Genomic DNA, 57257 nt, shown 5'->3' with positions numbered 1-57257 from the left:
CTCCCTCGCCGAGGAGATGTACGCGCGGGTCTCACGGGACAGTGACACACCCCTGCCCGCCCCGCCCGCCCCTCCCCGGGTGCGCGCCGACTGGGTCCTTCTGACCCTCCTGCCCGGTGCGCTGTGCACCGCAGCCGTGACCGCCGTGCACCTCACCCATGGGCAACCGCGTCTGTTCGCGGCCGCGGCGGGCGCCCTCGCCGTGGCCCTGGGACTCCGCGCGGCCCTGCGCCGAGGGCCCTTGAGCAGGACCGACAGAGACCGGCCCGGGCCGCGACCCGGCACAGGCGCCGGCAGGACCACCCCGTGGACCCTGTGGCTCGTCCTCTACGCCCTCCTGGGCAACGGCCTGCTCCGCAACGCCCTCGCCGGAGGCCCCGACACCCCGCCCACCGGCACCCCCAACGGCCCCTGGCCCCTCACCGCCGCCCCCGTCCTGGCTCTCGCCCTGGCCTGCGCACCCGCCGCCTGGATCGCACACCTCCTCACCGTGCGCGCCCGCCGCAAACTCGCCTCCAGCCGCGGCCTGGAGGACTTCACCGCCGCCGTACGCCCCCTCCTGCTCGGCGCGTTCGCCCTGTTCCTGGGTGCCCTGGCAGCCCTTCTCGCCCTCTGCGGGGCAGTCCTCGGCGAGCCAGGGGCCTCCGCTCAGGCCCTCGCCCTGGGGGCGCTCCTGTTCCTGGCCCGCCTCCTCACCACGCACGGCTTCACCTATGCCCCCGCCGTGGTCCTCACCGCGACGGCCACGGCAGAGGCGGTCGCCCTCGCCACGGTCTTCGCCTCCCGCCTCCCCGGGCTCGGCTTCCTGGCCACCCCCGTCGAAACCCTCGTCACCACCTGGGGCGCAGGCAGCGTCCCCACCCTCGCCTGCGGAGCGGCGGCCCTGGCCCTGCTGGTCCACACGACCCGCAAGCTCACCCGGGCCTCGGCCCACGCACCGTCGGAGCCCGCGCGGTGACCGCCGCCGACACCGCCTGCGGCCGCGGGCGGCATTCGCCCCGTCCCATCCCCTCCTTTCCCTTTCTTCCGTCCTTCCCTCCCTTCCTTTCCGCCTCGAGGAGAACCCGCATGACCACCCACCCAGGAACCCCGGCGACGCGGGGAGCCGCGCGATGAGAGTCCTGCTGATCGGAGCCAACGGCTACATCGGACGCTTCGTCGCCGACCGCCTGCTCGCCGACCCGGCCGTGCAGCTCACCGCTCTCGGCCGCGGTGACGACGCCGACGTCCGCTTCGACCTCGCCTCGGGCAGCCCCGGCGCCCTCACCCGCTTCCTCGACGCGGTCCACCCGGGTGTCGTCGTCAACTGCGCCGGCGCCACCCGCGGCGGTGCCCGCGAGCTCACCCGCCACAACACCGTCGCCGTGGCCACCGTCTGCGAGGCCCTGCGCCGCAGCGGCTGCGGAGCCCGGCTGGTGCAGATCGGCTGCAGCGCGGAGTACGGCCCGAGCCAGCCCGGCTCCTCCACCGCCGAGGACGCGGTGCCCCGGCCCGGCGGCCCGTACGGCGTCAGCAAACTCGCCGCCACCGAACTGGTCCTGGGCTCCGGCCTGGACGCCGTCGTCCTGCGCGTCTTCTCACCGGCCGGGCCCGGCACCCCCGCCGGCTCCCCGCTCGGCCGTCTCGCCGAGGCCATGCGCCGCGCCATGCAGTCCGGCGACGGCGAGCTGAAACTCGGCGGGCTCGGTGCCCAGCGCGACTTCGTCGACGTCCGCGACGTGGCCCGCGCCGTCCACGCCGCCTCGCTCTCCGCCGCGCAGGGCGTCATCAACATCGGCTCCGGCCGCGCCGTGCGCTTGCGCGACGCCGCCGCGGTCCTCGCCCGCGTCGCCGGATACGGCGGCGCCCTCCACGAACTCGACGGGCCTCCTGGCGCCCTTCGCACGGCCATCGGCCACCCCCGCCCCGACCCGGACCACGCGCCCCCCGTCGCATACCCGTACCCGGACGGCTGCGGCAGCTGGCAGCAGGCCGACGTGCGCACCGCGCGCGACCGGCTCGGCTGGCGTCCCCGGATCGGCCTCGAGGAGTCCCTTGCCGACATCTGGATGGAGGCGGCATGCCGCATCTGACCAGATCCCGGCGGAGCACTGCGGGCACGGAACTCCGCCCCGGCGTCGGGGTGCCCGGCTACGCACATCCCCTCCTCGCCCCCACCGAATGGGGCGAGCTGACCCGCCCCGGCACCCCGCTGCACTGGGTGGTCCTCAACGTGGCCGACGGTCCCGGCGCGCGCCCCGACCCGCACTGCCTGGCGGCGGCCGGCCGCCTGCGCAACGCGGGCATCCGCGTCCTCGGCCACCTCGACACCCGGTACGGCACCCGGAACTTCGGCGAACTGATCTCGGACGCCCACCGATTCGTCGACTGGTATCAGATCGACGGCTTCCTCCTGGAGCGCTGCCCGGCCGACCACGCCGGGCTGCCCGAGATCCGCCGCACGGTCGCCACGCTGCGCGTGATCCGTGACCCTGCCCACATCGTCCTCGGCCACGGCATCCACCCGCACCCCGGCTACGTCGAGCTCGCCGACCAACTGGTCACCTTCTCCGGACCCTGGAGCGACTACCGCTGGTCGCAGGTGGCCGAGTGGACCGCCGACCACACCCCCGAGCGCTTCTGCCACTTCGTCCACGGCGTGCCCCGCCCCCACCTGGCCGAGGCGCTCCGCATCGCCCGCTGGCAGGGCGCCGCGACGGTCTGGATCACCGACCACACGGACGGGGGCGGTCACATCGACCCCTGGGAGGCCATGCCCGGCTACTGGGACGAATTCGTCTCGCGTGTCGGAACAGGTGTCTCGGAATGAAAAAGCACATGGCACTGTTACGGGGAGAACAACCGTAGTGATTGACCGACCAACGGAGTCCCCGTGTCGCTGCCACCCCTGGTCGAGCCGGCTGCCGAGCTCACCGTAGACGAGGTCCGCAGGTACTCCCGCCACCTGATCATCCCCGACGTCGGGATGGACGGGCAGAAGCGGCTGAAGAACGCCAAGGTGCTGTGTGTGGGCGCCGGCGGCCTGGGCTCGCCGGCGCTGATGTACCTGGCCGCCGCGGGCGTCGGCACCCTCGGCATCGTGGAGTTCGACGAGGTCGACGAGTCGAACCTGCAGCGCCAGATCATCCACAGCCAGGCCGACATCGGCCGCCCCAAGGCGGAGTCCGCCCGCGACAGCGTCAAGGGCATCAACCCGTACGTGAACGTGATCCTTCACGAGGAGCGGCTCGAGGCCGACAACGTGATGGACATCTTCAGCCAGTACGACCTGATCGTCGACGGCACGGACAACTTCGCGACCCGCTACCTGGTCAACGATGCCTGTGTGCTGCTGAACAAGCCGTACGTCTGGGGCTCGATCTACCGCTTCGACGGCCAGGCGTCCGTCTTCTGGTCCGAGCACGGCCCCTGCTACCGCTGCCTGTACCCGGAGCCCCCGCCCCCCGGCATGGTCCCCTCCTGCGCCGAGGGCGGCGTCCTGGGCGTGCTGTGCGCGTCCATCGGCTCCATCCAGGTCAACGAGGCCATCAAGCTGCTCGCCGGCATCGGTGACCCGCTGGTCGGCCGACTGATGATCTACGACGCCCTGGAGATGCAGTACCGCCAGGTCAAGGTCCGCAAGGACCCGAACTGCGCGGTCTGTGGCGAGAACCCGACCGTCACCGAGCTCATCGACTACGAGGCCTTCTGCGGCGTCGTGTCCGAGGAGGCCCAGGCGGCGGCCGCCGACTCCACGATCACTCCCAAGCAGCTCAAGGAGTGGATCGACGACGGCGAGAGCATCGACATCATCGACGTCCGTGAGCCGAACGAGTACGAGATCGTCTCCATCCCGGGCGCCCGGCTGATCCCGAAGAACGAGTTCCTCATGGGCACCGCCCTGGAGAGCCTCCCGCAGGACAAGAAGATCGTCCTGCACTGCAAGACGGGTGTCCGCAGTGCGGAAGTCCTCGCGGTGCTGAAGTCCGCGGGCTTCTCGGACGCGGTGCACGTCGGCGGTGGCGTGATCGGCTGGGTCAACCAGATCGAGCCGTCCAAGCCGGTGTACTGAGCCGTATCGAACTACGGAGCCGAGCCGGTCCACTGAGCCGTATCCGGCCTCCCTCTCCCTGCGGCGGGGGCTTCGGGCACCACGGGTGTCCGAGGCCCCCGCCGTCGTCATGAGCAGACCTTGCCGTCCTCCGGCACCGAACCGTCCAGCAGGTACGCGTTCACCGTGGAGTCGACGCAATCGCTCCCACTGCCGTACGCGCCATGCCCCTCGCCCCGCCAGGTGAGCATCACTCCGACACCCTTGCCCAGTTCGTCGGCCATCCTGCGCGCGCCCTCGTACGGGGTGGCCGGGTCGCCGGTGTTGCCGACCACCAGGACCGGTGCCGCGCCGGGGGCGCTCACTTCCGGGGTGTCGTGCTGTCCGGGCACCGGCCAGTCGTGGCACCAGCCGGCCGTGTCCCAGCCGAGGAACGTGCCGAAGACCGGGGAGATCTTCTCGAACCGGGGCAGCAGCCGCTTCGTCTCGGCCACCGTCGGCCGTTGCCGGTCGTCCAGGCACGATATGACCCGCTGGGAGTGGGTCGTCGTGCCGTAGCGCCCCGAGGGGGCACGTTCGTTGTAGCGGTCGGCGAGGGTCAGCAGCTCCGAGCCGTCGCCCTGCTCGGCCGCGTCGAGGGCGCTGGTCAGCGTCGGCCAGCTGTCCTTGCTGTACAGCGGCAGGATGATGCCGGTCACCGCGAGGGCCTGGGTCAGCCTCCGCCCCGGCAGGCCCGCCGGGAGGGGGCGGGCGTCGATCCGCTGCAACAGGGCCGCGATCTTCCGCGTGCCCTCCTGGCGGTCCTGGCCGGTGGACTCGAGGTAACTGTTCAGCGCGCGCTGGAAGCCCTTCGCCTGGTTCTGGGCGTGGCCCACGGTGTCCGCCCCGGGGTCGACGACCGCGTCCAGCGTCATGCGCCCCACCTTCTTCGGGAACAGGTGGGCGTAGGTGCTGCCCAGTTCGGTGCCGTAGGAGATGCCGAAGTAGTTCATCCTCTTGTCGCCGAGGACTTCACGGATGCGGTCCATGTCGCGGGCGGAGTCGGCGGTCGAGACGTGGGCGATGAGTTTGCCGGCGTCCTTCCGGCAGCCCTTGCCGAAGTCGGCGGCGTCCTCCAGGTACGCCTTCTCCTCGGCTGGGGTGTCCGGGGTGAGGTCCACCGACTCGGCGGCCTGGATCTCCTTGTCGCCCCGGCAGCGGACCCCCTCGCTCGCGCCCACCCCGCGGGGGTCCCAGCTCACCAGGTCGTACCGCTCGCGCAGTGAGGAGACGGTCGGGGCGTACGACGGCATCATCGACACGCCCGAGGCACCCGGGCCGCCGAAGTTGAACAGCAGCGACCCGACCCGGTCGCCGCCGCGCGCCTTGGCGCGGATCAGCCCCAGACCGATCGTCTCGCCGTCCGGCTTCGACCAGTCCAGCGGCACCTTCAGCGTCGCGCACTGCCAGTCGCTGCTCGGCGCGGGGCCGTCGGCACCGGCCTCGCAACGCCCCCAGGACAGCCCGCTCCGGTCGTCGTCGGACGGACCGCCGCTGCAGCCCGCGGCCAGCAGGGCCGATGCGGCCGCCAGAGCGGTCCACCGAACGAAGCGCGTCATTGCCCATCCCCCCTCGCAGGCCGTCCGCTTCGTGCCGCGGATGGCGGTCCGGCCATGGTAGGCACATCCCGCGTCTACCGTCTCAACCTGTGGATAACCCTTTGACCTGCGGTTTTGTGGGTTTGTGGGTTCGCGAGAGCGCTGAGGGCGTCAGGTGCAGACGGTCCCCGCCGGCGGCACCTTTCCGTCCAGCAGATAACCGTTCACCGCGCCCTGCACACACGGGTTCTTGCTGTCGTAGGCGCCGTGACCCTGCCCCCGGTAGGTCAGCTCGATGCCGACACCCTTGCCCAGCGCGTCCACCATCGCCCTCGCGCCCTCGTACGGAGTGGCCGGGTCACCGGTGTTGCCGACGACCAGGATCGGCGCCGAGCCCGGAGCGCTGACGTCCGGGTGGTCGGCCGCGCCCGCCACGGCCCAGTCGGTGCAGCCGATCATGCCCCAGGCCCAGGAGTCGCCGAACAGTGGGGACGCGGTTCGGAACTCGGGCAGTTTCCGCTCCACGTAGGAGGTGTCGTAGCGCGATTTGGTATCCGCGCAGCTGATCGCGGTATGGGCAGCGGTCGAGTTGTCGTACTCGCCGTTCTCGCTGCGCCCGTTCAGCGAGTCGGACAACAGCATCAGGATGCTGCCGTCACCGTCGTAGGCCTGCTTCAGGCCCTCGGTGAGGGTCTCCCACAAGTCTTGTGAGTACAGCGCTTGCACGATGCCGCTCGTTGCCGCGCTCTGGGTCAGTTCGCGCGGGAAGACGCCCTGGATCGGCTTGTGGTCGAGGTCTTTCAGCAGCGTGTCGATGCGGTCCGTCACGTTCCGCGCGCTGTCGCCGATGGGGCACTCCTCGGTCTTCGACACGCAGTCCGCGGCGAAGTTTTCGAGCGCGAGCTGGAAGCCCTTGACCTGCGCGAGCGAGCCCTGTTCGGAGTTCAGGGTGGGATTCACGACGGCGTCGAACACGACGCGGCCGACCCGCTCGGGGAACAGATGGGCATATACGCCGCCGAGTTCCGTGCCGTAGGAGAAGCCGAAGTAGTGCAGCTTGTCGTCGCCGAGGACCTGGCGCATGAGGTCCAGGTCACGGGCCGCGTCGGTGGTGCGCACATGGGGCAGGAGCTTCTCGGAGTTCTGCTCGCAGGCGTCGTTGAATTCCTTGGTGCTGTCCACGAGCCGGCGGCGTTCGACGGCGTCGTCGGGCGTGGCGTCCTGCTGGAAGTACGCGTCGAGCTGCTGGTCGTTCTCGCAGAGGACGGGGGCACTGCGGCCGACTCCGCGTGGGTCGAAGCTGACCAGGTCGTAGCGGGTGCGCAGGGTTTCGAAGCCGTCTGCGGAGCCTGGCAGGGTGGTGACGCCCGAGGCGCCGGGGCCGCCGAAGTTGAAGATGAGCGAGCCGATGCGTTCGCTGTCGTCGCCGGTGGTCCTGACTCTGATCAGCTCAAGGCCGATCGTGTCGCCCTTGGGGGTGCCCCAGTCGAGCGGGGCCTTCATGGTGGCGCACTGCCACTCGCCGCCGTCCGGCAGGGGAGAGGGCGGGGCGCCCCCGCCCTGGGCCTCGTCCGGGGCCGGACAGGCCTTCCAGCTCAGTTCCTGCCGCGTCACGTCCGCGTCCTGGGCGTCGTCGCCGCAGCCCGCCAGCACGCTGGACAGCAACACGGCGGAGGCGGTCAGGGCGGCGGCGCGCAGCCGGAGGAGCGTTGGCATGGTTCCATCCTGCGGCGGTCCCGGACGGGGCGCGCGGGACGCGGGCCGTACGAGGTAAGAGGGCTGGGTGAGGCGAAAGGGCCTGCTCGCCGGGCCGACGGCGCTGACGAACCCGCGCCCGGTCCGGTCGGGTCGGAGGGCTGACGAACCCGCCCCGAGCCCGGTCAGAGGACTGACAAACCCACACCCGACCCACTCGGGTCGGAGGGGTTGACGAACCCGCCCCGCTCCGCTCGGGTCAGAGCGCCTGCTTGCGTGTGAGGTGGTTGAAGGCCAGCCAGCCCGGCAGGACGGGCAGCCACAGCGTCAGGAGGCGGAACAGCAGGACCGCCGGTGCCGCGACCTCCTTCGGGAGCCCGACGGCGATCAGACCGACCGTCAGGGTCGCCTCGACCGCGCCCACACCGCCGGGTGTCGGTGCCGCGGAGCCGAGGGCGTTGCCCGCGAGGAAGACGACGGCGACGCTGGCGATGCTGATCGAGGTGGAGTCGTCGCCGAACGCGCGGATCGACGCGTCCAGGCACATCACGAAGCAGGCTGTCAGCAGCAGCATGCCGCCGATGCCCGTGACCAGCTTCTGCGGCCGCTGAAGCACGTCCAGCATGCGCGGCACGACACCGGCGAACAGCGACCGCACGCGCGTGACGACGAACTTCCGCAGGAACGGCACCGAGGTCACCACGAGCACGAGGACCGCCACCGTGAGCAAGCCGGCGATGACCGTCCGGGACGGCGACAGCGACGGCGTCTTCTCGGTGCCGGTCAGATAGCCGAAGGACAGCAGCATCAGGATGTGGCAGCCGAGCCCGAACAGCTGCGACGCGCCGACACTCGCCACCGCGAGCCCCGGCCGCACTCCCGCGCGCTGCAGGAAGCGCGTGTTCAGCGCGACACCGCCGACGGCCGCCGGGGCGACGATCTTCACGAACGACCCGGCGACCTGGGCCGCCACGGTCCGCACGAACGGAACCCGCTCGGGTACGAATCCCAGCAGGGCCATCGCCGCGGCGACGTAACTGCACATCGAGAACAGCACGGCCGCGGCGACCCAGCCCCACTCGGCGTTCGCGATGAGCGGTCCGAACTCGATGTGCGTGAGCTGCGTCAGCAGGAAGTACGCGCCGATCGCGCCGGCGATGAAGCTGATCAGCGTGCGCGGACGCACCCGCTCCAGGCGCGCCGGCTCGACGGGGGCCTGCGGCCTGATCCGCAGCACCGCGTGCCGGATCTGCGTGAGCAGGTCCTCCTCGCGCGCCTCCTCCACAGCCTCGTCGATCGCCCGCTTCTCGGCCCGCTGCTCCGCCCGTACGGCCTTCTTGTCGGGTTTCTCCAGGACGGGCCCGGACTCGTCCGCGTGCTCATCCAGGCGGGCCTGCTTGGCCAGCCGGGAGGCCTCCAGTACCGCGTCGCGCTCGCGCTGTGCCCGCTCCCGGGCCAGTCTGCGCAGCGTCGCGCGCGTGGAACGGCTGAGCGCGATGGGCTGGAGCATCGGCAGGCAGTCCGCCACCGCGTCCGGACCGAGCACGCTCACCGCAGAGGCCACCGCCCGCTCGGCGCCCACCCGCAGGCCGAGCGTCACCAGCAGCTGGGAGGTGTCCATGCGCAGCAGCAGATCACCGGCCGCGATCTCGCCGACGCGCAGGTCGGTGAGGATCACCGTGCCTGAACGATCGACCAGGATCGCGTCGCCCACCAGCCTGCGATGCGCGATACGCCGCGACTGCAGCGCCTTCACCTGGTGCCAGGTGTCGCGCAGCAGGTCGTCGGTGATCTCCTCGTCCGGCAGCGAGTCGAGGGTGTGTGCGCCGCTGTGCTCGTAGACGAGCATCACCGCGTCGGGGCCGAGCTCGGAGGTGGCGATCAGTTTGGGTGCGTTGGCGCCGGCCGCGATGGCCGCGTACGCCAGCAGCGCCTCCTGCTCCAGAGCCTGACGCAGCGACTGGAGGCTGCTGCGGGTGGCGAAGCCGCGCAGGGTGAGGTTGCGCCACGCGCGGTAGAAGAAGCCCTGGGCCTGCTGCTCGCGGTCGACGACCGTCACGTCCAGGGGCGGGCCGTCCTCAAGAGTGACGAAGTAGCGCCGCCCCCGGTCTCCGGTGTCCGGGTTGTCCGAAGTGTCCTCTCGTGACGCGCTGACCGGGCGGAAGCCGACGGTCCGCAGGCCGGCCATCAGCGTCTGCCCCGTGGGCCGGACGTTGGGCGAGCCGACCGCGTACAGCGTGCCGTAGGCCACGGTCCAGCCGATCAGCACCGTCAGAATGATCGAGAACGGGGTCGTGTACCCGGTGACGAGCATCGAGAAGGCGTCGAGGAGCAGCACGACCCACAGCACCGCTCGCCATCTCGGTCTGCGGGACATGCCGACGGCCGTCATATAGGCGATGACCGGGGCGAGGTATCCGTGCACAGGGTCGGTCAGCGCGTGGATGTCGCCGGGAGAGGGCTGGGTGAGCGCCTCCTGGATGGAGTCGGGGGCGGCCCGGGCGACCCACAGGTCCGTGGCGAGGGTCACGCCGTGCGCGAGGACCGCCGCGAGGACGCCGTCGGCGATGCGTAGCCCGTCCCGCTTGATCAGCCGCTCGATGGCGAAGGCGACCGGCACCAGCAGGATGGCGATGCTGGAGGCCAGCCCCGCGATCTTGATGAGCAGGTCGGGTGCCTGCCCGGTGCCCTTGTTGATGTCCTGTTCGAGGCCCGAGGTGGTGCCGTGCGCGAACGCGGCGATCCCGATCAGGAGCGCGACGGCGAGCACACCCACCAGGAGACGCATCAGGTCGGACGGGCGGTGCACGCGCGCGGGGAGGAGCGGTTCGTCGCCCTCCACCTCGTCGATGTGTGCGAAGTCGGATTCCTCGGCGGCCGCGCGCGTCTTCTTCGCGGCCCCCTTCGGTCCGTCGTCCGGAGTGCCCGGGCGCGACGACGCGTCAGAGATGCCCTCCGTGTTCTCGGGGTGCGCACCCTGCTGCTTCATCGTCTCTTCTTGGTCTCGTATCACCGGTCACCGCCCGCACGATGGTGGCATGCCGCACCGGCACATGGGGCAATCAGGGTGCACATGCGGGGGCGGACAGTCTGCCCGATGGGCCACCGCCCGGTGGGGGAAACGCTCCGGAGCGCGCCCGGCCCGTTGTCGGTGGGGTGGGGCAGGATGGGGCGGATGAGTGAGCAGAGGAGCCCTGAGGGGGGCCGGTACGAGGACGAGCTCGCGCAGGCGCTGCCCGAGTTCGCCGAGCGGGTCCTCGACGTCGCCGAACTGATCCCGGCGGGTCGTGTCATGACCTACGGGGACGTCGCCGAGTGGCTGGAGCAGGGCGGCCCGCGCCAGGTCGGCCGTGTGATGGCGCTCTACGGCGGAGCCGCTCCATGGTGGCGGGTCGTCCGCGCGGACGGCGTCCTGCTGCCGGGGCACGAACAACGGGCGCTCGGCCACTACCGGGCGGAGGGCACGCCCCTGAAGGAGGCGAGCCGCGCCGCCGAGGGCCACCTGCCGCGCATCGACATGAGACGCGCGCGGTGGGACGGCGGTGATCGCGCGGAGGGTCACACCTGACAGCTTCCGCCATCGGACGTCCGCCCGTGTGACCCGTGATCCGTATGGGGGAATCGGGGCACACCGGGGGCATGACGTACGTTCGTGAGGCAAGGGGCATGAGCGCCACGAGTGCCGTGAGTGGTCGGTGGGAAGAAGGGGAAGGCCTGCTTCCGCCTGACTCATCGGCGTAGCGTCGGCTGCGCGTGCCCCCGTCACCCCGCGGTCACCGCCCGCCACGCGCGGCGGCCCGTCACCCAGCACTTCCAAAGAACCGGCGAACCACGTGAGCTCCTCTTCCTCCACCAGCGGCCTGTCGCACCCCCGGGTGCGGTGGGGGAGCCGTGGCGCTTACCGACTGGTGCGTACCCCTCCTGCCCGCATGGACCCCCCTCTTCTGGACGCCTCGCAGCGCTCCGTGGTTGACCACAGGGCCGGTCCGCTGCTCGTCCTAGCAGGTCCGGGCACCGGCAAGACCACCACCCTGGTCGAGTCCGTGGCCGAGCGCGTCGCCCGGGGAGGGGACCCCGAGCGCGTCCTGGTGCTCACGTTCAGCCGCCGGGCGGCCGTCGAACTGCGCGACCGCATGGCCCTGCGGACCGGCGCCGCCCGCGCCCCCCGGGCGACCACCTTCCACTCGTTCTGCTACGCCCTGGTCCGCGCCCACCAGGACAGCGACCTGTTCGTGAACCCGCTGCGCCTGCTGTCCGGACCCGAGCAGGACGTCTCGGTGCGGGAGCTGCTCGCGGGCCAGGTCGACCTGGAACGGCTCGGGCTCGCGCACGTGCGCTGGCCGGACGAGCTGCGCGCCTGCCTGACCACCCGCGGCTTCGCCGACGAGGTCCGCGCGGTCCTGGCCCGCAGCCGTGAGCTCGGCCTCGGCCCCGACGCCCTGGACGCCTTCGCCCGCCGCACGGGACGGCCCGACTGGCGCGCCGCGGCCGCCTTCCTCGCCGAGTACCTCGACGTGCTCGACCTGCAGGGCGTGATCGACTACGCGGAACTCGTCCACCGCGCGGTGCTCCTCGCCCGCCGTCCCGAGGTGGCGGCGTGGCTCGCCGCCCGGTACGACGCCGTCTACGTCGACGAGTACCAGGACACGGATCCCGCTCAGGTGCGGTTGCTGGACGCCCTGGCCGGCGGCGGCCGCACGCTCGTGGCCTTCGGTGACCCCGATCAGTCGATCTACGCGTTCCGGGGCGCCGACGTGAACGGCATCCTGGACTTCCCGCACGCCTTCCCGCGCGCGGACGGCCGCCCGGCCCCCGTCTCGGTGCTGCGGACGTCCCGTCGCTCCGGTGCCGGCCTGCTGGCCGCCACCCGGCTCCTCACCCAGCGCATGCCCCTGACCCGCCTGCCCGCCGAGAAGGTCCGCGCCCATCGCGAACTCGCCCCGGTGCGCGACGGCGGCCGCGTCGAGGTGTACACGTACCCGACGTCCGGGACGGAGCTGGACAACATCGCCGACATCCTCCGCAGGGCGCACCTGGAGGACGGCGTCCCCTGGAGCGAGATGGCCGTCCTGGTGCGCGCCGGTTCCCGCACCATCCCGACGCTCCGCCGCGCCCTCTCGGCGGCGGGCGTCCCCGTGGACATCGACGGCGACGATCTGCCCTTGCGGCAGGAACCGGCGGTGGCACCCCTTCTGACGGCGTTGCGGGCGGTGGCCGCGGCGGAGGCGGGCCCCGTCGAGGAGCCTCAGGCCTCCGATGTGTCTCCCGAGCCTGTGGGCCCCGGGCATGCCCCCTCATCCGAGGTCGCCCCTTCCGTGCACCGGGGCACCCGCTGGCTCGACACCGAAACCGCCCTCACCCTCCTGACCTCCCCCCTCGCGAGCATGGACGCCGCCGACCTGCGCCGCCTCGGCCGCGCCCTGCGTGACGAGGAGCGCGCCGCCGGCAACCCGCTGCCGCCGCCCTCCGACGTACTGCTCGCACAGGCGCTCGCCGAACCGGAGCGACTCGCCGTGCACGACCCCACGTACGCGCGTGGCGCCCAGCGCCTCGGCGCGCTGCTGCGCAAGGCCCGCGAGCGCCTGGCCGGCGGCGGCACGGCCGAGGAGGCGCTGTGGGACCTGTGGCAGGGCACACCATGGCCCGCGCGGCTGGAACGGGCCGCACGCCGGGGTGGCGCCGCCGGACGCAACGCCGACCGCGACCTGGACGCCATGTGCGCCCTGTTCGCCACCGCCGCCCGCGCCGAGGAGCGCACCGGCGGCCGGGGCACCCTCAACTTCCTGGCCGAGATCGACGCCGAGGACATCGCCGCCGACACCCTCACCCGGCGTGCCGTACGCCCCGACGCCGTCCGCCTGATGACCGCGCACCGCTCCAAGGGCCTTCAGTGGCGCCTGGTGGTCGTCGCGGGCGTCCAGGAGGGCCTGTGGCCCGACCTGCGCCGCCGCGGCTCCCTCCTGGAGGCCGACCGCATCGGGCGCGACGGACTCGCGGAACCCCTCACCCCCGGCGCGCTGCTCGCCGAGGAGCGCCGTCTGTTCTACGTGGCCGCCACGCGCGCGCGTGAACGCCTCGTCGTCACCGCGGTCAAGGCACCAGCCGACGACGGCGACCAGCCCTCCCGCTTCCTGGCGGAACTCGGCGTCGAACCCAAGGACGTCACCGGACGCCCCCGCCGCCCGCTGTCCGTCGCCGCGCTCGTCGCCGAACTGCGCGCCACCACGGTCGACCCGCGCGTCTCCGACGCTCTCCGGGAGGCCGCCGCGCACCGCCTGGCCCGGCTCGCCGCCCTCGCCGACGAGGACGGCCGCCCCCTGGTGCCGTCGGCGCACCCCTACCGTTGGTGGGGCATGTTCGAGCCGACCGAGTCCAAGGTGCCGCTGCGCGACCGCGACCAGCCCGTGGTGCTCTCCGGCAGCGCCCTCGACCAACTGGCCAACACCTGCGCCCTCCAGTGGTTCCTCGGCCGCGAGGTGAAGGCCGACGCGCCCGCGACGGCCGCCCAGGGCTTCGGCAACGTGGTGCACGTCCTCGCCGACGAGGTCGCCTCCGGGCACACCCCGGCCGACCTCGGCGTCCTCATGGAACGCCTCGACTCCGTGTGGAACGCGCTGGCCTTCGACGCGCCGTGGAAGTCGGCCCAGGAGAAGGACAACGCGCGCGTGGCGCTCGAACGGTTCCTGCAGTGGCACGTCATGAACCGCACCGGCCGCACCCCCGTGGCCAGTGAGCACGACTTCGACGTCACCCTCGAAGCGGGCGACTACCAGGTGCGCATCCGCGGCCAGATGGACCGGGTCGAGGCGGACGGCGACGGCCGCGCCTACGTGGTCGACTTCAAGACCGGCAAGCAGGCGCCCGGTTCCAAGGAGGTGGAGCGCCACCCGCAGCTCGCCGTCTACCAACTGGCCGTCCGCGAGGGTGCCGTCGACGAGGCCTTCGACGGCGTACGTCCCGAACCGGGCGGCGCCGAACTCGTCCACCTCCGGCAGGGGGCGGCCAAACGCGACGGCGGCGAGAGCCTGCCCAAGGTGCAGGCCCAGGAGCCGCTGGAGGGGGAGTGGGTCGGCGACCTGCTCGCCACCGCCGCCGGCAAGGTCCTCGACGAACGCTTCACGCCGACCGCCGGGCAGCACTGCACGCACTGCGCGTTCCGGGCCTCGTGCAGCGCGCGCCAGGAGGGGCGTCACGTCGTCGAGTGAGGTATCGCACCACCCGTGCTGACCTGCGCTTCTTCCTCCCCTGAAGGCCGGTGCGGCCGGCAGTGTCAGTGGCCGCCGCTAGCCTTTCGATGTGCCCGCCCGTATCACCGATCCCGAACAGCTCAAAGAGCTCCTCGGCATCCCGTTCACCCCGGAGCAGACGGCCTGCATCACCGCGCCGCCCGCCCCGCAGGTGATCGTGGCCGGAGCCGGCTCGGGCAAGACGACGGTGATGGCGGCCCGCGTGGTGTGGCTGGTCGGTACCGGCCAGGTCGCCCCCGAGCAGGTCCTCGGCCTCACCTTCACCAACAAGGCCGCCGCGGAACTCGCCGAGCGCGTCCGCAAGGCGCTGGTGAAGGCCGGCGTGACCGACCCGGACGCCATCGACCCGGACAACCCGCCGGGCGAGCCGGTGATCTCCACGTACCACTCCTTCGCGGGCCGCCTGCTGACCGACCACGGCCTGCGCATCGGTCTCGAGCCCACGTCCCGGCTGCTCGCCGACGCCACCCGCTTCCAGCTCGCCGCGCGCGTCCTGCGCGAAGCCCCGGGGCCCTACCCGGCCCTGACCCGCTCCTTTCCCGACCTCGTCGGCGACCTCCTCGCCCTCGACTCCGAACTCGCCGAGCACCTCGTACGCCCGGAGGCACTGCGCGCGTACGACGCCGAACTGCTGCTGACCCTGCGGGGCGCCAAGCTCAGCAACGCCGACCTGCGCAAGGTCCCCGACGCGGCCGCCGCCCGGCGTGAACTCGCCGAGCTGGTCACCCGCTACCGGGCCGCCAAGCGCGAGCGGGACCTGCTCGACTTCGGCGACCAGATCGCCCTGTCCGCCCGGCTCGCCGGTGTCCCCGAGGTGGGACGCCTGCTGCGCGACGAATTCCGGGTGGTCCTGCTCGACGAGTACCAGGACACATCGGTCGCCCAACGCGTCCTCCTGGCAGGACTGTTCGGCGAGGGGACCGGCCACCCGGTCACCGCCGTCGGCGACCCCTGCCAGGCGATCTACGGCTGGCGCGGCGCCTCCGTCGCCAACCTCGACGACTTCCCCGAGCACTTCGCCCACGCCGACGGCCGCCCCGCGACCCGCCAGGCGCTCAGCGAGAACCGCCGTAGCGGCGGCCGCCTCCTCGACCTCGCCAACGGCCTCGCAGAGCCCCTGCGCGCCCTGCACGCGGGCGTGGAGGCCCTCCGCCCCGCCCCCGGCGCCGAACGCGACGGCGCGGTCCGCTGCGCCCTGCTGCCCACCCACGCCGAGGAGATCGACTGGGCCGCCGACTCCGTCGCCCACCTCGTGCGGACCGGGACGGCACCGGGCGAGATCGCCGTGCTGTGCCGCACGGCGACCGACTTCGCCGAGATCCAGGGCGCCCTGGTCGCACGGGACGTCCCGGTCGAGGTCGTCGGCCTGTCCGGGCTGCTGCACCTGCCCGAGATCGCCGACCTCGTCGCTGTCTGCGAGGTCCTCCAGGACCCCGGCGCCAACGCCTCCCTGGTGCGCCTGCTCACCGGCCCCCGCTGGCGCATCGGCCCGCGCGACCTGGCCCTCCTCGGGCGGCGTGCCCGGCTCCTCGTGGCCCACGCGCGCGTGGCGGACGACGACGACCAGGACCGCCGCCTCGCCGAGGCCGTCGAAGGGGTCGACCCGTCCGAGGTGATCTCCCTCGCGGACGCCCTCGACACGTTCCTCGAGACACCGCTGGACGGCCGCGGCGACGACGACGGACTGCCGTTCTCGCCCGACGCGCGCGTGCGTTTCGCCCGGCTCGCCACCGAACTGCGCGAGCTGCGCCGCTCCCTGGCAGACCCGCTGATGGACGTCCTGCACCGCGTCCTCGCCGTCACCGGCCTGGAGGTGGAGCTGTCGGCGTCCCCGCACGCCCTGGCCGCCCGCCGCCGCGAGACCCTGTCCAACTTCCTGGATGTCGCCGCCTCCTTCGCCGCCGGCGACAACGAGGCCACCCTGCTCGCCTTCCTCGGCTTCCTGCGCACCGCGGCCCAGTACGAGAAGGGGCTCGACAACGCCCTCCCGGGCGGCGACAACACCGTGAAGGTGCTCACCGCCCACAAGTCCAAGGGCCTCGAGTGGGACGTCGTGGTCGTCCCCGGCCTGGTCACCGGCACCTTCCCCAGCAGCCAGGGCCGCGAGAAGTGGACCTCCCAGGGCAAGGTCCTGCCGCACGGGCTGCGCGGCGACGCCGACACCCTGCCCGACGTGGCGTCCTGGGACGCCAAGGGCCTGAAGGCCTTCCACGAGGCCATGAAGGACCACCAGCACACCGAGGAACTCCGCCTCGGCTACGTCACCTTCACCCGGCCCCGCTCCCTCCTCCTGGGCTCCGGCCACTGGTGGGGCCCGACCCAGAAGAAGCGCCGTGGACCGTCCGCCTTCCTCCAGGCCCTCTACGAGCACTGCGAGGCCGGGTACGGCGAGATCGAGGCCTGGGCGGACGAACCCGCCGAGGACGAGGAGAACCCCGCCCTGCACCAGGCGACGGCCGGCCAGGTCTGGCCCCTGCCCCTGGACGAGACGGCCCTGGCCCGCCGCCGCGCGGCCGCCGAGACCGTCCTGGCCCACCTGGAGGACCTCGCGTCCCGGGAGGACGACGGGCATCCCACGGCCACGCACGACCCGGACGACCTCGCCGATCCGGAGTGGCCGCCGCCCCCCGAGGAGGACGAGCCTCCTTACGAAAACCCTCTGCACGAAGAACCGGATCCGTTCGACGAGGAGCCCTTCGACGAGGAGTCCTTCGAAGAGGACCCGTTCCACGAGGCCCCCCTCGCCAAGGACCCCGTCGCCAAGGACCCCGTCGCTGAGGGTTCCGTCGTCGAGGACCTCTACCGAAGTGCCTCCCCGGAAGACCCGGCGGCCGGTGACGCCCGGGCCGCAGCCCGCCCCACCGTCCCCCACCAGGCGGCGCCACCGGAACTCCGGGCCGCCCGCCCCCAGCGCGAGGCCCCCGAGCCCTCGGCCCCCCGTCGCCGGGAGCACCCACACCTCACCCCGGAGGAAGCCCGCACCATCGCCTCCTGGGACCGCGACCTCGACGCCCTCACCGGCGAACTCCTGCGCGCCCGCGACAGCGTCACCGAGGTCCCCCTCCCGGCGTCGCTCTCGGCGTCCCAGCTGCTGCTCCTCGCCGCCGACCCGGACGGCCTGGCCCAGGAGCTGGCCCGCCCCATGCCCCGCCCGCCCCAGCCCGCGGCCCGCCGCGGCACCCGCTTCCACGCCTGGGTCGAGGCCCGCTTCGAAGAACTCATGCTGCCCATGCTGGAACCGGAGGAACTGCCCGGCAGCGAGGCCGAGATCGCCGACGAACGGGATCTGGAGGCCCTCAAGGAGGCCTTCGAGCGCACCGCGTACGCGCACCGCACGCCCTACCGGGTGGAGGCTCCCTTCCAGCTCGAGATCGCCGGCCGGATCGTCCGGGGCCGCATCGACGCCGTCTACAAGGAGGGCGCCGGGGACGAGGCGACGTACGAGATCATCGACTGGAAGACCAACCGTTCCCGTACCGCCGACCCGCTCCAGCTCGCCGTCTACCGCCTGGCCTGGGCCGAGCAGCGGGGCGTGCCGCCGGAGTCGGTCACGGCCGCGTTCCTGTATGTGCGCAGCGGGGAGGTCGTGCGCCCGGAGCTGCCGGACCGCGCCGCCCTGGAACGGCTGCTGCTGGACGACCCGTCCGACGGGGAGGCGGCTGCCCGGATGAGCGCGCGGACGGCGACGGGGTCCGGTGAGGAACCGCACTCCGAGGACGTCGGTGCGGGCCGATAGGCTCGTGACCATGAGCCAGACCCCGGACAGCGTCGTCCGTACGTACATCCAGCAGCACCGCGCCGCCTTCCTCGACGACCTCGCCGAGTGGCTGCGCATCCCGTCGGTGTCCGCCCAGCCCGACCACGCGCCCGACGTACGACGCAGCGCCGACTGGCTCGCCGCCAAGCTGAAGGAGACCGGATTCCCGACCGTCGAGGTCTGGCCGACCCCGGGCGCCCCCGCGGTCTTCGCCGAGTGGCCCTGTGACGACCCGCAGGCGCCCACGGTGCTGGTCTACGGCCACCACGACGTGCAGCCCGCCGCCCGGGAGGACGGCTGGGACAGCGAACCCTTCGAGCCGGTCGTCCGCGGCAACCGCCTCCACGCGCGCGGGGCGGCCGACGACAAGGGTCAGGTGTTCTTCCACACCCTGGGCGTCCGCGCCCACCTCGCAGCCACCGGACGCAGTAACCCGGCCGTGCACCTCAAGCTGATCGTCGAGGGCGAGGAGGAGTCCGGGTCCCCGCACTTCCGGGCCCTGGTCGAGCAGCACGCCGGGCAGCTGGCCGCCGACGCCGTGATCGTCTCCGACACCGGCATGTGGTCCGAGGACACCCCCACGGTGTGCACCGGCATGCGTGGCCTCGCCGAATGCGAGATACGCCTGCACGGACCCGACCAGGACATCCACTCCGGCTCCTTCGGCGGCGCGGTGCCCAACCCCGCGACGGCCGTGGCCCGCCTGGTCGCCGCCCTGCATGACGAGCACGCGCGCGTGGCGATCCCCGGCTTCTACGACGGAGTGGTCGAACTCACCGACCGCGAACGCGAACTCTTCGCCGAACTGCCCTTCGACGAGCAGCAGTGGCTGCGCACGGCCAAGTCGAACGCCACCCGGGGGGAGACCGGCTACACCACCCTGGAGCGGATCTGGGCCCGGCCCGCCGCGGAGGTCAACGGCATCGGCGGCGGCTACCAGGGCCACGGCAGCAAGACGATCATCCCCGCCTCCGCCATGGTGAAGCTGTCCTTCCGCCTGGTGGCGGGCCAGGACCCCGGCCATGTGGAGAAAGCCGTCCGCGCCTGGGCCGAGCAGCAGGTGCCGCCCGGGATCCGCTGCGACATCACCTTCGGCGGAGCCACGCGCCCGTGCCTGACGCCGCTGGACCACCCCGCCCTCCAATCGGTCACCCGCGCCATGAGCCGTGCCTTCGAGCAGCCGGTCCGCTTCACGCGCGAGGGCGGCTCCGGCCCCGCTGCCGACCTCCAGGACGTCCTCGGCGCCCCGGTGCTGTTCCTGGGCATCTCCGTCCCCTCGGACGGCTGGCACGCCCCGAACGAGAAAGTCGAACTCGACCTGCTCCTCAAGGGCGTCGAGACCACCGCGTACCTGTGGGGTGACCTCGCCGAGAACTGGCGCCATGAGCCCTGAGCAAGCCGTTCCGTCCGGGCCGGCCACGCGCGCGGGGCACACTGGAAACGCCGCCCCGCACCCGCCCGAGCCCGCCGGACCCGGTCGCCCCCAAGCCGTACGTCCCGCTGAACCGCCCGCCGAACCCGACCGTTCCACCGGGGAGTTGGAAGCACCCGTGACCACCTGGACCGACCACAACGCCGACCGCCCCATCTCGCTCACCGCCCCGAGCGGCATCGACCGGGCCGCCCACCACCGGCTCGACGAGGCCTGGCTCGCGGCGGCATGGAGCCACCCCACGACGCGCTGCTTCGTGGTCTCCGGCGGGCAGGTCCTCATCGACGAGACGGCGGACGGGCGCACCGAACTCGTCATGACCCCCTCCTTCGAAGCTCCCCTCACCGAGGCCCACCGCTACTTCCTCGGTATCGACGGGGACGGTGTCAGCTACTTCGCCCTCCAGAAGGACTCCCTGCCCGGACGGATGGACCAGTCCGCGCGCCCGGCCGGCCTGCGCGAGGCGGGCGCCCTGCTGTCGGCCCGCGACGTGGGCCTGATGGTCCACGCGGTGGGGCTGGAGAACTGGCAGCGCACGCACCGTTTCTGCTCACGCTGCGGCGAGCGCACCGTCATCGCCGCGGCCGGACACATCCGCCGCTGCCAGGCCTGCGGCGCGGAGCACTACCCGCGCACGGACCCCGCCGTGATCATGGCCGTGACCGACGAGGACGACCGCATCCTGCTCGGCCGCCAGGTGCACTGGCCCGAGGGCCGCTTCTCGACGCTGGCGGGCTTCGTCGAGCCCGGGGAGGCCATCGAACAGTCGGTGCGCCGCGAGGTCCACGAGGAGGTCGGCATCAGCGTCGGCCAGGTCGAGTACGTCGCCAGCCAGCCCTGGCCCTTCCCGTCCAGCCTCATGCTGGGCTTCATGGCCCGGGCCACCTCGACCGAGATCGAGGTCGACGGCGACGAGATCCACGAGGCCCGCTGGTTCTCCCGCGAAGAGCTGCACGCCGCCTTCGAGTCGGGTGAGGTGCTCCCGCCCTACGGCATCTCCATCGCGGCCCGCCTGATCGAACTCTGGTACGGCAAGCCGCTCCCGACGCGGAGCGTCCTCTGACCTCGTCAGCGTGGCCGTCCCCGCTATGAGAGAAGGCGGCCCCTGAGCTTCCTCAGGAGCCGCCTTCCCCGTACCAGGCACAGGGTGACTAGGCGCCGATCTTCTGCTTCACCTGAGCGAGCGAGGGGTTCGTGAGCGTCGAGCCGTCCGGGAACAGGACGGTGGGCACCGTCTGGTTTCCGCCATTCGCCTTCTCCACGAACGCGGCGGACTCCGGGTCCTGCTCGATGTTGATCTCGGTGTACGCGATGCCCTCGCGGTCCATCTGGCTCTTCAGCCGGCGGCAGTAGCCGCACCACGTGGTGCTGTACATCGTCACAGTGCCCAGCATGTCTCTCGTGCTCCTTCGGTGGCTCGGGGCGGGTGGTCGCAGTGGGGGAACGTATGTGAAAGGTCCACCATTCCCGTGCCCCGGATCCGGCCCGACGTGACGCCTGCCGCATCGGTACGACTATCAGTGCCCGCCTGTGGACAACCGGCGCGGCCGTCTCGCGGGACCTGGCAGCATGGCGGTGTGACAGCAGCAACGCACTCCACCCTGTTCCCGCAGGTACCGGACTCCGCCGACGCCGTGCTCGAAGGGCTCGACCCCGAGCAGCGCGAGGTGGCCACGGCCCTGCACGGTCCGGTGTGCGTCCTGGCGGGCGCGGGCACGGGCAAGACCCGGGCGATCACCCACCGCATCGCCTACGGAGTGCGCGCAGGCATCCTGCACCCCACCAGCGTCCTCGCCGTCACCTTCACCGCCCGCGCCGCCGGAGAGATGCGCGGCCGGCTGCGTCAGCTCGGCGCCGCCGGCGTCCAGGCGCGCACGTTCCACTCGGCCGCCCTGCGCCAGCTGCAGTACTTCTGGCCGAAAGCGATCGGCGGCTCCATGCCCCGGCTCGTCGACCGCAAGATCCAGCTCGTCGCCGACGCGGCGGCCGCCTGCCGCATCCGGCTCGACCGTGGCGAGCTGCGGGATGTCACCGCCGAGATCGAATGGTCCAAGGTCACCCAGACCGTCCCCGCCGACTACGCGCCCGCCGCCGCCAAGGCCGGCCGTGAGTCTCCCCGCGATCCCGCCGAGATCGCCCAGCTCTACGCGGCCTACGAGGACGTCAAGCGCGAGCGGTCCGTCATCGACTTCGAGGACGTCCTGCTGCTGACCGTGGCCGTCCTGCAGGACCGGCACGACATCGCGGAGCAGATCCGCGCTCAGTACCAGCACTTCGTGGTCGACGAGTACCAGGACGTCAGCCCCCTCCAGCAGCGCCTGCTCGAACTGTGGCTGGGCGAACGGGACAGCCTGTGTGTGGTCGGGGACGCCAGCCAGACGATCTACTCCTTCACCGGAGCCACCCCCGACCACCTGCTCGACTTCCGCACCCGCCACCCCGGTGCCACCGTCGTCAAGCTGGTCCGCGACTACCGCTCCACCCCCCAGGTCGTCCACCTCGCCAACGGCCTGCTCGCCCAGGCCCGGGGGCGGGCCGCCGACCACCGCCTGGAGCTCGTCTCCCAGCGCGCCGCGGGGCCCGAGCCGGTCTACACCGAGTACACCGACGAGCCCGCCGAGGCGGAAGGCGCGGCCCGCCGGATCCGGGAGCTCATCGATTCGGGGGTCCCGGCCTCCGAGATCGCGATCCTCTTCCGCACGAACGCGCAGTCCGAGACCTATGAGCAAGCACTCGCCGACGCCGCGGTGCCCTACCAGCTGCGCGGCGCCGAGCGGTTCTTCGACCGCCCGGAGGTGCGCAAGGCGGGCATCGCCCTGCGCGGCGCGGCCCGCTTCGGCGGCAACGACGCCCTTCTCGACGATGTCGTCGACCTGCCCTCGCAGGTGCGTGCCGTCCTGTCGGGAGAGGGCTGGACGCCCCAGCCACCGGCCGGTTCCGGTGCCGTGAGAGAGCGCTGGGAGTCCCTGGCCGCCCTGGTGAACCTGGCCCAGGACTTCGCCGCCGCCAAACCGGGCGCCACCCTGGCCGACCTCGTCGCCGAACTCGACGAACGAGCGAGCGCCCAGCACGCCCCCACCGTGCAGGGCGTCACCCTCGCCTCCCTGCACTCGGCCAAAGGCCTGGAGTGGGACGTCGTCTTCCTGGTGGGTGTGGCCGAGGGCATGATGCCCATCACCTACGCGAAGACGGACGAACAGATAGAGGAGGAGCGCAGGCTCCTCTATGTCGGGGTCACCCGCGCGCGCGAACACCTCCATGTCTCCTGGGCGCTCTCCCGCTCGCCCGGCGGCCGCCCCAACCGCCGTCCCAGCCGTTTCCTCGACGGACTGCGCCCGGGCTCGACGGCCACCACGGGCCGTGCCGGCTCCGGCGGGGCGGGCGGAATCGAGCGCGGAACTTCCGGAACCAGGGATTCCGCCCCGAGGCGGACCCAACGAGTTCCCGCCCGCTGCCGGGTCTGCGGCCGCACGCTGACGGACCCGGGCGAGATGAAGCTGATGCGCTGCGACGACTGCCCCTCCGACATGAACGAGGGCCTGTACGAGCGGCTGCGCGAGTGGCGGGCCGACCAGGCACGCAGCAGCGGCCAGCCCGCCTTTTGCGTGTTCACTGACAGGACGCTGATGGGGATCGCCGAGTCCGCCCCCGACGACGAACGCGAGCTCGCCCGCATCCCGGGCGTCGGGATGCGCAAGCTCACCCGCTACGGGGCCGACGTACTGGCCATCTGCGCAGGCCAGTCAGGCGCGGAGAGCCGAGATCAGGACTGACACGAACTCGTCGAAAAAATAGTTTGCGCATGCCCCAGCAATCCCCATAGGTTCTTAGGCACGAGAGCAGCGGCCTTCTCGGAGGCCCTGATTCCGTGTTGTACTTGCATATCCGTCGGACTGGTTCACCCAGTCCCCCAAGACGCCGAGAGGAGGCGAGTCCAGTGATCAGCATCAACACCAGCTCCGTCAGCATCGTGAAAATGACCGATCGCTCGGCCGTCTCCGCGTGCAAGCTCGGCGTTTCGAACCTGGGCACCGGTCTGTCCGGCATTCGTGCCGTCCTCCCGGCGTCCTCCTCCGTTGCTCCCGCGGGCCTTCCCGTCCGTGAGCGCAGTGAGCGACCGACCAAGGCACTGGAAGCGGCAGTAAAGGCACAGGCGCAGGCCTATGCCTTTACGGCGACCGGTGCCGGATTCCGGAAGCAGACGACGCAGCACCACCAGATGTGGGCCTTCCGTGGGCCAGAACCCTGGAGTGATCCAGCCTGATCGCCGATCAGGCCGGCGCCTTCAGGGCCGCGGAACCCCATCCGGGATCCGCGGCCCTTCTGTTTGTCCCTGAACAGGGATGACGGACCGAAGGAGCCTCGGGACAAGAAAAGAACCCGGTACCACCACCCCCCGGCCAACAGGCCGGAACGACCTGACGAGGAAGCCGAACCGTGCAACTCGAAGCGCACGCCCCGTCCGTACCGCCTTCCGACACGATCCCCAAGCCCGGCTCCACGGAGGACCCCGCCTTGACCCCGCTCACCGCGCTCACCGCGCTCGACGACGCCATCGAGAACCTCGGCGTACCCGTCCCGTGCCGTTCCTACGACCCGGAGGTCTTCTTCGCCGAGTCGCCCGCGGACGTCGAGGACGCCAAGTCCCTCTGCCGCACCTGCCCGCTGGTCGAGGCCTGCCTCGCCGGCGCCAAGGAGCGGCGTGAGCCCTGGGGCGTCTGGGGTGGCGAGCTGTTCGTCCAGGGTGTCGTCGTCGCCCGGAAGCGGCCGCGTGGCCGCCCGCGCAAGAACCCGGTCACGGCATGAACACCGCAGGAACGATCGACCGCCCCTTCACGCACGACCCCCAGAAGCAGGCCCCGATGAAGCCGTCCACTGACGAGCCCGCCGGCTCGGCGACCCAAGACTTCCCCATCAACGGCGCGAAGGACTCGCGTCAGAACAGGACCCGAGAGATGCAACTCATCCCAGAAGCCATGGCTCGCGCGCATATGCGCGAGCGACTGCAAGAGGCGGAGCGGGATCGCCTGGCCGTGCGCCTGGCGTCCGCCCGCCGGATGCAGCGCAGGGCGGAGCGCGCCTCACTGCGTGCCCGCCGGGCGCTCGCCATGGCGGTCATGCAGTAATCCGCTGCACCTGAAGCGGTGCTTTCCGGCCCATACGACCGGGCTGCCACCGCCGACCTCGCACCGCGGGGGCCGATCCGTACCGAACGGATCGGCCCCCGCGGCCCGTTGCCCACCCGAAAGAGTGCACGCACGGCGCCTACCTGGTCTGCGGGTGGCGCCCGCCTGCGCGCGCTGCGGCACCGTGGCCGGAGTGCTGACCGAAGGCGCACCCCTCACCTGGACGTACTCCGTGGAGGACGGGGCCCTTCGCCACTACTGCGAGACTTGCTCCCGGGAGAACCTCAGGTCCATCGAGGGGCGCCTGGACGCGGACCGGTGGTGAAGCCCGCGGTGGGCACTCAGGCCTGCGCCACCGCCTCCTCGCCGTCCGCCGGATCCTCGGGGACGAACCCGGGCAGCCACTCCTCCAGTTCCTCGCGCAACCGCACCGTCGCCCCCAGTTGGCACAGCACGCCGATCGTGCTCAGCGTCACCCGGTGGATCAGCAGATAGGACGGGGGCAGGTTGAGCTGCTTGCCGAGCTGGTAGGCCGGGGAACGGGGGTCGGCGATCCGCGCCGCCTGACTGCGCATCCAGCCCCGGGTGAAGGTGAACTCCTCGACCTGGGCCGGCTCGATGATCGGCAGCAGGTAGTCCATGACGGCGTCCGGGTCCAGCTCTATCGTCTCCTTGACGAACCCTTCCGCGCAGAGAAGCTCGTAGACCGCTTCGGCCTCACCGTCGAGGGTCATCCGCAGGGACTCGCCGATGGTGGCCGGCAGGCCCCCCGGGAGCCGGTCGACCGTGCCGAAGTCCAGCACGCCCAAGCGCCAGTCGTCCTCCCCTTCCGGGCCGCCGGGCAGGAGCCGGAAGTTGCCCGGGTGGGGATCGGCGTGCAGCAGGCCCGTGCGGGCGGGGCCGGAGAACAGGAAGCGGGCCAGAAGCTGACCGGCGCGGTCGCGCTGTTCCTCGGTGCCGTCCGAGATGATCTCCGACAGCGGGATGCCGTCCATCCACTCGGTGACCAGGACCTGGTCGGACTGATGCACCACCTGCGGCACGACCACGTCCGGGTCGTCCGTGAACTCTTCCGCGTGGGCCTGCTGGGCCTGGGCTTCCAGACCGTAGTCCAGCTCCTCCGAAACGCGGTCCTTCAGCTCCGTGATCAGGGGCTTGATGTCCATGCCGGGAATCAGCGGACCGAGCAGACGGGAGAATCGGCTCAGCTGGTTCAGATCCGACAGCAGGGCCTCGCCGGCGCCCGGGTACTGCACCTTGACGGCCACCTCGCGGCCGTCGTGCCACACCCCTCGGTGGACCTGGCCGATCGAGGCCGCCGCGGCGGGCTTGTCCTCGAACTCCAGGAACAGCTCGTGCCAGCCCTCGCCGAGCCGCTCCGCGAGCACCGCGTGCACGGTCCGGGTCGGCATGGGCGGCGCCGCCTCCTGGAGCTTGGTCAGCGCGGCCCGGTAGGGGCCGGCCACCTCCTCGGGCAGCGCGGACTCGAAGACGGACAGGGCCTGGCCGAACTTCATCGCCCCGCCCTTCAGCTCACCCAGCACCTTGAACAGCTGGTCCGCCGTGCGCTGTTGGAGTTCGCGGCCGACGAGCTCGGCGGATTCACCGACGATCCGCTTGCCGAATCCCCAGGTCGCCCGCCCGGCGATGCCGAGCGGGAGCGCGGCGAGCTTGGCGGTCCGGGTAACCGCCTTCCGGGGAAGATCAGACATGCGCCCTCCAAGTCCCAGCCGGCCGCTCCGCCTCTGCCTCACGGCACTGCTCCGACGGCCGTTGCACAGCCATTGTCTCGTGTGACTCCCCGTCCTCCGAGGGGTGCTCCCCTTTTCCTCTCTTCGCCGCAGCGCACGGGCATGCCGGATGCGCCCGGACCGGCCGCGTACGCCAGTGGAGATCCGGGACGGAGCACTCCCAGCGTGCCCCGGCGCTGGAGGGGGCCCGGCCATCCAGGAAAGCGAGTGCGTGGGCGGCCGCGAGTCCGGCCACGGCCGTGGCCAGTGTCAGATCACAGGGCGGCACCTGCCGCTGCTTGCCGGAGCGCCACTGGGCGACCATACGCGGCCAGGCGGGGTCCCGGTCGACGCGGTCCTCGTGCAGGCATCCTGCGCATCCCGTCTCGCCCGGCAGGACGAGCGGACCGACCACGCCGGTGCCTTCCACGACACCGGCGTACAGATGGGGTGTACCGGAGGTCATCAGCGGCTCTGCGGCGGCCGGGTCGGGCGCGTGCACGGCGACATCGTCCCGCGGGGCGAGGACCACCAGCGAGAATCCCGGATCGCCGTCGTCCGGGGACGTCTGCGCCGTCACGCGGCGCGGCGGCCGGTCGGGGGCAGCCCGTCGCACGGCACGGCGGGCCGACTCGTCCCTGCGGTCGCCGACCGCATCCGGGGGAAGCCCGCCCGGCGCGACGTCCCACGGCTCCACACGGCCGCCGTCGATCACGTCCACCCCGCCCACGCCGGCCCCTGACAGGAGGGAGGCCAGCACGGCACCCACCCGGCCCGCGCCTCGCACCTGCACGCGCTGGGAGCGTCGCGCGGCCAGCTGCCCGATCGCGTCGCCGGGGGTCGATGTCGTCAGGGAGAGGGAGGCCAGGTCGGGGCGCAACCGGTCGAGGACCTCCTTCTTCTTCCGTAGCGCGTCTGCGGCCGGCCCGCCGCCGCGGGCGTCGTCCAGCAGTCCGGCCCGGGCGAGCCCCCGCACCAGCTTGTCGACATGACCGTCGGGCAGGTCCATGCGGCGTCCCTCGTCGCGGAGCAGCTCCAGCCCCCGCGTGCCGTTCAGCAGGTCGAGGAAGCTGCCCGTCGCCAGGTCCATCGGGCCGAGCGTCATCGCGTGCGCCGGTGTCATCCCGAACTGCACGGTGTTGAGGTCGCGCCAGCCGCGCCTGAGCGCGGGTTTCACCATCGGATGCATGACAGGCCCCCCGTGTGCCGTAGATCGTCCCCGTACGCCGGTGGAGCGAGCGTGCAGGCCCTGGCCGGTCGCGCCGGGGCCGGTCGCAGGCAGGGCCTGTGCGCAGGCCTGACCCGAGCGCAGGGTCGCCCCCGCGGGCCGAACCCGGGCGCGGAAGCGGTCCTGGTCCCGGACCGGCCCCGCCCTCGCTTCGCCGACGAGATCCAGCATGCCCAAACCCGCCGCCGACTGCTGAAAGTTGTCCACAGGAGCGGGCATTCGTCGTACAAATCCGCTGCCGGATCGCGCCCATCCCGGCTGCCGGATCGCGCCTATTCCGGCGGCCGGTCGCGCCTATCCCGGCTGCCGGGTCGGACCAGTCCCGCGGCCGGGTCGCAACAGTCCCGCAGTCGGGGGCGCCAGTCCCGCAGTCGGTTCGCACCGGTCCCTAGGCCGGTTCGCACGGCCGCCCACGCGACCCGGCGACCGTGCCGTACAAATCCGGCAACCGGGTCGTACCAGTCCGGCGGCCGGTAGGAGCGGCGGCACCGAAGCGTCCCGGAGTCGGGACTTCCCCGTGTGCAGCGGGTAACGTCGGGGCGTGCCCGCCGACCCACTGCACCGCGCCGGAACCGCACAGCGCAGCACGACGAGCCAGCCGCCGAGCGGCTCAAGGGCGAGCGCGATCGAGGTCCGCAGGAGCGCCCGCCGACGCCGAACGGTCTCCGCGTACCGCGAGGGTGATCGCACCGTGGTTCTCATCCCCGCCCGGATGTCCGAGGCGGAGGAACAGCGCTGGGTGACCGTCATGCTCGACAAGCTGGCCGCCCAGGAGAGCAAGCGGGCCCTCGGCGACGCCGAGCTGACCGAGCGGGCCCGGCGTCTTTCGGACCAGTACTTCGCGGGCCGGGCCCGGCCCGCGTCGGTGCGCTGGGTGACCAACCAGAACACGCGCTGGGGTTCCTGCACCCCCGCCGAGGGCAGCATCCGCCTCTCGCACCGCCTCCAGGGCATGCCCGAGTACGTCGTCGACTACGTCCTCGTCCACGAACTCGCGCATCTGCTCGTACCCGGGCACGGACCTCGCTTCTGGGAACTCCTGGAGGCCTATCCGCGCACGGAAAGGGCCCGGGGATACCTCGAAGGCGTGGTCGCCGCCGAGCGGTTGCCCCACGCACCCGGCACACGGGGTGACGGCCCCGCGGGGTGACCGGCCGCTTTCCGCGAGCGAACAGCCGATACGGGTGGGCGGGCGTTGTGTACCGGCTCTGTACCGACCTCGTCCGGTGTCCGAGTTTGCCGTTAGCCTAGCGCGACGCAATCACGTTCTGGATGGGGGACGGTCGTTACGCATGGCCAGGGAATTCCAACGCGGCCACAAGGCCAGGATCAGTGACCTCACCGCGGGTACCGATCTGTACGTAGGTGTACAGATCGCCGGCCCCGGGCTGAGCTTCGACATCAGCTGCTTCGGCCTCGACGCCGACGAACGGCTCTCTGACGACCGGTACTTCGTCTTCTTCAACCAACCGAAGTCCCCCGAGGAGTCCATTCAGCTCCTGGGCGCCCAGGCGGGCGACACGGAGTCCTTCCGGGTGACGCTCGACCGGATCCCGTCGCAGATCCAGAAGCTGTCCTTCACGGCGACGATCGACGGCGCCGGCCAGATGTCGCAGATCGCCTCCGGCTACATCCGTATCGTCGCGGGCGGCGAGGAGGTGGCGCGCTACTCCTTCAACGGCTCGGAGTTCTCCACCGAACGGGCCGTGATGCTGGGCGACTTCTACCTGAAGGACGTCTGGCGGTTCGCCGCTGTCGGGCAGGGCTTCGACGGAGGTCTGGACGCGCTGCTGAAGAACTTCGGCGGCGAGGTCGCCGAGGAGGAGACACCGGTGCCGGCCCCGCAGCAGCCGCAGCCCGGCGCCGCGCCGGGCTTCGCACCGCCCGCGTTCGGTGTCCCCGCCACGCCGGAACCCGCGCCGACCCCGGCGCCTGCGGCGCCCCCGGCCCCCGCGCCCGCGGCGCCTCCGACCCCCAGGCCCCAGCCGGCCGCGCAGGGCTTCGCGCCACCGCCCGGCCCCACCTCACCTCCGGCCCCGGCGCCCCAGGTGCACGCCGCCCCGACCATCGCCGCGCCCTTGCACACCCCGCCCGGCGGCTCCCCGGTGTCGCCTCCGGCCCCGGCGCCCGCGCCGTACGGCCAGCCCGGCCAGCAGCCCCCGCAGTACGGACAGGTCCCCGGCCAGACGGCCCCGCCGCCTCCCGGCTACGCCCAGCCCCAGGCACCTCATGCACCCCAGGCGCCCCACGCCCCGGCCCCGCCCCCCGGCTACGGCCAGCCCACGCCGCCCCCGGGCTACGGACAGCAGCAGCCGCCGTTCGGACAGGCACCCTACGGAGCCCCGCAGGGCGCCCCGCAAGGCGCGCCCCAGGGCCCCGGCGTGTCCGCCGCGCTCCAGCAGTTCAAGGAGACCCCCACCGGGCAGCGCTGGACGCAGCAGACCAAGAAGCTGGTCCGCGTCGACCTCGGCATCGGCGGACAGCCCGTGCTGGCCCGGCAGGGCAGCATGGTGCTCTACCAGGGCAAGGTCGACTTCAGCTACAAGGGCGCCGGCTTCTCCGGCCGGATCGTGGGCAACGCGACCGGCCAGGAGATGCAGCTGATGCGCTGTACGGGGCAGGGACAGGTGTTCCTCGCCGAGAACTCGACCATGCTGCACCCCTTGGAGCTGCAGGGCGACGCCGTCTGCGTCTCCGCCGAGAACGTCCTCGCGTTCGACGAGAGCCTCACGTACGAGGTCCGCCGCATCGAGGGCCACGGCATCCCCGGCGGCGCGCTGTTCACCATGCAGTTCCAGGGCACCGGCACCATCGTCGTCAAGACGCACGGCACGCCCGTCGTCCTGCCCGTCACCCCCACCACGTTCGCCGACTGCAACGCCGTGGTCGCCTGGTCGGCCGCCGCCCAGGTCGTCGTCTCCAGCCAGGTGCGCATGCGCCGCAACGCGTACCCCGGCGACACCGGGGAGAGTGTCAACCTCCAGTTCCGGGGTGCGCCCGGCAACTTCATCGTCGTCCAGCCGTACGAGGTCTGAGGGAGCCCGTCATGACACAGCAGCTCGCGGGCCACGCCCCCGCACCCGTCACCGCCCGCATGGAGAACCACGGCAACCACATGCTGAAGGTCGCCATGCAGACCGGGAACGACCTCCTCGCGCGTGTGGGGTCGATGGTCGCCTACGAAGGGTTCGTGCAGTACGAGCCCAACCCGCCGGCCGTGCGCCAGATCGCCAAGGACTGGATGACCGGCGAGGGCGCGCCCCTGATGAAGTGCTCCGGCGACGGCCTGCTCTACCTCGCCGACTACGGGGCGAACGTCGTCGTGATCAATCTCAACGGCGACGGCATCTCCGTCAACGCCACCAACCTGCTCGCCTTCGACGCCCACCTCACGTGGGGCGTGGAGCGGGTCAAGGGCCTGGCGAAGTTCGCCGGGCAGGGCCTGTGGAACACCAAGATCTCCGGGCAGGGCTGGGTCGCGCTGACCTCCCGGGGCAAGCCCATCGTCGTCGACTGCGGAGGCGGCGAGGACGAGACCTACGTCGACCCCGACGCGCTCGTCGCGTGGTCCCCGAACCTCAAGGTGAAGGGCAAGCGCAGCTTCCGGGCGCAGTCGCTGATCGGCCGCGGCAGCGGCGAGGCCTACCAGATGGCCTTCTCCGGTCAGGGCATCGTCGTCGTCCAGCCCAGCGAGGACAGCACCGACCGACTCCGGGTCCGGGGCTGAGGGGGAGTCACACGTCATGCAGAGCCCGATTTTCGCCTACAACGAGCAGCAGACCCAGGAACGCTGGAGCCTGCAGAACAAGCAGATGCTGCGCGTCACCCTGGAGGGCCACGACGACGTCCTGGCCCGCAAGGGCACCATGGTCGCCTACCAGGGCCTCGTCGAGTTCGACGCCGAGTTCCAGAGCAACCAGCAGTCACGCGCGCGTGCGCAGACCGGGGAGGGCCTCGACCTGATGCGCTGCCACGGGCAGGGCACGGTCTACCTCGCCAACCTCAAGCAGCACGTGCACGTCATGGACGTGGACCAGGACGGCCTCACCGTCGACAGCAGCTACGTGCTGGCGATGGACTCCTCCCTGCACCACGAGGTCATCGCCGTGGACAGCCTGTACGGCATCTCCGGCTCGGGGAAGTACCAGCTCAACATCACAGGCCGGGGCAAGGTCGCCCTGATGACCTCCGGAATGCCGCTGCTGATGCAGGTGACGCCCGACAAGTACGTCAACTGCGACGCCGACGCGATCGTCGCCTGGTCGACGAGCCTGCGGGTGCAGATGCAGGCCCAGACGCACTCCTCCGGGGTGTGGCGGCGCCGCGGCAGCACGGGCGAGGGCTGGGAGCTGAGCTTCATGGGCACCGGCTTCGCGCTGGTCCAGCCGAGTGAGCTGCTGCCGCCGCAGGGCGCCCAGATCGGCTCGGGCCTCGCCGCGCAGTATGGCATGGGCCAGCAGGGGGCGCGGGGACAGAACCAGGGCAACGTCTGGAGCTGAGCGCTCCGCGGGTTCGGCCGAGTCGGGTTCCGGGGCTGTGCGGTCTCGCCCGGGCCGCGGGCCGTCCGTGCTTGCTCGCGCAGTTCCCCGCGCCCTGACGGGGCGCAGCCCACTGCCAGGATCGAACGTGAGGGGCGGCCGCATGAGCGGTCGCCCCTCACCGATGTTCAGCCCCCGAGCCTCGCTCGGGTCGCCGCCAGCAGCCGCACGACCGACTCGTCCGCCACCTCGGCCACCTCGTCGTAGCCGAACCAGCGCACGTCGAGCGACTCGTCGCTGATCGCGTGCGCGGCGTCCGGCGGTGCCACGACCGCGTACTGGACGTCGAAGTGGCAGTGGCACGGCGGCGGAATCGGATGCCGGTCCAGACGCACCGGACCGCCGGGCAGCAGGGTGAGCCCCGGGACGCCGGACTCCTCCGTCGCCTCGCGAAGGGCCGCGTCCGCCAGGGACGCGTCGCCCGGCTCGCAGTGGCCGCCCATCTGGAGCCACATCCGCAACTTCTTGTGGAGGGTCAGCAGCACCCGCCCGCCCTCGGGGTCGATCACCAGGGCACTCGCTGTGATGTGGCCCGCGTGGCAGGCCTTCCACAGACCGTCCGGGTGCTCCGCCAGGTGGTCCAGGTAGGCCTGGCGCAGCTCCGTCTGGTCCTCGTACCCCTTCAGCACGAGGACCGCGTCGTCATGGAGGCTCACCCGGCGTCGTCGCCCCTGTTCTCGCCCTCGCCGCCGTCCTTCTTCTTGAGGTCGGGCTTGTCCGCCGCCTCGCCGAGCATCTTGTCCAGCTCGGAGAAGTCGATCTGCTCGCGGTGCACGAAGCCGTCCGGGTCGTCCAGGTCCGTCGCCGTCGGCAGCATGTCCGGGTGGTGCCACAGGGCGTCCCGGCCGTCGACCCCGCGCGCGTCCGTGAGCGAGGCCCACAGGCGGGAGGCGTCCCGCAGGCGGCGGGGGCGCAACTCCAGACCGATCAGCGTCGCGAACGTCTGCTCGGCCGGACCGCCCGACGCACGACGGCGGCGCAGCGTCTCGCGCAGGGCGTCGGCGGACGCCAGGCGGGGCTTCGCGGCGGCGTGGACCACCGCGTCCACCCAGCCCTCCACGAGCGCCAGAGCCGTCTCCAGACGGGCCAGGGCGGCCTTCTGCTCGGGCGTGTCCTCCGGCTGGAACATGCCCTGCTGGAGGGCATCCTGCAGCTGCTCCGGGTTCTGCGGGTCGAACTGACCGACCACGTCCTCCAGCTTGGCCGTGTCGACCTTGATCCCGCGCGCGTAGCCGTCGACAGCGCCGAAAAGGTGCGAGCGCAGCCACGGCACGTGCGCGAAGAGGCGCTGGTGGGCGGCCTCGCGCAGAGCGAGATACAGCCGCACCTCCTCCTGGGGGACGCTCAGGTCCTTGCCGAACGTCTCGACGTTCACCGGCAGCAGCGCGGCCTTGCCGGCCGGGCCGAGCGGCAGGCCGATGTCGGACGAGCCGACGACCTCGCCGGCGAGCACGCCGACGGCCTGCCCGATCTGCGTGCCGAACATGGCGCCGCCCATCGAGCGCATCATGCCGATCAGCGGGCCGGCCATGGCCTGCATCTCCTCCGGCAGGACGTCGCCCATGGCGGTGCCCACGCGCTCGGCGACCGGGTCGACCAGCTCCTTCCAGGCGGGCAGGGTGGCCTCGACCCACTCCGCGCGGCTCCAGGCCACCGCGGAGGCGGCGCCGGAGGGCAGGGACGTGGCGTCGTCGAGCCACAGGTCGGCCAGGCGGACGGCTTCCTCGACGGACTTGCGGTCGGCGGGACCGACGCTGGCGTCCTTGGTGCCGTCAGGACTGCCCTGGGAGACCGTCTGGCGGGCGATCTGCTTGGCCATGTCCCAGTTCACCGGGCCGCCCTCGTAGGAGAGCATCTGGCCCAGCTGCTGGAACGCGGCACCCAGGTCGGTGGGGTTCAGCGACCCGAACATGGCTGCGAACGGATTGTCCGCACCGGGGCCGCCAGGGCCACCGGGGCCTGAGCCGAAGCCACCGGCTCCGGGCAGGCCGCCGAAACCGAACGGGTTGGCCGGTCCCTGACCACCACCGCTCTGCTGGTCCTTCTTCTTGCCCTCGTCGCCGTCGTCCGGCTCCTCCGGCGGAAGGCCGAATCCGAATGGGGTGTCACTCACGGGATTCCTCGGCTGGTAGGGCCGCCGGTTCTTTCCGGCGGCACGGCTGCCCGACAACACCACCCAGCGTAGACACCTGGGGCGGATCGGGCCTCGGTGCTTCGCCGACTGACGGCCTGCGGCAGGATGGATGCCACCTGGTACGCACGCGTCGGACGCGCTCGTACTGAAGACAACCGCTGGAGACGCCCGGTGAGTTCCCCAGATCCGCAGGTTCGCGCAGCGCGAAACCAGTCAACCAGTTCCGCGAGCCCCGCCGCGCGCGGACCCGTCGTCGCGGTCACCGGCGCCGCGTACGGCGTCGGAGCCCTGCTCACGGAGCAGCTGGCCGCATCCGACGAGGTCAAGCAGGTCGTCGCCATCGACGAGCGGCGCGGCGAGTGCGCGGCGGCCCAGTGGCACATCCTGGACGTACGGGATCCGGCCATCGCGGACAAGCTGCGCGGGGCGGACGTGGTGGTGCACCTGGCGCTGGATCTCGACCTGGAAACCGACGCGGCCGCCCGAACGGCCTACAACGTACGGGGGACGCAGACCGTCCTGACGGCCGCCGCGGCGGCCGGAGTGCACCGGGTCGTGCTCTGCACCTCGGCGATGGTCTACGGGGCGCTGCCCGACAACGAGCTGCCGCTGTCGGAGGACGCCGAGCTGCGCGCCACGGCCGAGGCGACGGGCGTCGGCGACCTGCTGGAGATCGAACGGCTGGCACGGCGCGCGCCCCGGGCGCACCCCGGGCTCAATGTCACCGTGGTCCGGCCGGCCGTGCTGGTGGGAGGTACCGACACCGCACTGACCAGGTACTTCGAGTCGCCCCGGCTCCTCGTCGTCGCCGGGTCGCGGCCCGCGTGGCAGTTCTGCCACGTCGAGGACTTGTGCAGCGCGCTGGAGTACGCCGTTCTGGAGAAGGTCGACGGGGAACTCACCGTCGGCTGTGACGGCTGGCTGGAGCAGGAGGAGGTCGAGGAGCTCAGCGGGATCCGGCGGATGGAGCTGCCGTCGGCGGTCGCGCTGGGTGCGGCGGCGCGACTGCACCGCATCGGGCTCACACCCTCCCCGGCCGGGGACCTGGCGTACACGATGTACCCCTGGGTGGTGAGCGGCAGTCGGCTGCACGACGCCGGGTGGCGGCCGCAGTACACCAACGAGGAGGTGCTGGCGGAACTCCTGGAGGAGGTCTCCGGCCGGCACACGGTCGCCGGGCGGCGGCTGGGCCGCAAGGACGCGACGGCCGCGGGTGCCGCCGGCGCGACGGTGGCGCTGCTGGGTGCGGCGGCGGTGGTGCGGCGGGCGCGGAAGGCCCGGCGGCGGATCTGAGGGACGCCGGTGCGGGAACGCAGCGGAAGGCCGCCCCTGTAGGAGGCTCCAAACGCGTACGCGCGCGTGCCGGTCGATAGCTCTATTCCGTGCCGTCGGTCGTGTGCGGCACGATGGAGGCATGGCAACCACGAACGATCACCCCGGTGAGCAGACCGCGCAGGAACCGATCAGGCTGATCGGGATCCGGGACTCGGCTCTCTCCCTGGACGAGGTGTTCCGGGCCGTAGGGGACGACGCGGCCGGAGGCACCGCGCTCTTCGTGGGAACCGTGCGGAACCACGACGGGGGTGCCGATGTCGACGAGCTGGGGTATTCCTGTCACCCCAGCGCCGAGGCCGAGATGCGGCGCATCGCGGAGAAGGTCGCCGCCGAGTTCCCGGTGCGGGCCCTGGCTGCCGTGCACCGCGTGGGGGACCTGCGGGTCGGGGACCTCGCCGTGGTCGTCGCCGTCTCCTGCCCGCATCGCGGAGAGGCGTTCGAGGCCTGCCGGAAGCTGATCGACGACCTCAAGCACGAAGTGCCCATCTGGAAGCACCAGAAGTTCTCCGACGGCACCGAGGAGTGGGTCGGCGCGTAGCGCTGTCCTTGAGGGGCGGTGGTCGGGTGACGGGAGGGCCGGTGGCCGCCCGCTGATCCCGTAAGCCCGGTCGCTGATCCCTGCGGTCGCCTTCCGGTTGCGTAACCGCACCCCTGGCGTGAGCGTTGTCACTGCGGATCGTTAATCTGCTGATCAGTCAGTTGCGGATGCTCAAAGGGGTTGGAGGTCGGCATGGCGGCGCTCGCCTGGTTGCTGATTCCGCTTGCGGCTGCCATCGGCGCGGGTCTCTGGGGCAGTTGGGCCCACCGGACCCGCAAAGCCCGCAACGACGGGCCGGAGCTCATCGGCTACGCCCGCTTCTGCGAGGCCATGGAGAAGCCCCGCCCAGGTGCCTGACGGCCCAGGAACCAGCAGGTCACAAGCGTTGCAGTGCAGGGCCGCCCCGGACGGGCGGCCCTGACGGTGCGCTGACAGGACCGTCCCGTACTGTCGACTCATGCCACGCCGCACCGCGACGATGCTCGCCTCCACCCTGATGCTGATCGCGCTCCTGTGCGCGGGAGTGTTCATCCCCGTGCCCTATGCGGAGATGTCCCCGGGGCCGACGGTGAACACGCTGGGCGATCACGACGGCGAGCCGGTGCTGCAGATCGCGGGCAGGAAGACCTATGCGACCAGTGGCCATCTGAACATGACGACGGTCCGGGTCACGAGCGCCGACTACCGGATGAACCTGGTCGAAGCCGTCTACGGCTGGCTCGCGCACGACAACAAGGTCGTGCCGCACGAGACGCTCTACCCGGACGGCAAGACCGAGGAGCAGTCCACCCAGGAGAACGCCGAGGAGTTCAGCCAGTCCCAGGAGAGCGCCAAGGTCGCGGCCCTGAAGCAGCTGGACGTTCCGGTGAAGTCCTGGGTGATCGTCTCCACGGTCGTCAAGGGATCCCCCGCCGAGGGCAAGCTGCACGCGGGGGACGTGATCAAGGCGGTCGACGGTACGGCGGTGAAGGAGCCGGCCGACGTCGCGAAGCTCGTCACCAAGCACAAGCCGGGCCAGGAGGTCCGCTTCACGATCGTGCCGGCCAAGGAGCAGGTCGCCGCGGAGAAGGAGAAGCGGACGCCGACCAGGACGCAGGACATCACGATGACCACCACGACGTCCGACGACAGCGGTGAGAAGCGCGCCATCGTGGGGATCTCCGCCGGGACCGACCACACGTTCCCGTTCACCATCGACATCAAGCTCGCGGACGTCGGCGGGCCGAGCGCCGGACTCATGTTCGCGCTCGGCATCTACGACAAGCTCACTCCGGGCAGCCTGACCGGGGGCGCGTTCGTGGCCGGCACCGGCACGATCGACGACGCCGGCAAGGTCGGGCCGATCGGTGGCATCGAGATGAAGACCGTGGGCGCGCGGGCCAAGGGCGCGAAGTACTTCCTCACGCCCGCCGACAACTGCGCTGCCGCCGCCAAGGACACCCCCGACGGTCTCACCCTGATCAAGGTGGGCACCATCAAGGACGCCCTGGGGGCCCTGAAGGACATCCGCAGTGGGGACACCGCGGATCTGCCGAAGTGCGGTAGGTAGCCGGAGGACCGAGGGCCCGGAAAGCCGGGTCCCGCGGTCCTCGGCGGTCGCTACTCCTCGAACGTCGCCGCCAGCGCCTCCGCCAGCCCCGGGACCAGGTCGGAACCGGTCAGGACCTCGGTGGGGGAGTCCTTCTCGCGCAGCCGCAGGGCCGACTCACGCGTGCCGTCGCGCAGGACCGCGACCGTCATACGGACCTCCTGGCGGTCCGGGTGGTCCGCCACCCACTTGGTGAGGGCGGCCTCGCTCAGACCCTGCGGAACCTGCGCCTCCGCGGACGGCGGCAGCATCAGGCGCTCCACGGCGAGGGCGCAGCCGACCACCGCGTCGGGCCAGGCGATGGTGGCGAGGAACTCGTCGAGCGGCTTGCCCGTTGGAACTTCGTCCTGCTCGATCGGGGTGAGGCCGGAGTTCTCCGACTCTTCGCCCAGACCGAGCCGGTCCGCGAGTGAGGGTTGGTCGGCTCGCAGCCGTGCCGTGTCGACGAGGGCGAACAGGCGGGCCGGCTGGTCCCAGCCGAGGCCGGAGACGTACTCGTCGATCTCGAGTACGGCCCGGGTGAGCGGGTTCGCAGCCATGGGAGTGTTGGACATGGTCACAATCCTGCCTCGTTCCCGGCCGGAATCGGGAACCGAGTAAACGGTGAGTAAGTTGCATAGGTGGGGGCCCACGATCACGGGGGCCACGTACGGTCCGTGAAGACGCGGGCCTGACGAATCAACAGCGAACTTCGAGGTGCGCACCTTGGCTTTCCAGATGCCGGACCGCGGCGGAGGCCCTTCGGGGCCGCGGATCAGAGTGGGCCGCCCGTCCCGGCGTGTCCGGACCCTGCTCATGACGCTGGGCGTCCTGGCCGTTCTCGGCATGGCGTTCACCATGTTCGCGGGCTTTTGGACGGACTGGCTCTGGTACCGCTCGGTGAACTACTCCTCGGTCTTCACCACCACCCTGTGGACCAAGATCGGGCTCTTCTTCGTCTTCGGCCTGCTCATGGCCCTCGCCGTCGGCTTCAACATCTGGCTGGCGCACCGGCTGCGGCCGCCGCTGAGCGCCATGTCGATGGAGCAGCAGAACCTCGACCGCTACCGGATGGGCATCGCGCCCTACAAGAAGTGGCTGCTGTTCGGGATCACCGCCCTGGTGGGCCTGATCGCCGGCGCGTCCGCCTCCGGCCAGTGGCGGACGTGGCTGATGTGGGTCAACGGCGTGCCCTTCGGTGAGAAGGACCCCCAGTTCAAGCTGGACGTCGCCTTCTACGCCTTCGACCTGCCCTGGTACCGGTTCCTGCTCGGCTTCGGCTTCGCCGCCGCGATCCTGTCCGTGATCGCCGCCGCGCTCACCCACTACCTCTACGGCGGGCTGCGCGTCACGAGCCCGGGCGCCCGCGCCACGGCGGCGGCCACCGGGCACCTGTCGGTGCTCATCGGCATCTTCGTCGCCCTCAAGGCGGTCGCGTACTGGCTCGACCGGTACGGACTCGCGGTGAAGTCCAGTGACTTCCGGGCGACCGACAACTGGACGGGCCTGAGGTACGTCGACGCCAACGCCTACCTGCCGGCCAAGACGATCCTGTTCTGCATCGCCGTCATCTGCGCGCTGCTGTTCTTCGCCACCATCTGGCGGCGCACGTGGCAGCTGCCCGTGATCGGCTTCGGCCTGATGGTGCTCTCCGCGATCCTCATCGGCGGTCTGTACCCGGCGATCGTGCAGAAGTTCCAGGTGCAGCCGAACGAGCAGGCCAAGGAAGCGCCGTACGTAGAGAAGAACCTCGAGGCCACGCGCAAGGCGTACGGCATCGACGGCACCAAGGTCACCGACTACTCGGGCACGAGCAAGACCGAGGACAAGACCACACTGCGCGACGACGTCCCGTCCACGGCGAGCATCCGGATCATGGACCCGAACATCGTCTCGCCGACGTTCCAGCAACTCCAGCAGATCAGGAACTACTACGCGTTCCCGACCAACCTGGACGTCGACCGCTACGCCAAGGACGGCAAGGACCAGGACACGGTCATCGGTCTGCGTGAGCTGAACCTCGCGGGCATCCCGAAGAAGAACTGGATCAACAACCACTTCCGTTACACGCACGGCTACGGAGTGGTCGCCGCCGAGGGCACCAGCGCCGACGCCCAGGGCCGCCCGAACTTCACCGAGTCCGACCTGCCCTCCGAGGGCGACCTCGGCACGTACGAGCAGCGGATCTACTACGGCGAGAAGACCGACACGTACTCGATCGTCGGCGGCCCCCAGAAGGAGATCGACTACTCCGACGACAACGGCGAGAAGACCACCAGCTACAAGGGCGACAGCGGGGTCAACCTCTCCAACCCGGTCAACCGGGCCGCCTACGCGGTGGCGTTCGGGGAGCCGCAGATCCTGTACTCCGGTGCCATCGGCGACGGTTCGCGGATCCTGTACAACCGCACGCCCAAGGAGCGCGTCGAGGCGGTCGCCCCCTGGCTGACCATCGACGGCGACGCCTACCCGGCGGTCGTGGACGGCCGGATCCAGTGGATCGTCGACGCGTACACGACGACCAACGGCTACCCGTACTCCTCGCGTACGACCCTGGGTGACACCACGGCCGACTCGCTGACCGCCACCAACGACAACCGCGCGGTGGTGGCCCAGCAGAACCAGGTCAACTACATCCGCAACTCGGTGAAGGCCACCGTCGACGCCTACACGGGCAAGGTCAAGCTCTTCCAGTGGGACACCAAGGACCCCGTCCTGAAGACCTGGATGAAGGCCTTCCCGAACACGGTGGAGCCCAAGAGCGACATCTCCAAGTCGCTCATGGACCACCTGCGCTACCCCCAGGACCTGTTCAAGGTCCAGCGGGAGCTGCTCACCCGCTACCACGTGAAGGACGCCACGACGTTCCTCAGCGGCAGCGAGGTGTGGCAGGTGCCGGACGACCCGACGAACCGGTCGGGCAGCGCGGTGCCGCCGTACTACCTGAGCATGAAGATGCCCGACCAGAAGGCGCAGGCGTTCTCGCTGACGACGACCTTCACGCCCAACGGCCGGGACAACCTCAGCGCGTTCATGGCGGTCGACGCCGAGGCGGGCACCGGTGACTACGGCAAGATCAGAATCCTGAAACTGCCGACGAACACCACGGTCAACGGACCCAAGCAGGTCCAGAGCCAGTTCAACTCCCAAGAGGACATCGCCGAGTCCATCAGGCTCCTGAGAGGCGGCGACTCCGAAGTCGAGTACGGCAACCTGCTGACGGTGCCCCTCGACGGAGGGCTGCTGTACGTGGAGCCGGTCTACGTCCGCGGTGGCGGTCTGAAGTACCCGCTGCTGCGCAAGGTGCTGGTCACCTACGGAGGCCAGACCGCCTTCGAGAACACCCTCGACGAGGCCCTCAACAAGGTCTTCGGAGCGGACGGCCCGACCACCGAGCCACCGGACGAGGGCGATACGACGCCACCGCCGACGTCCGACAACCCGACGGTCCAACAGGCCCTGCAGGATGCCCAGAAGGCGTTCGACGAGGGTCAGGAGGCCCTGAAGAAGAACGACTGGGAGGCGTACGGCAAGGCGCAGAAGGACCTTGAGGACGCCCTGCGGCGGGCCGAGGACGCACAGTCCGAGGCGAGCCGGACGGGCGGTTCCGGGGGCGGCGAGAGCAAGCCCGGCGACAAGCCGAGCGGCAGCCCCAGCGGCAGTCCCAGCCCGAAGCCGAGCAGCTAGCGCCCTGGCCTGGTCAAATGCCCACCCCGCGCCGTGATACGGTTGTGAACACAACGGCGCGGGGTGGAGCAGCTCGGTAGCTCGCTGGGCTCATAACCCAGAGGTCGCAGGTTCAAATCCTGTCCCCGCTACTGAAGTCGCGATGTCCGAGTGACGGAGCGGCACCGAAGGCCCGGATTCCACAGTGGAATCCGGGCCTTCGTGATGTGTGAACGCATGTGCTGGCGCAGGATGTGGCCGCGCCGCCGGGGGGAGTTGGGCAATCTGTGTTTGACTTGTCTCTCTGTGGGCATGTCGACAAAACGCTGAAGTGACCTCACTGGCTGCGGTATACCAGGTGTACCCAGGTTGCAGGTGGTGCGACGATGGACGTTATGGGGGACAAGGCAACTCTGTTCGAGACAGGGCGTTTTGTGCAGCCTTCCAGCCGGGAGGACACCGAGACCCCGGACGAGACCGGGGAGATCGCCGACGAGGCGGCCGAGGAGCTGCGTCAGCGGCTCGCCGCCGAGGCCGGCGACGTCGAGGCGATGAGTGTCCTCGGCGCCATGCTGCTGCGCCGTGGTGACCTCGACGGTGCCGAGCCTCATCTGCGTGCCGCCACCGCCGCGGGCGACCGGGCGGCCGCCAACAACCTGGGGGTTCTCCTCCACCAGCGGGGGTACGCCGACGAGGCCGCCGGATGGTGGCGGATCGCCGCCGTCGCCGGATCCACGGCGGCTGCGCACGCCCTCGGGCGGCACCACCGCGAGCGCGGCGACGAGCCCGCCGCCGAGTACTGGCTGCGCCAGTCCGCCGAACAGGGCCACACGCTGGGCGCGTACGCGCTCGCCGATCTGCTGGAGCACCGCGGTGATGCCGGGGCCGTGCAGTGGATGCGGGTCGCCGCCGAGCGCGGGCACCGGGAGGCGGCGTACCGGCTGGCGCGGGCGCTGGACCGGCAGGCGGCGCGGGAAGCCGACGGCGACGACGGTGTCCAGGCACCCGAAGAGGCCGAGCAGTGGTACCGGCAGGCTGCCGCGCGCGGCCACCGGCGGGCCGCGCTGCAGCTCGGGACGATTCTGGAGCGGCGTGGCGAGCTCAAGGAGGCCGGGCGCTGGTACCTGACCTCCGCCAAGGACGGGGAGGCGCGCGCCGCGTGTGCGCTCGGCTTCCTGCTGCGCGACGCGGGCGACACCGAGAACGCCGCCGTGTGGTGGCTGCGGGCCGCCCAGGACGGCGACGGCAACGCGGCGAACGCGCTGGGGGCGCTGCACGCGGAGCGGGGCGAGACCCAGACCGCCGAGCGGTGGTACCGGGCCGCGATGGACGCGGGTGACGTGAACGGCGCGTACAACCTCGGTCTGCTCTGTGCCGAGCAGGGGCGCACCCCGCAGGCCGAGCAGTGGTACCGGCGCGCGGCCTACGCCGGGCACCGGGAGGCGGCGAACGCGCTCGCGATCCTGCTGCTGCGGGGCGGTGACGAGACGGGCGCGGAGCCGTGGTTCTCCAAGGCCGCTGAGGCCGGGAGCGTCGACGCCGCCTTCAACCTCGGCATCCTGCACGCCGGGCGGGGTGAGGAGCAGGCCGCGCTGAGCTGGTACGAGCGTGCCGCCGCCGCGGGGCACACCGAGGCGGCGCTGCAGGTCGGCATGGCGAGACTGCGGGATGGTGACGAGCAGGAGGCCGAGCGGCACCTGCGGTGCGCGGCCGGGGGCGGGAGCGCCGAGGCCGCGTACCGGCTGGCGACCGTGCTCGACGCGCGGCGGCCGCCGGAGCCCGCGCACGAGCTCGGGGAGCCGGTGCACCGGCGGAGCGAGTGCGAGGAGTGGTACGAGCGGGCGGCCTCCCAGGGGCACCGGCGTGCGCAGGTGCGGGTCGGCATGCTGGCGGCGGCCCGTGGCGATGTCGTCGAGGCTGCTCGGTGGTACCGGGAGGCGGCCGAGGGCGGATCCCGCAACGGCGCGTTCAATCTGGGACTGCTGCTGGCCAGGGAAGGGAGCGAGCCCGAGGCGGCGGTGTGGTGGACGCGGGCCGCTGACGCCGGTCACGGGCGGGCGGCGTTGCGGCTGGCCCTGGTCTACGCGCGTCGGGGTGAGCTGGCGGAGGGGCAGCGCTGGGCCGACCGGGCCGTGTCGCTGGGCCCGGCGTCCGTCGCCGAGAGGGCGGAGCGGCTCAGGGACGCGCTGCGGCAGGAGCTGTCCGCGTGAGGCGTTGCCACTGGGCCGGCGGGGCCGCCGGGTAATGGATTTGCATCCGTCCTCTGCGGTGACGTAACGTTGCATTCACCGACGCGGGGTGGAGCAGCTCGGTAGCTCGCTGGGCTCATAACCCAGAGGTCGCAGGTTCAAATCCTGTCCCCGCTACTGAAGGCCGAGGGCCGGAATCCGAAAGGGTTCCGGCCCTCGGTGTTTCCTGCCTTCGCGCGACGATGGCAGCAGTGAGCCCCGGCACTCATGGTGCCGGGGCTTTCGTGTTCCGTGCGGGAGGGCTAGGCGGCGGCGCAGTTCGGACACACGCCGCGGTACGTCACCTCGACGTCCGAGACCGTGAAGCCGAAGCGTTCGGTGTCGGGGAGGTCCGCCAGCGGGTTGCCGGTGGGGTGGACGTCGCGGATCGCGCCGCACTGGGCGCAGACCAGGTGGTGGTGCGGCTGGTGGGCGTTCGGGTCGTACCGCTTGGCACGCTGGTCCGTGGAGACCTCGAGCACCTCGCCGAGGGTCACCAGCTCGCCCAGCGTGTTGTAGACGGTCGCCCTGGAGATCTCGGGCAGCTTGGCGACGGCCCGTGCGTGGACCTCGTCGGCCGTCAGATGGACGTGTTCGCCGTCGAGGACCTCAGCCACGACACGCCGCTGCGCGGTCATCCGCCATCCGCGTCCGCGCAGCCGTTCCAGAAGGTCACTCATAGCCACCAGCCTAACAGCAAAAGAGACCAGGTCCCGAACAGGTGTGAGTTTAGATCCCTCCTTTGTTTAGACATTGTCTACTGGCGCGCACGACGCCGTCGAGCGGGCGAGCGGCGCTTGCGTCGGGCGGACGAAAGACCGCGGCAAGCGGCTGGAGGTCGCGGTCCGGGCCCTGTGTGGCTGAACTCCGGCGCTGGACCGCTTCCGGTGACGGACGGGCCGGGGTCCCTTTCCGGGGCCGGCCCGTCCGCGCCGCTACGCCGGAACCCGCTGTCGTGCCGGTGCCCAGCAGCGGATGATGTCGCGGACCGACACGATGCCGGCGGGTTCGCCGCCGTCCAGCACGATGAGGTGCCGGAAGCCGCCGTGCGCCATGGCGCCCGCCGCCTCCTCCAGGGTCCAGGCCGGGGCGGCGAACACGACGTCGGTGGTGGTGTGGGCGTGGGCACGCTCCGTGTCCGGGTCCTGGCCCAGGCCCACGGAGTTGAGGATGTCGCGTTCGGTGAGGATGCCGATGCCGCCGGCGTCGGGGTCGTGGACCACCGCCGCCCCCACCTTGCGCGCGGACATCAGCGATGCGGCCTGGCGCAGGGTGTGGGTCGGGCCGATCGTGAGGACGACGGTGCTCATGGCGTCACGGACGAGCATGGATGGAGCCACCTCCTGGGAGTCTCCCCACCGTTCGTTCACGGTTTCACAAGTTCACAAGTGGGGGGACTCTCAGAGTGGCAGGCAAAGGGAGGGTCAACAAGGGGGCGCTCGGTAACAACGGGGGGCTCAGTAGCGCTGGTTGAGATACCCCAGGAGTTCGTCGTGCAGCAGGCCGTTCGACGCGGCCGCGTTGCCGCTGTGGGGGCCCGGGCGGGCGTCGAGGCCCGTGAAGGTGCCGCCGGCCTCCGTGACGACGATGGCCGTGGCGGCCATGTCCCAGAGGGACAGCTCCGGCTCGGCGCACATGTCGACGGCGCCTTCGGCCACCATCATGTACGGCCAGAAGTCGCCGTACGCGCGCGTGCGCCACACCTCGCGCGTCAGGTCCAGGAAGCCGTCCAGGCGGCCCTGTTCCTCCCAGCCACTGAGCGAGGAGTACGCCAAGGACGCGTCGGAGAGCTTGGAGACGCGGGAGACCTGCAGCCGGGACGCCTTGGTGAGGCTGCGGCCGGAGAACGCGCCGTGGCCCTTCGCGGCCCACCAGCGGCGGCCGAGGGCGGGAGCGGAGACGACACCGACGACGGGCTGGAAGCCGCCCTCCCCGGCTTCCATCAGCGAGATGAGAGTGGCCCACACCGGCACGCCGCGTACGTAGTTCTTGGTGCCGTCGATCGGGTCGATCACCCAGCGGCGGGGGCCGGTGCCCTCGACGCCGTACTCCTCGCCGAGGATCGCGTCTCTGGGGCGGGCGCGCTGGAGCTGACCGCGAATGAGCTCCTCTGCGGCCTTGTCCGCCTCGCTGACCGGGGTCATGTCCGGTTTGGTCTCGACCTTGAGGTCGAGGGCCTTGAAGCGGTCCATCGTCGCGGCGTCGGCGGCGTCGGCGAGGACGTGGGCGAGACGCAGGTCGTCGAGGTAGTCGGGCATGCAACGAACCTATCTGCCGAGGTGGGGGTGGGGCTACCGGGGGTTTGTGACGGTGCGGGAGGGGATTGGACGAGGCCGGGCGCGAGGCGCGGGGTCAGTGATCCGGACTCGGCTCCTCGGCGCCGCCCGGAGTCGGCCCGGGCTTGGTGTGGAGGATGTCGCGTGCCTGCTCCGCGGCGCGGGCGGTGCTCTCGGAGACGAAGTCGAGGAAGCGGGCGACGTTCTCGAGGCGGGTGGCGGCCAGGGTGCCGGGGCCGAGGACGCCGACGCCCTGCCGGGCGATGTCGACGACCTGGGCGATGGACCGGGCGCTGGCCATCATCGACTGGTACCAGACGTCGTCGTCGACGACGTAGCGCTCGCGGCGGCCTTCGTCCGCCTCTCGGCGGACGAGGCCCTGGCTGTCGAGGAACGCGATCGCCTTGGAGACGGACGCCGGACTGACCTGGAGCCGCTGGGCGAGTTCGGACGCGGTGAGGCTGCCCGAGTCGGTCATGCAGAGGCAGGCCATCACCCGGGACATCATCTTGGGCATGCCCGACCCCATGAGGACGGTGGTGAACGTCTCCTCGTACTCGCGCACGGCCTCGACGTCCCGCCCGTCGGTCCGCGGGGGTGACATCGGGTCCCGCGGTGCGGCCTGCTTGCGGCGCGTACGCCGTTCCGTGGCGCGATGGGCGAGGTCGGCGCGGTAAGCGGTGGGGCCGCCGTTGCGCATGACCTCGCGGGTGACCGTCGAGGTCGGGCGGTCGAGACGTCGGGCGATCTCCGCGTAGGCGAGGCCGTCGGCCAGCCCCAGTGCGATCTGCTGGCGTTCCTGCTGGGTGAGTCTGCCTCCCGGCATCGTGCCCTCCTTCGTGCTGCGCGATGTCCGCACCATAGCGTTCACCGGCATTTCATTGCAACGGACTGGATGATTCTGTTGCGTTCGACGGCAAGCTCGTTGCAATGATTTCTCGGCTTTGACCTGCATTTATTTGGAGTGCATGCAACGAATGCGTTGTCTGTTTCGTGAATGCAACGTAGCTTTTCCATCGTTGGAAACGACGCACCGCAAGAATCCAAGGAGAGCAAACGATGCAGAAGTTCGACACCCCCGCCACCGTCTCGGCCGTCCTCGACATTCCCGCCGGACGCATCCGCCTGATCGCCGCCGACCGGACCGACACCACCGTCGAGGTCCTGCCCGCGGACGCGTCCCGGAGCCGTGACGTGAAGGCGGCCGAGCAGATAGAGACCGCCTACGCCGACGGCGTCCTGCGCGTCACGGCCCCCGCGGCGCAGAACCGCATCCTCGGCCACTCCGGATCCGTCGAGATCACCGTGCAGCTGCCCGTCGGCTCCCACGTCGAGGCGAAGGCCGCCGCCGTCGAACTGCGTGGCGTCGGACGGCTCGGCGACGTCGTCTTCGAGGCGGCGCAGGGCTCGGTCAAGCTCGACGAGACGCGCAGCGCCCGCCTCACCCTGCTCGCCGGCGACATCGAGGTCGGCCGCCTGGGCGGCCCCGCCCAGATCAGCACCCAGAAGGGCGACCTCCGCATCGCCGAGGCCGTGTGCGGCACCGTCGCGCTGCGCACCGAGCAGGGCGACATCTCGGTCGGCGCCGCCCACGGCGTCTCCGCCGCCCTGGACGCCGGCACCGGCTACGGCCGCATCCACAACACCCTCAAGAACAGCGACGGCGCCGCCGCCGGCCTGACCATCCACGCGACCACCGAGCACGGCGACATCACCGCCCGCAGCCTCTAGCAGCCCGCAGCCTGCCCTAAGGAGCACCCCTCATGACCGACCTGGCCATCGCGGCGAACGGGCTGCGGAAGTCCTACGGCGACAAGACCGTCCTGGACGGCGTAGACCTGGCCGTCCCGGAAGGGACGATCTTCTCCCTGCTCGGGCCGAACGGCGCAGGCAAGACCACCGCCGTCAAGATCCTCTCCACCCTCATCACCGCCGACGGCGGGCAGGCCCGGGTCGCCGGCCACGACCTCGCCGCAGACCCGCAGGCCGTACGCGCCGCGATCGGAGTCACCGGGCAGTTCTCCGCGGTCGACGGCCTGATCACCGGCGAGGAGAACATGCTCCTCATGGCGGACCTGCACCACCTGCCCAGACGCGAGGGACGCCGCGTCGCCGCCGAACTGCTGGAACGCTTCGACCTCACCGACGCCGCCAGGAAGCCCGCCTCCACCTACTCCGGCGGCATGAAACGCCGCCTCGACATCGCCATGACCCTGGTCGGCGACCCCGGCATCATCTTTCTCGACGAACCCACCACCGGCCTCGACCCCCGCGCCCGCCACAACCTGTGGCAGATCATCCGCCAACTCGTCACCGGCGGCGTCACCGTCTTCCTCACCACCCAGTACCTGGAGGAAGCCGACCAACTCGCCGACCGCATCGCCGTCCTCCACAACGGCACCCTCGCCGCCGAAGGCACCCCCGACCAGCTCAAGCGCCTCATCCCCGGCGGACACATCCGGCTCCGCTTCACCGCCCCGGCCGCCTACCGCACCGCCGCCGCCACCCTCGCCGACGCCACCCGCGACGACGACTCGCTCACCCTGCGGCTCCCCAGCGACGGCAGCCAGCGCCACCTGCGCACCCTCCTCGACCGGCTCGACACCGCCGGCATCGAGGCGGACGAACTCACCGTCCACACCCCCGACCTCGACGACGTCTTCTTCGCCCTGACCGGTGGCACCGCCGCCGGCATCCCCGACCAGCCCAAGGAGAACGCCCGATGACGTCCCTCGGCCTCGCCCTGCGCGACTCCTCCACCATGCTGCGCCGCAACCTGCTCCACGCCCGGCGCTACCCCTCCCTGACCCTGAACCTCCTGCTCACCCCGATCATGCTGCTGCTGCTCTTCGTCTACGTCTTCGGCGACACCATGAGCGCCGGCATCAGCGGTGGCGGTCCGGACCGTTCCGCGTACATCGCCTTCGTCGTCCCCGGACTGCTGCTGATGACCATCGGCAGCACCACGATCGGCACCGCGGTCTCCGTCTCCAACGACATGACCGAGGGCATCATCGCCCGCTTCCGCACCATGGCGATCCACCGCGGGTCGGTGCTGATCGGGCACGTCCTCGGCAGCGTGCTGCAGGCGGTCGTCAGCGTGGTGCTCGTCGGAGCCGTCGGTGTGGCCATCGGCTTCCGCTCCACCGACGCCACCGTCCTGGAGTGGCTCGCGGCCTTCGGCCTGCTCGTCCTCTTCGCCACGGCGCTCACCTGGATCGCCGTCGGCATGGGCCTGGTCAGCCCGAACGCCGAGGCGGCGAGCAACAACGCGATGCCCCTGATCCTGCTGCCGCTGCTGTCCAGCACCTTCGTCCCGCTCGACGCGATGCCGGGCTGGTTCCAGCCGATCGCCGAGTACCAGCCCTTCACCCCGGCCATCGAGACCCTGCGCGGCCTGTTCCTCGGCACCGAAATCGGCCACAACGGATGGCTCGCCCTCGCCTGGTGCCTGGGCCTGGCGGTGCTCGGCTACTTCTGGTCGACCTCGAAGTTCGACGGCGACCCGAGGTAACCCCCGTGACCACGCGGGCCGTGTCCCGCGAACGTCCCACCCCAGGGCGGCGTACACCGACAACCCGTCGGAGTGCGCCGCCCCTTCGCATGCGCGGGCGGAGGACCGGCCCACAGGTCAACGCCCCGCGCTACAAGGCCGAAACGCGCCCCCGTGCGTGCCCGCGAACCCTTGACAGTGGTTCCACGCACGTCAAATCTGGGCGCAGAGCCGCTCGCCCCAAGGGGAGGCGAAGATGCCTGCAGCGCGGGAATCTCTACTGGACGCCGCTTACACGGCGCTGGTGCGCCGGCCGTGGTCCGCCGTACGGATGGTGGACGTGGCCGCGGCGGCCGGAGTGTCCCGGCAGACGCTCTACAACGAGTTCGGCAGCAAGGACGGTCTCGCCCGGGCACTCGTGCGGAGAGAGGCCGACGGATATCTCGCGGGGGTGGACCGTGCCCTCGCCGGTCACAGCGATCCGTGCGACCGGCTCACCGCCACCGCCGAGTGGACCGCCTCGGCGGCCCGGGACAACGTCCTCGTCCGCGCCATGCTCACCGGCTGCTGGAGCGAGCGGCTGCCCGCCCCGGCCCTGACGGCCGTACCGTCCGGCTCCGCCGTACCGGCCCAGCGCCGAGCCGACGGGCCGCTGCCCTCACCCGGCGACTTCGTCGCCCTCGTCCGCGACCGGGCCGTCACCCTCCTGGCCGGCCCCGCCACGCCCAGGTCCGACACCGCCGACCTGGCCCGCTCCTGCGAACTCGCCGTCCGGCTCGCCCTGTCCTGCGTGGCCGCACCGCCCGGCGAGGGCGGCGTCGCCGACCTGGTCCGCAGCGCCCTTCCCCGGCAGGCCGGCTAACGGGGCGTCAGTGCGCGGACCCCGACAACTGCAGCCCGATCACACCGGCGATGACGAGAGTGATCGACACGATCTTCAGTGCCGACACCAGGTCGCCCAGGAACACCATGCCGTAGATCGCCGTTCCCGCCGCCCCGATGCCGGTCCACACCGCGTACGCGGGACCCACATCGAGTCTTCTCAACGCGAGCGTCAGCAGTCCGAAGCTGCCGAGGGCGAAAACGCAGAACGCGATCGTCGGCCAGAGCCTGGTGAAGCCGTGCGACAGCTTCAGACACACCGCGAAGCCGGTCTCGAGCAACCCGGCCACGATGACCAGCAGCCACGCCATGAGTCGTCCTCCCGTATCCCACGTTCAGTGACCGCTTCATCAATCTCAGCGCGCTCGTCAGGCTTTGGCCAGGCTCGCATCCGGCTTGGGTGCGATTATGCACTTACCGCCCGCACGCCAGGACAAACAACGCGGAGGTCAGTCGCCTTCCTTGCGCTCCCGCGTGGCCAGCAGCCGCCGCAGCGAGTACAGCCGCGCGGGATCCGCGTGCCCCTCGGCCACCCACGCGTCCAGCGCGCAGTCCGGCTCGTCGTGGCTGCACGCGCGCGGGCAGCCCTCGGTGCCCGGCTCCAGGTCGGGAAAGGCGTGGATGACCCGGGAAGGGTCCACATGGTTGAGGCCGAAGGACCGCACGCCCGGGGTGTCCACGACCCAGCCGTCGTTGCCGGACAGCGGCAGTGCCAGCGCCGAGGTGGTGGTGTGCCGGCCGCGGCCCGTCACCGCGTTCACATGCCCGGTCGAGCGCCGCTGCTCCTGCGGCACCAGCGCGTTCACCAGGGTCGTCTTGCCGACACCGGAATGGCCGACGAACGCGGTGATCTTGCCGTCGAGCTGCTCGCGCACCCGGGCGACGGCGACCCCGCTCTCCAGTTCCGCCCGGCTGGTCACGACGTAGGGGATGTCGAGGTCGCCGTACAGCTCCAGCAGCTTCTCCGGCGGCGCGAGGTCCGACTTGGTCAGTACCAGCAGCGGATCCAGGCCACCGTCGTAGGCCGCGACCAGACAGCGGTCGATCAGCCGGGGGCGGGGCTCGGGGTCGGCGAGGGCGGTGACGACGGCCAGCTGGTCGGCGTTGGCGACCACCACACGCTCGAACGGATCGTCGTCGTCCGCCGTGCGCCGCAGGACCGAGGTGCGCTCCTCGATGCGCACGATCCTCGCGAGTGAGTCCTTCTTGCCCGTGAGGTCGCCCACGATGGCAACGCGGTCGCCGACCACCGCCGCCTTGCGGCCCAGCTCGCGGGCCTTCATCGCCATGACCACACGGTCCTCGACGAGGCAGGTCAGGCGGCCCCGGTCGACGGTGAGGACGAGGCCCTCGGCGGCGTCCTCGTGTTTGGGGCGGATGTTCGTCCGGGGCCGGGTGTTGCGGCGGCCCGGACGGGTGCGGATGTCGTCCTCGTCGGTGTGCTTGCCGTAGCGGCGCATGACGTGATCCCTGTGTCCTACGCCCCGAGCATCCCGGTCCACAGGTCGGGGAAGTCGGGCAGGGTCTTGGCCGTCGTCGCCACGTTCTCGATCCGCACGCCCTCCACCGCCAGCCCGATGATCGCGCCGGCGGTGGCCATGCGGTGGTCGTCGTACGTGTGGAACACCCCGCCGTGCAGCCGGCGCGGGCGGATGTGCAGACCGTCGGCGGTCTCCGTGACGTCGCCGCCGAGTTCGTTGATCTCCTTGGTCAGCGCGGCCAGCCGGTCCGTCTCGTGCAGCCGCAGATGGGCCACGCCGCGCAGGGTCGACGGGGAGTCCGCGAGGGCCGCGACCGCCGCGATGCCCGGTGTCAGCTCACCGACCTCACCGAGGTCGACGTCGATGCCGTGCACCGAGCCGGAGCCGGTGAACACCAGCCCGTACTCGGTCAGTTCGCAGGAGCCGCCCATCTCGGTGAAGATCTCGCGCAGCCGGTCACCGGGCTGCGTGGTGCGGGAGGGCCAGTCGGGGACGACGACCTTGCCGCCGGTCACCAGAGCCGCCGCCAGGAACGGCTGGGCGTTCGACAGGTCCGGCTCGACGACCAGGTCCCGGCCGAGCAGGGCACCCGGCGAGACCCGCCAGACGTTCGGCTCGCCGCCCGACTCGGGCGTGTCCACCTGGGCGCCGACCGCGCGCAGCATGTCGACCGTCATGCGGATGTGCGGCATGGAGGGCAGCGTGGCGCCGGTGTGGCGGACCTCGACGCCCTGGTTGAAACGGGGGCCGGACAGCAGCAGGGCGCTCACGAACTGCGACGAGGAGGAGGCGTCGATGGCGACCGTGCCGCCGTCCAGGGCCCCGCTGCCGTGCACGGTCAACGGCAGCGCGCCGCGGCCGTCGTCGTCGATCCGGGCGCCGAGCTGACGCAGCGCGTCGATGACGCCGGTCAGGGGACGCTCGTAGGAACGGGGGTCGCCGTCGAAGTGGACGGGGCCGTCGGCGAGTGCGGCCACCGGCGGCAGGAACCGCATCACCGTGCCGGCGTTGCCGACGTCGACCGTGGCCGGGCCGCGCAGGCCCGTGGGGAGCACCCGCCAGGCCTCACCCGTGCCGTCGGGGCCCACGCCTTCCTCGATCTCGATGCCCATCGCCCGCAGCGCGCCGGCCATCAGCAGGGTGTCGCGGGAGCGCAGGGGGCGGCGCAGCCAGCCGGGCTCCGAGGCGAGGGAGGCGAGGACCAGAGCGCGGTTGGTGACCGACTTGGACCCGGGCACGTGGACCGTCGCGTCGACGGCTCCGCTCGCGTGCGGGGCGGGCCAGAGGGCGGTGTCTGCGGTGTTCGGGGCCATGGCCCCACTTTATAAGGAGGCCGTCCTCCGAGTGCGGCGCCGTTGGGGCCGGTCGCGCCCGCGCGGCGCGGCCGCCCCATCGGCACAGCCCCCGCGCCTTGGGTGATGCCGCCCCTCCGGGGCGCGTCACATCTCCAGCAGCCAGCGTCCCCCGCCGATCAGCGAGCACAGCGACACCGCGTGGAACAGGAAGAACCACAGCCCCGCCGGTACGTGCGTCAGCCGCGACAGCTGGTCGGCGTCCGAGTCCCCGGCGCCGCCCCGGGCCCGCTTCGCCTGGAGCTCGAAGGCCGGGCGGACACCGCCGATCAGCAGGAACCACACCACGGCGTACGCGAACGCCGCCTGGACCTGGGGGCCGGCCAGCCACGACACCAGCACGAACAGGCCGCCGGTGACGAGCATGGTCAGGGCGCCGTAGGCGTTGCGGATCATCACGAGCATGGCGAGCAGCAGGGCCGTCGCCAGCCACAGCAGGAGCGTGATCCGGCCGGAGCCCAGCAGGGAAGCCCCGCCGAGGCCCAGCAGGGGCGGGGCCGTGTACCCCGCGGCCGCGGTGAGGATCATGCCGATGCCGTGCGGCTTGCCCCGGCTGACGGTCAGGCCGCTGGTGTCCGAGTGCAGACGTATACCGGTGAGGGTGCGGCCGGTGAGCAGGGCCACGAGCCCGTGACCGCCCTCGTGGGCGATGGTGATGGCGTTGCGGGAGATGCGCCACAGGCCGTGCGGGACCACCACGGCGAGCGCGGCGCCCAGGGTCGCGATCACCACCCACAGATCGGGGTCGGGCTGCGTACCGGAGACCTCGTCCCAGAGGGAGGCGAGCGAGGCGGTTGCGGTGCTGTCCATGTGTGGCGTCGGCTCCCTTGGGGCGGATGGGATCTGGCAGTCTGGCACGTATGTGCGGACGATATTCAGCGAGTCGTAGGCCAGAGGATCTCGCGGGAATCTTCGAGATCGAGAAGTGGGAGCCCGAGGAGAGCTTCGAGCCGGACTACAACGTGGCGCCCACCAAAGAGGTCTACGCCGTCCTGGACCGTCCTCTGAAAGACGCGGACGACCCGCGGCCGGTTCGGCAGCTGCGCACACTGAAGTGGGGGCTCGTCCCCTCCTGGTCGAAGACCCCCGAGGGCGGTGCCCGGATGATCAACGCCCGCGCGGAGACCGTCCACGAGAAGCCGTCCTACCGCCGTGCCTTCACCTCCCGGCGCTGCATCCTGCCCGCCGACGGCTACTACGAGTGGGTCACCGGCACCCAGGAGCGCGAGCTGGAGGTGGAGGGCAAGAAGAAGCGCCCCCGCAAGCAGCCGTACTTCGTGACACCGGCGGACGGGTCGGTCTTCGCGATGGCCGGGCTGTACGAGTTCTGGCGTGACAAGACGCTGCCGGACGACCACCCGCAGGCCTGGTGGGTGACCTGCTCGGTCATCACCACGGAGGCCGAGCAGAGCCCGCTCGCGGTGTCCCCGGCCGACGGGCCCCGGGCGCTCGCCGAGATCCACCCCCGGATGCCGCTGATGCTGACGCCCGACCGCTGGGACGCCTGGCTGGACCCGTCCCGCACGGACGCCGACGAGCTGCGCGAGCTGCTGGCCCCGCCGCCCGGCGGGCTGATGCGTGCCTACCCGGTGGCCACCGCCGTCAGCAACGTCCGCAACAACGGGCCGGAGCTGCTGGAGGAGCTGGAAGGGCCCGAAGAGGGCACACTCTTCTGACGTGACGAACGTGATGACCGTGACGACCGTGACGACCGTGACGACCATGACGAACATGACGACGTGACTAACGTGAAGAACGTGACGGAAAAGACGCAGGCGGCCGGCGTGACCAGCGAGACCGTCGAGACCGGCGCGGGAACCGCCCGCATCACCTGGCACCGGGCGAAGAAGGCCAGGCTGGTCCTCGCCGTCAGCCATGGCGCGGGCGGCGGCATCGAGGCGCGCGACCTGACGGCCCTGGCCGAGGTCCTGCCCGCCCACGGCGTGACCGTGGCCCGCGTGGAGCAGCCCTGGCGGGTGGCGGGGAAGAAGCTGGCGCCCGCGCCGAAGACGCTGGACACCGGCTGGCGGGGCATCTGGCCCGCGCTGGCGAAGTCCGGACTACCGGTCGTCTCCGGCGGGCGCAGTGCCGGGGCCCGGGTGGCCTGCCGCACCGCCGCCGAGCTGGGCGCCCACGCCGTGCTCGCGCTCAGCTTCCCGCTCCACCCGCCGGGCAAGCCGGAGAAGTCCCGGGCCGGGGAACTGCTGGGCTCCGGGGTGCCCACCCTGGTCGTGCAGGGCGGCAACGACCCGTTCGGGAAGCCGGGGGAGTTCCCCGACGGGGAGTACGAGCTCGTGGAGGTCCCGTACGGGGATCACGGCTTCGCCGTGCCGAAGCGTGCGGATGTCTCGCAGGAGGAGGCCGTGGCGGTCATCACGGACGCGGTCGTGGAGTGGGCCGGGTCACTCGGGTAAAGCTTCGGGAATGCCGGGGCGGCGATCACTGTTGTGCGGGACGTACGTGCTGGAGACCAGCACCGACGTCGTAGGAGAGGGAGTCCGCCGCATGGGTTCGACCATCTGCCCGACCCGCAGCAGCCGCGCCGACCTGGACTGGACGGTGCTGCACGCGGCCAAGACCGCCCCTGTTCGGGCGGCGGGCGGACCGGATCGTCGTCTATCCTCCGATTCGGGTGAGACCGGTCTCGGTCTCACGAGAACACTCGAGGAGGTGGGTCCGGTCACTGGGACCGACGCAGGGACCGAACACGGCCAGGCGGAGCAGCCCGAGGGCCAGGGCGGCACGGGCACGGAGACGGCCGCGGAGCGCAGTGCGCGCTTCGAGCGGGACGCGCTCGAGTTCCTCGACCAGATGTACTCGGCCGCGCTGCGCATGACGCGCAACCCGGCCGACGCCGAGGACCTGGTGCAGGAGACGTATGCCAAGGCGTACGCGTCCTTCCACCAGTTCCGCGAGGGCACCAACCTCAAGGCGTGGCTGTACCGGATCCTCACCAACACGTTCATCAACTCGTACCGCAAGAAGCAGCGCGAACCTCAGCGCTCCGCGGCCGAGGAGATCGAGGACTGGCAGCTCGCCCGCGCCGAGTCGCACATGTCGACGGGTCTGCGCTCCGCGGAGTCGCAGGCGCTCGACCACCTGCCCGACTCGGACGTGAAGGAGGCGCTCCAGGCGATCCCCGAGGAGTTCCGCATCGCCGTCTATCTCGCGGACGTCGAGGGGTTTGCCTACAAGGAGATCGCCGACATCATGGGGACACCCATCGGTACGGTGATGTCCCGGCTGCACCGGGGCCGCCGTCAGCTGCGCGGCATGCTGGAGGACTACGCCCGTGACCGCGGGATGGTGCCGGCCGGTGCCGGAGAGTCGAACGAAGCGAAAGGCTCGGGGTCATGAGCTGCGGAGAGCCGCACGAGACGGATTGCAGCGAAATCCTCGATCATCTCTACGAGTTCCTCGACCGTGAGATGCCGGACTCGGACTGCGTGAAGTTCGAGCACCACTTCGAGGAGTGCTCGCCCTGCCTCGAGAAGTACGGGCTCGAGCAGGCCGTGAAGAAGCTCGTCAAGCGCTGCTGCGGGCACGACGACGTACCGGGCGACCTGCGGGACAAGGTCATGGGGCGGATCGAGCTGATCCGCTCCGGCCAGGCCGTCCCCGAGCAGGACGTCACGGCCTCCTCCGCCACGCCGCGGGAGTCCTGACACTCCTGCGCTTTTCAACTACCCCACCTCTGCGCGGGTAGTCACCCTCGAACACGTCACTCGAACGTGCGAATCCGCGGGTTATCGGCCCGCGGAGCCCCCTGCCGCCGTCCTAGGCTCCGGGCCTGACGGACCTGGCCGGGGGGAGGGGCTCATGGAAGCGGTACCGGCACGGGCACGGGTCTACATCGCCTGTGTCGTCATGGCCGCGCTGCTCTGCCTGTTGCCGCAGCCGGGCACCCACACCACCTGGTGGGCGGTCGTACTGCTCGCAGGGCTG

The 57257-nt window shown here is 71.4% G+C and carries 50 protein-coding genes and 2 tRNA genes (2 of these 52 cut by a window edge); 35 read left to right on the top strand and 17 right to left on the bottom strand.

The features are described 5' to 3' along the window. From ACFY5B_RS31950 to moeZ, 4 genes are all read left to right on the top strand, one after another. On the top strand, positions 1-958 hold the 3' portion of the coding sequence (locus ACFY5B_RS31950; protein ID WP_389976193.1) for a hypothetical protein. It extends 194 nt beyond the left edge of the window; the window shows 958 of its 1152 coding nt (coding positions 195-1152); the start codon falls outside the window, past its left edge; its stop codon occupies positions 956-958. A 154-nt stretch (positions 959-1112) separates the two neighbouring features. Continuing rightward, on the top strand, positions 1113-2072 hold the full coding sequence (locus ACFY5B_RS31945) for an NAD(P)-dependent oxidoreductase (protein ID WP_010047687.1): 960 nt from the start codon (positions 1113-1115) through the stop codon (positions 2070-2072). Next, positions 2060-2809: a spherulation-specific family 4 protein gene (locus ACFY5B_RS31940; RefSeq protein ID WP_389976190.1), complete on the top strand. Its 750-nt coding sequence runs from the start codon at positions 2060-2062 to the stop codon at positions 2807-2809. Before ACFY5B_RS31945 ends, ACFY5B_RS31940 begins: the two co-directional genes overlap by 13 nt. A gap of 63 nt (positions 2810-2872) precedes the next feature. Continuing rightward, a complete protein-coding gene (gene moeZ, locus ACFY5B_RS31935; RefSeq protein ID WP_104777511.1) occupies positions 2873-4051 on the top strand; it encodes an adenylyltransferase/sulfurtransferase MoeZ in 1179 nt (392 codons plus the stop codon). Positions 4052-4158: 107 nt separating this feature from the next. On the opposite strand, the gene ACFY5B_RS31930 is transcribed toward moeZ, so the two are convergent. The 3 genes from ACFY5B_RS31930 to ACFY5B_RS31920 all read right to left on the bottom strand — a co-directional run bounded on the left by ACFY5B_RS31930 (position 4159) and on the right by ACFY5B_RS31920 (position 10291). Further along, positions 4159-5628, bottom strand: coding sequence for an alpha/beta hydrolase (locus ACFY5B_RS31930; RefSeq protein ID WP_389976187.1), 1470 nt, complete (start codon positions 5626-5628; stop codon positions 4159-4161). Between the two features lie 150 nt (positions 5629-5778). Continuing rightward, complete coding sequence (locus tag ACFY5B_RS31925; RefSeq protein WP_389976184.1) at positions 5779-7323, bottom strand: alpha/beta hydrolase; 1545 nt, start codon at positions 7321-7323, stop codon at positions 5779-5781. A 238-nt stretch (positions 7324-7561) separates the two neighbouring features. Further along, positions 7562-10291 carry a lysylphosphatidylglycerol synthase domain-containing protein gene (locus tag ACFY5B_RS31920; RefSeq protein WP_389976181.1) on the bottom strand — a complete coding sequence of 910 codons (2730 nt, stop codon included), beginning with the start codon at positions 10289-10291 and terminating at the stop codon, positions 7562-7564. A 186-nt stretch (positions 10292-10477) separates the two neighbouring features. Here ACFY5B_RS31920 and ACFY5B_RS31915 point away from each other — a divergent pair, with 186 nt between their 5' ends. From ACFY5B_RS31915 to nudC, 5 genes are all read left to right on the top strand, one after another. After that, a complete protein-coding gene (locus ACFY5B_RS31915) occupies positions 10478-10870 on the top strand; it encodes an MGMT family protein (protein ID WP_389976179.1) in 393 nt (130 codons plus the stop codon). A gap of 265 nt (positions 10871-11135) precedes the next feature. Continuing rightward, the gene (locus ACFY5B_RS31910; protein ID WP_389976176.1) at positions 11136-14507 is read left to right on the top strand and encodes an ATP-dependent helicase; all 3372 of its coding nucleotides are present in this window, start codon (positions 11136-11138) and stop codon (positions 14505-14507) included. Positions 14508-14598: 91 nt separating this feature from the next. Further along, a complete protein-coding gene (locus tag ACFY5B_RS31905) occupies positions 14599-18285 on the top strand; it encodes a UvrD-helicase domain-containing protein (protein WP_389976173.1) in 3687 nt (1228 codons plus the stop codon). A gap of 10 nt (positions 18286-18295) precedes the next feature. Next, positions 18296-19699, top strand: a complete 1404-nt coding sequence (locus ACFY5B_RS31900; RefSeq protein ID WP_389976170.1) for a dipeptidase — start codon at positions 18296-18298, stop codon at positions 19697-19699. Between the two features lie 157 nt (positions 19700-19856). After that, on the top strand, positions 19857-20801 hold the full coding sequence (gene nudC, locus ACFY5B_RS31895) for an NAD(+) diphosphatase (protein ID WP_389976167.1): 945 nt from the start codon (positions 19857-19859) through the stop codon (positions 20799-20801). A gap of 88 nt (positions 20802-20889) precedes the next feature. Here nudC and ACFY5B_RS31890 read toward each other — a convergent pair whose 3' ends face one another. After that, a complete protein-coding gene (locus ACFY5B_RS31890) occupies positions 20890-21132 on the bottom strand; it encodes a mycoredoxin (RefSeq protein WP_003992805.1) in 243 nt (80 codons plus the stop codon). Between the two features lie 183 nt (positions 21133-21315). Here ACFY5B_RS31890 and ACFY5B_RS31885 point away from each other — a divergent pair, with 183 nt between their 5' ends. The 5 genes from ACFY5B_RS31885 to ACFY5B_RS31865 all read left to right on the top strand — a co-directional run bounded on the left by ACFY5B_RS31885 (position 21316) and on the right by ACFY5B_RS31865 (position 25189). Further along, on the top strand, positions 21316-23511 hold the full coding sequence (locus ACFY5B_RS31885) for an ATP-dependent DNA helicase UvrD2 (RefSeq protein WP_389976163.1): 2196 nt from the start codon (positions 21316-21318) through the stop codon (positions 23509-23511). Between the two features lie 164 nt (positions 23512-23675). Further along, complete coding sequence (locus ACFY5B_RS31880; RefSeq protein ID WP_389976160.1) at positions 23676-24002, top strand: hypothetical protein; 327 nt, start codon at positions 23676-23678, stop codon at positions 24000-24002. Between the two features lie 173 nt (positions 24003-24175). Then, a complete protein-coding gene (locus ACFY5B_RS31875) occupies positions 24176-24544 on the top strand; it encodes a WhiB family transcriptional regulator (protein WP_389976158.1) in 369 nt (122 codons plus the stop codon). Next, entirely contained in the window at positions 24541-24864 is a 324-nt protein-coding gene (locus tag ACFY5B_RS31870) for a hypothetical protein (protein WP_389976155.1), read from the top strand. Before ACFY5B_RS31875 ends, ACFY5B_RS31870 begins: the two co-directional genes overlap by 4 nt. A 193-nt stretch (positions 24865-25057) precedes the next feature. After that, positions 25058-25189, top strand: coding sequence for a hypothetical protein (locus tag ACFY5B_RS31865; RefSeq protein ID WP_389976152.1), 132 nt, complete (start codon positions 25058-25060; stop codon positions 25187-25189). A gap of 16 nt (positions 25190-25205) precedes the next feature. Here the strand turns inward: ACFY5B_RS31865 and ACFY5B_RS31860 are convergent, their stop codons facing one another. Further along, on the bottom strand, positions 25206-26576 hold the full coding sequence (locus ACFY5B_RS31860) for an ABC1 kinase family protein (protein ID WP_389976149.1): 1371 nt from the start codon (positions 26574-26576) through the stop codon (positions 25206-25208). Then, positions 26569-27783 carry a TOMM precursor leader peptide-binding protein gene (locus ACFY5B_RS31855; RefSeq protein WP_389976146.1) on the bottom strand — a complete coding sequence of 405 codons (1215 nt, stop codon included), beginning with the start codon at positions 27781-27783 and terminating at the stop codon, positions 26569-26571. Before ACFY5B_RS31855 ends, ACFY5B_RS31860 begins: the two co-directional genes overlap by 8 nt. Before the next feature lie 580 nt (positions 27784-28363). On the opposite strand from ACFY5B_RS31855, the gene ACFY5B_RS31850 reads away from it, so the two are divergent. The 4 genes from ACFY5B_RS31850 to ACFY5B_RS31835 all read left to right on the top strand — a co-directional run bounded on the left by ACFY5B_RS31850 (position 28364) and on the right by ACFY5B_RS31835 (position 32321). Further along, complete coding sequence (locus tag ACFY5B_RS31850) at positions 28364-28972, top strand: M48 family metallopeptidase (RefSeq protein ID WP_389976143.1); 609 nt, start codon at positions 28364-28366, stop codon at positions 28970-28972. Between the two features lie 142 nt (positions 28973-29114). Next, positions 29115-30857 (top strand): TerD family protein, encoded by a 1743-nt coding sequence (locus ACFY5B_RS31845; RefSeq protein WP_389976140.1) that lies wholly within the window; start codon positions 29115-29117, stop codon positions 30855-30857. Positions 30858-30868: 11 nt separating this feature from the next. After that, positions 30869-31549 carry an AIM24 family protein gene (locus ACFY5B_RS31840; protein WP_031112077.1) on the top strand — a complete coding sequence of 227 codons (681 nt, stop codon included), beginning with the start codon at positions 30869-30871 and terminating at the stop codon, positions 31547-31549. Between the two features lie 16 nt (positions 31550-31565). Next, entirely contained in the window at positions 31566-32321 is a 756-nt protein-coding gene (locus ACFY5B_RS31835) for an AIM24 family protein (protein ID WP_389976136.1), read from the top strand. A 167-nt stretch (positions 32322-32488) separates the two neighbouring features. On the opposite strand, the gene ACFY5B_RS31830 is transcribed toward ACFY5B_RS31835, so the two are convergent. Next, the gene (locus ACFY5B_RS31830) at positions 32489-33016 is read right to left on the bottom strand and encodes an NUDIX hydrolase (protein WP_389976133.1); all 528 of its coding nucleotides are present in this window, start codon (positions 33014-33016) and stop codon (positions 32489-32491) included. Beyond that, on the bottom strand, positions 33013-34473 hold the full coding sequence (locus tag ACFY5B_RS31825; protein ID WP_389976130.1) for a zinc-dependent metalloprotease: 1461 nt from the start codon (positions 34471-34473) through the stop codon (positions 33013-33015). Before ACFY5B_RS31825 ends, ACFY5B_RS31830 begins: the two co-directional genes overlap by 4 nt. A 192-nt stretch (positions 34474-34665) precedes the next feature. On the opposite strand from ACFY5B_RS31825, the gene ACFY5B_RS31820 reads away from it, so the two are divergent. The 4 genes from ACFY5B_RS31820 (at position 34666) to ACFY5B_RS31805 (ending at position 37916) form a co-directional block, all read left to right on the top strand. Beyond that, on the top strand, positions 34666-35787 hold the full coding sequence (locus tag ACFY5B_RS31820; protein ID WP_351630733.1) for an SDR family oxidoreductase: 1122 nt from the start codon (positions 34666-34668) through the stop codon (positions 35785-35787). 121 nt (positions 35788-35908) lie between these two features. Continuing rightward, the gene (locus ACFY5B_RS31815) at positions 35909-36367 is read left to right on the top strand and encodes a molybdenum cofactor biosynthesis protein MoaE (protein ID WP_389976127.1); all 459 of its coding nucleotides are present in this window, start codon (positions 35909-35911) and stop codon (positions 36365-36367) included. Between the two features lie 192 nt (positions 36368-36559). Beyond that, positions 36560-36724: a hypothetical protein gene (locus ACFY5B_RS31810; RefSeq protein ID WP_389976124.1), complete on the top strand. Its 165-nt coding sequence runs from the start codon at positions 36560-36562 to the stop codon at positions 36722-36724. Between the two features lie 100 nt (positions 36725-36824). Next, complete coding sequence (locus ACFY5B_RS31805) at positions 36825-37916, top strand: PDZ domain-containing protein (protein WP_389976121.1); 1092 nt, start codon at positions 36825-36827, stop codon at positions 37914-37916. 50 nt (positions 37917-37966) lie between these two features. Here ACFY5B_RS31805 and ACFY5B_RS31800 read toward each other — a convergent pair whose 3' ends face one another. Further along, positions 37967-38509 (bottom strand): PPA1309 family protein, encoded by a 543-nt coding sequence (locus tag ACFY5B_RS31800; RefSeq protein WP_389976118.1) that lies wholly within the window; start codon positions 38507-38509, stop codon positions 37967-37969. A gap of 163 nt (positions 38510-38672) precedes the next feature. Here ACFY5B_RS31800 and ACFY5B_RS31795 point away from each other — a divergent pair, with 163 nt between their 5' ends. The 4 genes from ACFY5B_RS31795 (at position 38673) to ACFY5B_RS31780 (ending at position 43966) form a co-directional block, all read left to right on the top strand. Next, positions 38673-41621, top strand: coding sequence for a UPF0182 family protein (locus ACFY5B_RS31795; RefSeq protein ID WP_389976291.1), 2949 nt, complete (start codon positions 38673-38675; stop codon positions 41619-41621). Positions 41622-41678: 57 nt separating this feature from the next. After that, positions 41679-41752: transfer RNA gene (locus ACFY5B_RS31790), tRNA-Met, on the top strand. A 234-nt stretch (positions 41753-41986) separates the two neighbouring features. Beyond that, positions 41987-43810, top strand: coding sequence for a tetratricopeptide repeat protein (locus tag ACFY5B_RS31785; RefSeq protein ID WP_389976116.1), 1824 nt, complete (start codon positions 41987-41989; stop codon positions 43808-43810). A gap of 82 nt (positions 43811-43892) precedes the next feature. Then, positions 43893-43966 (top strand) — tRNA-Met (locus tag ACFY5B_RS31780). 125 nt (positions 43967-44091) lie between these two features. Here the strand turns inward: ACFY5B_RS31780 and ACFY5B_RS31775 are convergent. From ACFY5B_RS31775 to ACFY5B_RS31760, 4 genes are all read right to left on the bottom strand, one after another. Beyond that, entirely contained in the window at positions 44092-44508 is a 417-nt protein-coding gene (locus ACFY5B_RS31775; RefSeq protein WP_062928973.1) for a Fur family transcriptional regulator, read from the bottom strand. A gap of 255 nt (positions 44509-44763) precedes the next feature. Continuing rightward, positions 44764-45156: a CBS domain-containing protein gene (locus tag ACFY5B_RS31770; RefSeq protein WP_351635069.1), complete on the bottom strand. Its 393-nt coding sequence runs from the start codon at positions 45154-45156 to the stop codon at positions 44764-44766. Between the two features lie 129 nt (positions 45157-45285). Further along, positions 45286-46086, bottom strand: coding sequence for a histidinol-phosphatase (gene hisN, locus ACFY5B_RS31765; protein ID WP_053672380.1), 801 nt, complete (start codon positions 46084-46086; stop codon positions 45286-45288). A gap of 94 nt (positions 46087-46180) precedes the next feature. After that, positions 46181-46930, bottom strand: coding sequence for a helix-turn-helix domain-containing protein (locus ACFY5B_RS31760; RefSeq protein ID WP_389976111.1), 750 nt, complete (start codon positions 46928-46930; stop codon positions 46181-46183). Between the two features lie 233 nt (positions 46931-47163). Between ACFY5B_RS31760 and ACFY5B_RS31755 the strand changes: the two genes are divergently transcribed. The 4 genes from ACFY5B_RS31755 (at position 47164) to ACFY5B_RS31740 (ending at position 50459) form a co-directional block, all read left to right on the top strand. Continuing rightward, a complete protein-coding gene (locus ACFY5B_RS31755; protein ID WP_389976108.1) occupies positions 47164-47835 on the top strand; it encodes a DUF4097 family beta strand repeat-containing protein in 672 nt (223 codons plus the stop codon). 32 nt (positions 47836-47867) lie between these two features. Then, the gene (locus ACFY5B_RS31750; protein WP_389976105.1) at positions 47868-48830 is read left to right on the top strand and encodes an ATP-binding cassette domain-containing protein; all 963 of its coding nucleotides are present in this window, start codon (positions 47868-47870) and stop codon (positions 48828-48830) included. Beyond that, positions 48827-49618, top strand: coding sequence for an ABC transporter permease (locus tag ACFY5B_RS31745; protein ID WP_389976102.1), 792 nt, complete (start codon positions 48827-48829; stop codon positions 49616-49618). Before ACFY5B_RS31750 ends, ACFY5B_RS31745 begins: the two co-directional genes overlap by 4 nt. Before the next feature lie 235 nt (positions 49619-49853). Then, positions 49854-50459 carry a TetR/AcrR family transcriptional regulator gene (locus ACFY5B_RS31740; RefSeq protein WP_389976099.1) on the top strand — a complete coding sequence of 202 codons (606 nt, stop codon included), beginning with the start codon at positions 49854-49856 and terminating at the stop codon, positions 50457-50459. Positions 50460-50466: 7 nt separating this feature from the next. Here ACFY5B_RS31740 and ACFY5B_RS31735 read toward each other — a convergent pair whose 3' ends face one another. The 4 genes from ACFY5B_RS31735 to ACFY5B_RS31720 all read right to left on the bottom strand — a co-directional run bounded on the left by ACFY5B_RS31735 (position 50467) and on the right by ACFY5B_RS31720 (position 54122). Beyond that, the gene (locus ACFY5B_RS31735; RefSeq protein ID WP_389976096.1) at positions 50467-50790 is read right to left on the bottom strand and encodes a DMT family transporter; all 324 of its coding nucleotides are present in this window, start codon (positions 50788-50790) and stop codon (positions 50467-50469) included. Positions 50791-50928: 138 nt separating this feature from the next. Next, positions 50929-51939 (bottom strand): ribosome small subunit-dependent GTPase A, encoded by a 1011-nt coding sequence (gene rsgA / locus ACFY5B_RS31730; RefSeq protein WP_389976093.1) that lies wholly within the window; start codon positions 51937-51939, stop codon positions 50929-50931. 17 nt (positions 51940-51956) lie between these two features. Beyond that, complete coding sequence (gene aroA / locus ACFY5B_RS31725) at positions 51957-53273, bottom strand: 3-phosphoshikimate 1-carboxyvinyltransferase (protein WP_389976090.1); 1317 nt, start codon at positions 53271-53273, stop codon at positions 51957-51959. Positions 53274-53399: 126 nt separating this feature from the next. After that, on the bottom strand, positions 53400-54122 hold the full coding sequence (locus ACFY5B_RS31720; protein WP_344458696.1) for a M50 family metallopeptidase: 723 nt from the start codon (positions 54120-54122) through the stop codon (positions 53400-53402). A 50-nt stretch (positions 54123-54172) separates the two neighbouring features. Between ACFY5B_RS31720 and ACFY5B_RS31715 the strand changes: the two genes are divergently transcribed. From ACFY5B_RS31715 to ACFY5B_RS31695, 5 genes are all read left to right on the top strand, one after another. Beyond that, positions 54173-54988, top strand: coding sequence for an SOS response-associated peptidase (locus ACFY5B_RS31715; protein WP_389976086.1), 816 nt, complete (start codon positions 54173-54175; stop codon positions 54986-54988). 72 nt (positions 54989-55060) lie between these two features. Further along, the gene (locus ACFY5B_RS31710) at positions 55061-55726 is read left to right on the top strand and encodes an alpha/beta family hydrolase (RefSeq protein WP_389976288.1); all 666 of its coding nucleotides are present in this window, start codon (positions 55061-55063) and stop codon (positions 55724-55726) included. Between the two features lie 256 nt (positions 55727-55982). Beyond that, complete coding sequence (sigR, locus tag ACFY5B_RS31705) at positions 55983-56669, top strand: RNA polymerase sigma factor SigR (RefSeq protein WP_389976285.1); 687 nt, start codon at positions 55983-55985, stop codon at positions 56667-56669. Next, positions 56666-56977, top strand: coding sequence for a mycothiol system anti-sigma-R factor (rsrA, locus tag ACFY5B_RS31700; protein ID WP_389976083.1), 312 nt, complete (start codon positions 56666-56668; stop codon positions 56975-56977). The genes sigR and rsrA overlap by 4 nt, the downstream gene beginning before the upstream one ends. A gap of 154 nt (positions 56978-57131) precedes the next feature. Continuing rightward, positions 57132-57257, top strand: partial view of an HD-GYP domain-containing protein gene (locus ACFY5B_RS31695; RefSeq protein ID WP_389976080.1) — the beginning only. The gene runs 1212 nt beyond the window's last position; only the first 126 of its 1338 coding nucleotides appear in the window; the start codon lies at positions 57132-57134; its stop codon lies beyond the right edge, outside the window.

It is taken from the genome of Streptomyces sp. NPDC013187 (assembly GCF_042899705.1).
In the GTDB taxonomy this organism is placed as follows: Bacteria; Actinomycetota; Actinomycetes; order Streptomycetales; family Streptomycetaceae; genus Streptomyces; species Streptomyces hawaiiensis_A.
The sequence above is the reverse complement of the archived record's forward strand: the minus strand, read 5'-3'. Positions and strand labels throughout refer to the sequence as shown.

Bases quoted from the DNA above. Each gene is read 5' to 3' on its own strand.
- ACFY5B_RS31945 (WP_010047687.1), top strand. From the start codon at position 1,113: ATGAGAGTCCTGCTGATCGGAGCCAACGGCTACATCGGACGCTTCGTC.
- ACFY5B_RS31940 (WP_389976190.1), top strand. From the start codon at position 2,060: ATGCCGCATCTGACCAGATCCCGGCGGAGCACTGCGGGCACGGAACTC.
- ACFY5B_RS31930 (WP_389976187.1), bottom strand. From the start codon at position 5,628: ATGACGCGCTTCGTTCGGTGGACCGCTCTGGCGGCCGCATCGGCCCTG.
- ACFY5B_RS31925 (WP_389976184.1), bottom strand. From the start codon at position 7,323: ATGCCAACGCTCCTCCGGCTGCGCGCCGCCGCCCTGACCGCCTCCGCC.
- ACFY5B_RS31920 (WP_389976181.1), bottom strand. From the start codon at position 10,291: ATGAAGCAGCAGGGTGCGCACCCCGAGAACACGGAGGGCATCTCTGAC.
- ACFY5B_RS31915 (WP_389976179.1), top strand. From the start codon at position 10,478: ATGAGTGAGCAGAGGAGCCCTGAGGGGGGCCGGTACGAGGACGAGCTC.
- ACFY5B_RS31900 (WP_389976170.1), top strand. From the start codon at position 18,296: ATGAGCCAGACCCCGGACAGCGTCGTCCGTACGTACATCCAGCAGCAC.
- ACFY5B_RS31890 (WP_003992805.1), bottom strand. From the start codon at position 21,132: ATGCTGGGCACTGTGACGATGTACAGCACCACGTGGTGCGGCTACTGC.
- ACFY5B_RS31870 (WP_389976155.1), top strand. From the start codon at position 24,541: ATGAACACCGCAGGAACGATCGACCGCCCCTTCACGCACGACCCCCAG.
- ACFY5B_RS31860 (WP_389976149.1), bottom strand. From the start codon at position 26,576: ATGTCTGATCTTCCCCGGAAGGCGGTTACCCGGACCGCCAAGCTCGCC.
- ACFY5B_RS31855 (WP_389976146.1), bottom strand. From the start codon at position 27,783: ATGCATCCGATGGTGAAACCCGCGCTCAGGCGCGGCTGGCGCGACCTC.
- ACFY5B_RS31845 (WP_389976140.1), top strand. From the start codon at position 29,115: ATGGCCAGGGAATTCCAACGCGGCCACAAGGCCAGGATCAGTGACCTC.
- ACFY5B_RS31840 (WP_031112077.1), top strand. From the start codon at position 30,869: ATGACACAGCAGCTCGCGGGCCACGCCCCCGCACCCGTCACCGCCCGC.
- ACFY5B_RS31835 (WP_389976136.1), top strand. From the start codon at position 31,566: ATGCAGAGCCCGATTTTCGCCTACAACGAGCAGCAGACCCAGGAACGC.
- ACFY5B_RS31815 (WP_389976127.1), top strand. From the start codon at position 35,909: ATGGCAACCACGAACGATCACCCCGGTGAGCAGACCGCGCAGGAACCG.
- ACFY5B_RS31810 (WP_389976124.1), top strand. From the start codon at position 36,560: ATGGCGGCGCTCGCCTGGTTGCTGATTCCGCTTGCGGCTGCCATCGGC.
- ACFY5B_RS31805 (WP_389976121.1), top strand. From the start codon at position 36,825: ATGCCACGCCGCACCGCGACGATGCTCGCCTCCACCCTGATGCTGATC.
- ACFY5B_RS31800 (WP_389976118.1), bottom strand. From the start codon at position 38,509: ATGTCCAACACTCCCATGGCTGCGAACCCGCTCACCCGGGCCGTACTC.
- ACFY5B_RS31795 (WP_389976291.1), top strand. From the start codon at position 38,673: ATGCCGGACCGCGGCGGAGGCCCTTCGGGGCCGCGGATCAGAGTGGGC.
- ACFY5B_RS31785 (WP_389976116.1), top strand. From the start codon at position 41,987: ATGGACGTTATGGGGGACAAGGCAACTCTGTTCGAGACAGGGCGTTTT.
- ACFY5B_RS31775 (WP_062928973.1), bottom strand. From the start codon at position 44,508: ATGAGTGACCTTCTGGAACGGCTGCGCGGACGCGGATGGCGGATGACC.
- ACFY5B_RS31770 (WP_351635069.1), bottom strand. From the start codon at position 45,156: ATGCTCGTCCGTGACGCCATGAGCACCGTCGTCCTCACGATCGGCCCG.
- hisN (WP_053672380.1), bottom strand. From the start codon at position 46,086: ATGCCCGACTACCTCGACGACCTGCGTCTCGCCCACGTCCTCGCCGAC.
- ACFY5B_RS31760 (WP_389976111.1), bottom strand. From the start codon at position 46,930: ATGCCGGGAGGCAGACTCACCCAGCAGGAACGCCAGCAGATCGCACTG.
- ACFY5B_RS31755 (WP_389976108.1), top strand. From the start codon at position 47,164: ATGCAGAAGTTCGACACCCCCGCCACCGTCTCGGCCGTCCTCGACATT.
- ACFY5B_RS31750 (WP_389976105.1), top strand. From the start codon at position 47,868: ATGACCGACCTGGCCATCGCGGCGAACGGGCTGCGGAAGTCCTACGGC.
- ACFY5B_RS31745 (WP_389976102.1), top strand. From the start codon at position 48,827: ATGACGTCCCTCGGCCTCGCCCTGCGCGACTCCTCCACCATGCTGCGC.
- ACFY5B_RS31740 (WP_389976099.1), top strand. From the start codon at position 49,854: ATGCCTGCAGCGCGGGAATCTCTACTGGACGCCGCTTACACGGCGCTG.
- ACFY5B_RS31735 (WP_389976096.1), bottom strand. From the start codon at position 50,790: ATGGCGTGGCTGCTGGTCATCGTGGCCGGGTTGCTCGAGACCGGCTTC.
- rsgA (WP_389976093.1), bottom strand. From the start codon at position 51,939: ATGCGCCGCTACGGCAAGCACACCGACGAGGACGACATCCGCACCCGT.
- aroA (WP_389976090.1), bottom strand. From the start codon at position 53,273: ATGGCCCCGAACACCGCAGACACCGCCCTCTGGCCCGCCCCGCACGCG.
- ACFY5B_RS31720 (WP_344458696.1), bottom strand. From the start codon at position 54,122: ATGGACAGCACCGCAACCGCCTCGCTCGCCTCCCTCTGGGACGAGGTC.
- ACFY5B_RS31715 (WP_389976086.1), top strand. From the start codon at position 54,173: ATGTGCGGACGATATTCAGCGAGTCGTAGGCCAGAGGATCTCGCGGGA.
- rsrA (WP_389976083.1), top strand. From the start codon at position 56,666: ATGAGCTGCGGAGAGCCGCACGAGACGGATTGCAGCGAAATCCTCGAT.